Origin of the sequence: Streptomyces sp. NPDC059080 (genome assembly GCF_042739975.1) — a bacterium.
GTDB lineage: Bacteria > Actinomycetota > Actinomycetes > Streptomycetales > Streptomycetaceae > Streptomyces > Streptomyces benahoarensis.
The window spans coordinates 1-49933 of sequence record NZ_JBHYGX010000042.1; the positions used below are offsets into that span (position 1 = coordinate 1).

The 49933-nt window shown below is 73.1% G+C and carries 39 protein-coding genes; 13 read left to right on the forward strand and 26 right to left on the reverse strand.

What is annotated here, in order from left to right:
- Window positions 1-113: 113 nt before the first annotated feature.
- The gene (locus ACFWWQ_RS24935) at window positions 114-488 is read right to left on the reverse strand and encodes an STAS domain-containing protein (RefSeq protein ID WP_030288295.1); all 375 of its coding nucleotides are present in this window, start codon (window positions 486-488) and stop codon (window positions 114-116) included.
- Window positions 489-951: 463 nt separating this feature from the next.
- Between ACFWWQ_RS24935 and ACFWWQ_RS24940 the strand changes: the two genes are divergently transcribed.
- The gene (locus ACFWWQ_RS24940) at window positions 952-1533 is read left to right on the forward strand and encodes a sigma-70 family RNA polymerase sigma factor (RefSeq protein ID WP_384600164.1); all 582 of its coding nucleotides are present in this window, start codon (window positions 952-954) and stop codon (window positions 1531-1533) included.
- Window positions 1530-2933 carry a zf-HC2 domain-containing protein gene (locus ACFWWQ_RS24945; protein ID WP_384600167.1) on the forward strand — a complete coding sequence of 468 codons (1404 nt, stop codon included), beginning with the start codon at window positions 1530-1532 and terminating at the stop codon, window positions 2931-2933. The genes ACFWWQ_RS24940 and ACFWWQ_RS24945 overlap by 4 nt, the downstream gene beginning before the upstream one ends.
- Before the next feature lie 140 nt (window positions 2934-3073).
- On the opposite strand, the gene purU is transcribed toward ACFWWQ_RS24945, so the two are convergent.
- Both purU and ACFWWQ_RS24955 read right to left on the reverse strand, forming a co-directional pair.
- Window positions 3074-3976: a formyltetrahydrofolate deformylase gene (gene purU / locus ACFWWQ_RS24950; RefSeq protein ID WP_384600254.1), complete on the reverse strand. Its 903-nt coding sequence runs from the start codon at window positions 3974-3976 to the stop codon at window positions 3074-3076.
- A gap of 69 nt (window positions 3977-4045) precedes the next feature.
- On the reverse strand, window positions 4046-4504 hold the full coding sequence (locus ACFWWQ_RS24955; RefSeq protein ID WP_384600257.1) for a hypothetical protein: 459 nt from the start codon (window positions 4502-4504) through the stop codon (window positions 4046-4048).
- A 171-nt stretch (window positions 4505-4675) separates the two neighbouring features.
- Between ACFWWQ_RS24955 and ACFWWQ_RS24960 the strand changes: the two genes are divergently transcribed.
- On the forward strand, window positions 4676-6022 hold the full coding sequence (locus tag ACFWWQ_RS24960) for an ABC transporter substrate-binding protein (protein ID WP_384600170.1): 1347 nt from the start codon (window positions 4676-4678) through the stop codon (window positions 6020-6022).
- 168 nt (window positions 6023-6190) lie between these two features.
- Here ACFWWQ_RS24960 and ACFWWQ_RS24965 read toward each other — a convergent pair whose 3' ends face one another.
- Window positions 6191-7912 (reverse strand): hypothetical protein, encoded by a 1722-nt coding sequence (locus ACFWWQ_RS24965; protein ID WP_384600173.1) that lies wholly within the window; start codon window positions 7910-7912, stop codon window positions 6191-6193.
- Between the two features lie 276 nt (window positions 7913-8188).
- Window positions 8189-9580, reverse strand: a complete 1392-nt coding sequence (locus ACFWWQ_RS24970) for a transcriptional regulator (protein WP_143942563.1) — start codon at window positions 9578-9580, stop codon at window positions 8189-8191.
- A 621-nt stretch (window positions 9581-10201) separates the two neighbouring features.
- On the opposite strand from ACFWWQ_RS24970, the gene ACFWWQ_RS24975 reads away from it, so the two are divergent.
- The 4 genes from ACFWWQ_RS24975 (at window position 10202) to ACFWWQ_RS24990 (ending at window position 16449) form a co-directional block, all read left to right on the forward strand.
- The gene (locus ACFWWQ_RS24975) at window positions 10202-11008 is read left to right on the forward strand and encodes an ABC transporter ATP-binding protein (protein WP_384600260.1); all 807 of its coding nucleotides are present in this window, start codon (window positions 10202-10204) and stop codon (window positions 11006-11008) included.
- Window positions 11005-12642, forward strand: a complete 1638-nt coding sequence (locus ACFWWQ_RS24980) for a transporter (protein WP_384600176.1) — start codon at window positions 11005-11007, stop codon at window positions 12640-12642. The genes ACFWWQ_RS24975 and ACFWWQ_RS24980 overlap by 4 nt, the downstream gene beginning before the upstream one ends.
- Before the next feature lie 203 nt (window positions 12643-12845).
- Window positions 12846-15134 carry a hypothetical protein gene (locus ACFWWQ_RS24985; RefSeq protein ID WP_384600179.1) on the forward strand — a complete coding sequence of 763 codons (2289 nt, stop codon included), beginning with the start codon at window positions 12846-12848 and terminating at the stop codon, window positions 15132-15134.
- Complete coding sequence (locus tag ACFWWQ_RS24990) at window positions 15124-16449, forward strand: hypothetical protein (RefSeq protein WP_384600182.1); 1326 nt, start codon at window positions 15124-15126, stop codon at window positions 16447-16449. Before ACFWWQ_RS24985 ends, ACFWWQ_RS24990 begins: the two co-directional genes overlap by 11 nt.
- 78 nt (window positions 16450-16527) lie before the next feature.
- On the opposite strand, the gene ACFWWQ_RS24995 is transcribed toward ACFWWQ_RS24990, so the two are convergent.
- From ACFWWQ_RS24995 to ACFWWQ_RS25005, 3 genes are all read right to left on the reverse strand, one after another.
- Window positions 16528-16698, reverse strand: a complete 171-nt coding sequence (locus ACFWWQ_RS24995) for a hypothetical protein (protein WP_384600185.1) — start codon at window positions 16696-16698, stop codon at window positions 16528-16530.
- Window positions 16699-17153: 455 nt separating this feature from the next.
- Complete coding sequence (locus ACFWWQ_RS25000) at window positions 17154-18026, reverse strand: alpha/beta fold hydrolase (protein ID WP_384600188.1); 873 nt, start codon at window positions 18024-18026, stop codon at window positions 17154-17156.
- Window positions 18027-18880: 854 nt separating this feature from the next.
- Window positions 18881-19573 carry a metal-dependent transcriptional regulator gene (locus ACFWWQ_RS25005; RefSeq protein ID WP_384600191.1) on the reverse strand — a complete coding sequence of 231 codons (693 nt, stop codon included), beginning with the start codon at window positions 19571-19573 and terminating at the stop codon, window positions 18881-18883.
- A gap of 262 nt (window positions 19574-19835) precedes the next feature.
- Here ACFWWQ_RS25005 and ACFWWQ_RS25010 point away from each other — a divergent pair, with 262 nt between their 5' ends.
- Window positions 19836-20594: an SIS domain-containing protein gene (locus ACFWWQ_RS25010; RefSeq protein WP_384600263.1), complete on the forward strand. Its 759-nt coding sequence runs from the start codon at window positions 19836-19838 to the stop codon at window positions 20592-20594.
- A 128-nt stretch (window positions 20595-20722) separates the two neighbouring features.
- Here ACFWWQ_RS25010 and ACFWWQ_RS25015 read toward each other — a convergent pair whose 3' ends face one another.
- Together ACFWWQ_RS25015 and pdxH are read right to left on the reverse strand one after the other, a co-directional pair.
- Window positions 20723-22042, reverse strand: a complete 1320-nt coding sequence (locus ACFWWQ_RS25015; protein WP_384600266.1) for a PAS domain-containing protein — start codon at window positions 22040-22042, stop codon at window positions 20723-20725.
- Window positions 22043-22672: 630 nt separating this feature from the next.
- On the reverse strand, window positions 22673-23371 hold the full coding sequence (gene pdxH / locus ACFWWQ_RS25020) for a pyridoxamine 5'-phosphate oxidase (RefSeq protein ID WP_384600194.1): 699 nt from the start codon (window positions 23369-23371) through the stop codon (window positions 22673-22675).
- Window positions 23372-23822: 451 nt separating this feature from the next.
- On the opposite strand from pdxH, the gene ACFWWQ_RS25025 reads away from it, so the two are divergent.
- Window positions 23823-24923 carry a citrate synthase 2 gene (locus tag ACFWWQ_RS25025; RefSeq protein WP_384600197.1) on the forward strand — a complete coding sequence of 367 codons (1101 nt, stop codon included), beginning with the start codon at window positions 23823-23825 and terminating at the stop codon, window positions 24921-24923.
- 172 nt (window positions 24924-25095) lie between these two features.
- Here the strand turns inward: ACFWWQ_RS25025 and ACFWWQ_RS25030 are convergent, their stop codons facing one another.
- From ACFWWQ_RS25030 to ACFWWQ_RS25070, 9 genes are all read right to left on the reverse strand, one after another.
- On the reverse strand, window positions 25096-25710 hold the full coding sequence (locus ACFWWQ_RS25030; protein WP_384600200.1) for a TetR/AcrR family transcriptional regulator: 615 nt from the start codon (window positions 25708-25710) through the stop codon (window positions 25096-25098).
- Complete coding sequence (locus tag ACFWWQ_RS25035) at window positions 25698-26588, reverse strand: enoyl-CoA hydratase family protein (RefSeq protein WP_384600203.1); 891 nt, start codon at window positions 26586-26588, stop codon at window positions 25698-25700. The genes ACFWWQ_RS25030 and ACFWWQ_RS25035 overlap by 13 nt, the downstream gene beginning before the upstream one ends.
- Entirely contained in the window at window positions 26585-28171 is a 1587-nt protein-coding gene (locus ACFWWQ_RS25040; protein ID WP_384600206.1) for an AMP-binding protein, read from the reverse strand. Before ACFWWQ_RS25040 ends, ACFWWQ_RS25035 begins: the two co-directional genes overlap by 4 nt.
- Window positions 28172-28276: 105 nt before the next feature.
- Window positions 28277-29452 carry an acyl-CoA dehydrogenase family protein gene (locus tag ACFWWQ_RS25045; RefSeq protein ID WP_384600209.1) on the reverse strand — a complete coding sequence of 392 codons (1176 nt, stop codon included), beginning with the start codon at window positions 29450-29452 and terminating at the stop codon, window positions 28277-28279.
- 191 nt (window positions 29453-29643) lie between these two features.
- Complete coding sequence (locus ACFWWQ_RS25050; protein ID WP_384600212.1) at window positions 29644-31593, reverse strand: biotin carboxylase N-terminal domain-containing protein; 1950 nt, start codon at window positions 31591-31593, stop codon at window positions 29644-29646.
- A gap of 21 nt (window positions 31594-31614) precedes the next feature.
- Window positions 31615-33213, reverse strand: a complete 1599-nt coding sequence (locus ACFWWQ_RS25055; RefSeq protein ID WP_384600215.1) for an acyl-CoA carboxylase subunit beta — start codon at window positions 33211-33213, stop codon at window positions 31615-31617.
- Window positions 33210-34919: an acyclic terpene utilization AtuA family protein gene (locus ACFWWQ_RS25060; protein ID WP_384600218.1), complete on the reverse strand. Its 1710-nt coding sequence runs from the start codon at window positions 34917-34919 to the stop codon at window positions 33210-33212. The genes ACFWWQ_RS25055 and ACFWWQ_RS25060 overlap by 4 nt, the downstream gene beginning before the upstream one ends.
- Window positions 34916-35725, reverse strand: coding sequence for a TIGR03084 family metal-binding protein (locus ACFWWQ_RS25065; protein WP_384600221.1), 810 nt, complete (start codon window positions 35723-35725; stop codon window positions 34916-34918). Before ACFWWQ_RS25065 ends, ACFWWQ_RS25060 begins: the two co-directional genes overlap by 4 nt.
- 398 nt (window positions 35726-36123) lie before the next feature.
- The gene (locus tag ACFWWQ_RS25070; protein ID WP_384600224.1) at window positions 36124-37140 is read right to left on the reverse strand and encodes a DMT family transporter; all 1017 of its coding nucleotides are present in this window, start codon (window positions 37138-37140) and stop codon (window positions 36124-36126) included.
- A 69-nt stretch (window positions 37141-37209) separates the two neighbouring features.
- Between ACFWWQ_RS25070 and ACFWWQ_RS25075 the strand changes: the two genes are divergently transcribed.
- Complete coding sequence (locus ACFWWQ_RS25075) at window positions 37210-38076, forward strand: LysR family transcriptional regulator (protein ID WP_384600227.1); 867 nt, start codon at window positions 37210-37212, stop codon at window positions 38074-38076.
- Between the two features lie 32 nt (window positions 38077-38108).
- Here the strand turns inward: ACFWWQ_RS25075 and ACFWWQ_RS25080 are convergent, their stop codons facing one another.
- From ACFWWQ_RS25080 to ACFWWQ_RS25090, 3 genes are all read right to left on the reverse strand, one after another.
- Window positions 38109-40982 (reverse strand): FAD-binding and (Fe-S)-binding domain-containing protein, encoded by a 2874-nt coding sequence (locus ACFWWQ_RS25080; protein WP_384600230.1) that lies wholly within the window; start codon window positions 40980-40982, stop codon window positions 38109-38111.
- Between the two features lie 296 nt (window positions 40983-41278).
- On the reverse strand, window positions 41279-41890 hold the full coding sequence (locus tag ACFWWQ_RS25085; RefSeq protein ID WP_384600233.1) for a DUF6879 family protein: 612 nt from the start codon (window positions 41888-41890) through the stop codon (window positions 41279-41281).
- On the reverse strand, window positions 41883-42152 hold the full coding sequence (locus ACFWWQ_RS25090; RefSeq protein ID WP_384600269.1) for a hypothetical protein: 270 nt from the start codon (window positions 42150-42152) through the stop codon (window positions 41883-41885). The genes ACFWWQ_RS25085 and ACFWWQ_RS25090 overlap by 8 nt, the downstream gene beginning before the upstream one ends.
- A gap of 263 nt (window positions 42153-42415) precedes the next feature.
- Here ACFWWQ_RS25090 and ACFWWQ_RS25095 point away from each other — a divergent pair, with 263 nt between their 5' ends.
- Window positions 42416-44542: a tetratricopeptide repeat protein gene (locus ACFWWQ_RS25095; RefSeq protein WP_384600236.1), complete on the forward strand. Its 2127-nt coding sequence runs from the start codon at window positions 42416-42418 to the stop codon at window positions 44540-44542.
- Window positions 44543-44747: 205 nt separating this feature from the next.
- On the opposite strand, the gene ACFWWQ_RS25100 is transcribed toward ACFWWQ_RS25095, so the two are convergent.
- A complete protein-coding gene (locus ACFWWQ_RS25100; RefSeq protein ID WP_384600239.1) occupies window positions 44748-45635 on the reverse strand; it encodes a LysR family transcriptional regulator in 888 nt (295 codons plus the stop codon).
- A gap of 195 nt (window positions 45636-45830) precedes the next feature.
- On the opposite strand from ACFWWQ_RS25100, the gene ACFWWQ_RS25105 reads away from it, so the two are divergent.
- Window positions 45831-46220, forward strand: coding sequence for a VOC family protein (locus ACFWWQ_RS25105; protein ID WP_384600242.1), 390 nt, complete (start codon window positions 45831-45833; stop codon window positions 46218-46220).
- Window positions 46221-46267: 47 nt separating this feature from the next.
- Here ACFWWQ_RS25105 and ACFWWQ_RS25110 read toward each other — a convergent pair whose 3' ends face one another.
- From ACFWWQ_RS25110 to ACFWWQ_RS25120, 3 genes are all read right to left on the reverse strand, one after another.
- Window positions 46268-46576, reverse strand: a complete 309-nt coding sequence (locus ACFWWQ_RS25110) for an SHOCT domain-containing protein (protein WP_384600272.1) — start codon at window positions 46574-46576, stop codon at window positions 46268-46270.
- Between the two features lie 184 nt (window positions 46577-46760).
- Entirely contained in the window at window positions 46761-47261 is a 501-nt protein-coding gene (locus tag ACFWWQ_RS25115; RefSeq protein ID WP_384600245.1) for a hypothetical protein, read from the reverse strand.
- Between the two features lie 127 nt (window positions 47262-47388).
- Window positions 47389-48255: an oxaloacetate decarboxylase gene (locus tag ACFWWQ_RS25120; RefSeq protein WP_384600247.1), complete on the reverse strand. Its 867-nt coding sequence runs from the start codon at window positions 48253-48255 to the stop codon at window positions 47389-47391.
- A 443-nt stretch (window positions 48256-48698) separates the two neighbouring features.
- Between ACFWWQ_RS25120 and serC the strand changes: the two genes are divergently transcribed.
- On the forward strand, window positions 48699-49817 hold the full coding sequence (gene serC, locus ACFWWQ_RS25125) for a phosphoserine transaminase (protein WP_384600250.1): 1119 nt from the start codon (window positions 48699-48701) through the stop codon (window positions 49815-49817).
- Window positions 49818-49933 lie beyond the last annotated feature (116 nt).

Here is a 49933-nt window from a genome sequence, read left to right on the forward strand (position 1 = left end):
GCGGGCGCACGGGGTACGCAGACGGTGGAGCGGGCGGCGTTCCGTACCGTCCAGGAGGCGCTGACCAATGTCCGTAAGCACGCCCCGGGGGCGCGTCACCCAGGGCGCCGGGCTCAGGCCGAGAGCGGGGCGGCGGTCTCGTCCACGGCGGTGTGCAGGTCCGGGTAGACCTCGAAGAGGCGGCGGACGCCGAGGGCGGCGAGGACGCGGTTGACGTGCGAGCCGTCGACGGCCCCCTGGGCGGGGAGGATCAGCCGGAGACGGCCCTGACAGGAGCGCATCAGGCGGCGGGCGGCGATGAGCACGCCGACGCCGCTGGAGTCGCAGAACCGGACCTCGGACAGGTCGAGGACGACGTTCCGCCGGCCGTCGGCCACCGCGTCGTGGACGTGCTGGCGCACCGCGGGCGAGGTCACCAGGTCCATCTCGCCGGATACCTGGAGGACGGCCCACCGGCCCTGTTCGTCTTCTGCCACCTTCAACGACACGCGCTCGAAGCCCTTCGCTCGCTTGCGGACCGGATGCTCCGGGACATATCCGGAACGCACCCTTCCTCGGCTCGACTGCCCGGCCTCTCTCCCCTGAAACACTGCGGAATGCGTGGCGCACTGGGCCGTTCCCGTCCAAGGCTATGCCCAGCGCGCGGTCACTCTTTGCCGAATTTCGGTCACACCCCGGTAACGCATTCTCCGAATTGGGCGGGAACGATCTTCTTCGAACGCGCCTGACCGGGCATTCCCACCCCAAAGTGACGACTCCCTTACCATCCGCACCCTTGTTCCGGGGCGGTTTGCCGCAAAGAAGCGTGCGGTGTCGGACCCCCCGACTACATTCGATGGCGCGTCCCGCCCACGCGGGCGGACGGCGGGCAAGGAATCGACCGCACGACGGCGCGTCCGGCCGCGCCACGAGCGGTCCGTACGACGGCTGTGCAGGACGGGGCAGGGGCAGATGGCGAGGGACGCACCACCACGCGGGGACAGACGGATGCAGCAGCGGCTCGCCCGCGGCGAGGCCGCCGCGCTCGGCGAGCTGTACGACCGCTTCGCCTCGCTCGTCCACAGCCTCGCCCACCGCGTCCTCGGTGACGAGGACGCCGCCGACCGCGTCACCCGCGAGGTCTTCGGCTACGTCTGGGAGAACCCGGACGCCTACGACCCCAAGCAGGGCTCGCTGCGCTCCTGGGTCGCCACGCTCACCCAGCGCCAGGCCGTCCACCGGCTGCGCCAGAACGAAGCCGCCCTCGCCCGGGACGACGGGGCCGCGCCCGCCGCGGTCGAGCGGAAGATCCAGGACGCCTCCACCGCCGCCCGCGCCGACTACATCGTCACCTCCATGCCCGCCCCGCTGCGCGACGCCCTGAAGCTGGCCTACTTCCAGCGGCGCGACTACCGCCAGACCGCCGCCGACCTGGGCGTCACCGCGGACGAGGCCCGCCGCAGGCTCCGCCTCGGCCTGCAGCTCCTGTCCACCGCCCATCACCAGAAGCTGCCGCCCGGCGGGCCCGGCGAAGGAAACGGAGGGCCCCGGTGAACGGCCCGGAGAAATGGGAGGGGTACGGCTGCGAGGACGCGTACCCACCGCGCCACGACGGCCCCGGCGAGCCGCCCGGCACCGACGCCACCCCAGGTCCGCCCGCGGCCCGGCCCCGGATACCGTCCCCGCGCACCGCGGCCGAGGACCACGGCCCGCTGCCCGACAGCCCGCCCCCGGAGCGCGCCGCACCGGAGCCGGGCCCCACGAGACCCGCGCCCGCCCACGGCCCTCCCCCGGGCGCCCCGGCGGCCCCCGGTGACGCCGCCCGCCCCGGTGACGGGCGGCCCGAGCTGCCGCACCGCGTGCTGACGTCGCTGCTCGGTGCGTGGGCGCTGGCCGCCTGCCCGGCCGAGGAGACCGCCGCCGTCGAGACACACCTCACCGACTGCGCCTCCTGCGCCGACGAGGCGCTGCGGCTACGGGACGCTGTCGGCCTGCTCCACCCCGCCGACAACCTCGACCTCGATCCGTTACTGCGCTCCCGTGTCCTGGAGGGCTGCCTGGGCCGCCGCCCGGCGCGTATCCCGGTGCCCGAGTGGGCCGCGCCGTACGACGCGGAGACCGCCAAGCTGGACGCCCTGCTGCGGGACATGGGCGACGCCGAATGGCGCGCCCCGGTGCGACTGCGGTGGTTCGACGGCGAGCGCCCGGTGCACCGCGAGACCACCGCCGCCGGAGTCCTCGGGCATCTGCTGGCGGTCGACGGCCTGGTCGCCGCGTCCCTGGGCCTGCCCGATCCGCTCGGTGACGCCGCGCCCGCCGGAACCGCGGGGCCCGGTGACCGCACCCGCGCCCTGTGGCGCACCGTCGGCGAGGCGCCCCGGACGCCCGCCCTCCACCGGCCGTGGCGGGAGCAGAGCCATGCGCTGATCCGTACGGCCTCGTTCGCGGGCGGCGGGGTGGGCGACCTCGCGGTGCCGTACGGGCCGGTCCGGCTGCCGCTGCGCGACGCCTTCCTCGACCGCGCCTTCGGCTGCTGGCTGCACGCCGGTGACATCGCCGACGCGGTCGCCTATCCGCACAAGGGCCCGGCTGCCGGTCATCTGCACAGCCTGGTGGATCTCGCCGCCCGGCTGCTGCCCCGTGCACTCGCCCGCCGCCGCCAGGCCGGGCTCGCCGGGCCGCCCCGGGAGCTGGTGGTGGCCGGTTCCCCGGGCCGGACGCTCCATCTGGAGATCGAGGGCGACGGCGGCGGCCACTGGTACATAGCGCTGGACTCCCCGGCGGCGGTCGGCTCGCCGGAGCACACCGTGGCCCATCTCGCGCTCGACGGCGAGGAGTTCTGCCAGCTGGCGGCCGGGCACATCGTCCCGGACGAGGCCGCCGCCGGTTCGGACGGCGAACGCGAGGCGGTCCGCGACGTCCTCTACGCCACCGCCTCCCTCTCCCGTCTCTGAGCAGGCTCCATCTCGGAGTGGGCTCCCGTCTCTGAGCAGGCTCCATCTCTGAGTGGGCTCCCGTCTCCGAGCGGGCTCCCGCCTCTGAGCGGGAAAGGGAGGCGGTCACCGGGCGGGCCGGGGGCGCGCCCGTCGGACGGCTAGGCGAACACGATCGTCCGGGTGCCGTTGAGCAGCACCCGGCGTTCGCTGTGCCACTTCACCGCGCGGGCCAGCGCCTGGCACTCCACGTCCCGGCCGATGGCGACCAGTTGGTCGGGGGTGACGCCGTGGCCGACCCGCTCGACCTCCTGCTCGATGATCGGGCCCTCGTCGAGATCGGCGGTGACGTAGTGGGCGGTGGCGCCGATGAGCTTCACCCCGCGGGCGTACGCCTGGTGGTACGGCCTGGCGCCCTTGAAGCTCGGGAGGAAGGAGTGGTGGATGTTGATGATGCGGCCGGACAGCGCTGTGCACAGATCGTCGGAGAGCACCTGCATGTAGCGCGCCAGCACCACCAGCTCGACCCGCTCGGCCCGGACCAGCTCCAGCAGCTCCGCCTCGGCCTGCGCCTTGGTCGCCCTGGTCACCGGGATGTGGTGGAAGGCGATGCCGTACGAGGCGACCAGCTCGGCGAAGTCGGTGTGGTTGGAGACGACCGCGGCGATCTCGACCGACAGCGCCCCTATCCGGGAGCGGAACAGCAGGTCGTTGAGGCAGTGGCCGAACTTCGACACCATCAGGACGATGCGCATCTTCTCGTCGGCGCGGTGGATCTGCCAGTCCATCCGGAACGAGTCGCCGACGGCGGCGAAGCTGGCGCGCAGCTCCTCCACACTGTCCGGGGCGTCCGCGCTGAAGTGCACGCGCATGAAGAACAGCCCGGTGTCGCGGTCGCCGAACTGCTGACTGTCCTCGATGTTGCAGCCCGTCATGAACAGGAAGCTGGACACGGCGTGCACGATGCCCGGCTTGTCCGGGCAGGACAGCGTCAGGACGTACTGGTCGATGGGACGGCCCTGGTCGGAACCGCTGGGGACGGACCCGTCGTTCGGACCGGGCATGGAGGACTGCGACTCGCTCATGACCTCATAGGGTCGCATACCCGGATACCCCCTGGGCGTCCCGTCGGCTCAGGCGCCGACCGCGGCACCACCGGTCAGCTGCGCCAACGCCTCCAGCGACAACGGCGGCGCGTCTGGATCGTCGCCGTCCGCCCGAGCCAGCCGGACATGCGCCTCGCGCGCCGCACGGACCGCCTCGGGCCAGGCGGGGTGCTCGACGTACGCGGTGACGGGTGAGTCCGCGCCGACCTGGTGCATGATCCGCAGCACCCGCAGCACGGTGGCGTCGACGAGCGCCGCCTCCTGGGCGTCGCGGAAGATCGTGCCGACGTATTTCTCCGCGGACCAGTTGTCCAGCCAGGTGTCCTCGACGAGCCGGTAGACGGCGTCGGTCACGTCTCCGTACCCGGGGCGACCGGCCAGCCAGGTGTCCTGGTGGAATCCGGGATCGGAGAGCATGTGCAGCGCGGAGCGCGCATTACTGCGCCAGCGCCACCACGGCATGTCGTTGTGTGGCATGCCGTCCATGGTGGTCGAGCGGCGGCCGCGACGGGAAGACTTCTCCGAACCTTGCACAGTATTCGATCGTACGTTCCTTGTTCCCGATCACCTATCGCCCCCCGGATTTCACCTCACCGTCACCCTCCGCTGGCCTGGAATCACTCACGCGTTTCGGGCGGGCCGCGAGGCTCCCCAACCATGACCGGACGGCGCCGCCCCTCCTCCCGCCCCTTCCCGACCTCCTCCGCACGGACCGCCGCCCGGTGGGCGGCCGGTACGGCGGCGATGGCGTCGCTGCTCACGGGCTGCGGCTCGCTGCCGGGCACCGCGTCCGCGCAGAAGGCGCCGATCACGGTGATGACCTGGGCCCCGGAGGGCACCAGCGCCACCAACATGCCCGGTATGCCGGCGATGGCGCAGACGTACGCCCGCTGGGTCAACGCCTCGGGCGGCCTCGCCGGTCACCGGCTCAAGGTCCTGACCTGCAACGACCACAACGACCCGGTGGGCGCGACCCGCTGCGCGCAGCGCGCGGTCGACGAGGGCGCGGTCGCGGTCGTCGGCTCCTACAGCCAGTTCGGCCGGTCGTTCATGTCGCCGCTGGAGGTCAAGGGCGTCCCGTACATAGGCGGCTACGGCGCCTCCGACGAGGAGTTCGAGAGCCCGCTGTCGTACCCGGTCAACGGCGGTCAGGCGTCGCTGCTCGCCGGGAACGGCCGCCAGCTGGCGCGCGACTGCGACCGCGTCGCCCTGGTGCGGCCCGACACCATCGAGGGCGACCAGATGCCCTCCCTCCTCGACTCCGGCCTTCAGCAGGGCCGCCGGTCACCAGTGACCGACATCCGGGCGCCCGAGGACGGTACGGACTACTCGGCCGAGGTGCAGCGGGCGCTGGACGCCGTCGGCGCCGACCCCGTGCGCTACGGGATGGCGGCTTACGGCGGCGAGGCGCCGGGCTCCTGTGTGACGGCGTCGCTGGGCGACCACACCGACGCCTTCTTCGACTCCTTCCGGCGGTTGCAGCGGCAGAGCCCGAAGGTGCATGTCGCCTCGGTGCTGGGCAGCGTCGGGCAGGCGCTGGTCAACCGCACCGGCGGCCGCTCCGGACCGCTGGAGGGCGCGCTGCTCACCGGCTGGTACCCGGCCGCCGGGGATCCCCGGTGGAACCCGATGCGCAAGGTCATCAACGCGCACGCCTTCGGCGACAACCGCGTCGACCCGGCCGACCAGGGCGTCCAGACCACGTGGATCGCGTACACGGTGCTGCGCGCGATGGTGGAACAGCTCGACGCGGACGGGGTGGACGAGATCACCCCGTACGCGCTCCAGAAGGTGCTGGACCAGGGGAAGCACCCGGTGGACACCGGCGGGCTGACACCGAAGCTGCGGTGGCGTGCGGAGGACATGCTCGCCGTGCAGGACTTCCCGCGGATCGTGAACGGGATGGTGATGTACCAGACAGTCGCGAACGGCCAGGTCCTCGCCGCGTCCGACGGTTTCGTGAACGTCACCGGGACGCTGGAGCGGCGGCGCACGGACAGATAGGGGGCGCGCCCGCGGGAACGGGCGCCGGGGGCGTACGGAAACGGGCGCGGGACCTACGCGGGCGCTCCCGGGGGCCGCGGCCGGACGGGGCTCACCGGGTGCCGGGAAGCGCCCGGCGGCCCCGGCCGGTGGCTCGACGCGCACCGGCCCGATGGCCCGGCCAAGGGCTCAGAGGTCGCCCGCCTGGTGCGTCCGCAGGCCATACTTCTGGGCGATCGGGTTCCAGAGACCGGCCGCCTGCTCCTTGGCCTTGGTGGCCGCGCCGCTGGCCGCGGTGCCCTGGGCGGTGTGGCCGGTGTTACGGGCGTGGCCCTTGTGGCAGCCATGCTTCCCGGCGACCTGACCGGCCCACGCCGCGTAGTGGTTGTCGGCGGCTGCCGACGACTTCCACGCGGTGGTCAGGGCGGCGGTCAGCTCGGCATGCTGCGGGAGCTGGTCGAGGGGCAGCCCCTGGAGGCGGCTGACCAGCTGATTGCGCTGGTTGGCGGCGTCCTTGAGGTTCTTCGCCGCGCCCGGGAGGTTGTCGCAGTTGCCGATGTCCCGGACGGCGTTGATCACGGAGGACCGGCTGTTGTTGCTGTCGCCGAGCAGCGCGTCCAGCTTCTTGGCCTGCTCCGCGGCCGGGTCGACGGTCGGCGACGGCGGCACGGTGTCCTTGGGAGCCGCATCGGCCGCATTGGCCTTGGGCTCCCCCTTCTTCGTCTCGTCGTCGCCGCTGAGCGCCCAGCCCAGACCGAGCCCGGCGCCCGCGAGCGCCACCACGACGATGCCGATGATCACGGCCGGGCTCCGGCGCCGACCGCCGCCCGGCGCGTTGTTGTACCCCGGCTGTGCGCCGTGGCCACCGGGCGGGAAGCCGTGCTGACCGCCCCCCAGGCCGTACGGCGGCGGGGCCTGGTCGTCGAAGCGCGGCAGCTGGGCGGTGGCGTCGGGGGCCGGGGGCGGGGCGGCTCCACCGGAGTCGGCGCGGAACAGGCCATCGAACTCGGCCGGGGTGGGCCGCTCCGCGCCACCGGGCTGCGCGCCGAAGGGCGCACCGGGCTGCGGCGCGGGGGGCCCGGCGCCGATCGGCGGGATCAGCTGGGTCGCCTCGGAGTCCCCGGGGGCGGCGGGCGGCGCGGCCGCGCGGTTACGGGGCGGCTTGATGCTGCGGAGCATCTGGGTCGACTCGCCGGGCGTCTCGGGGCGGCCCGCCGTCTCGGGCGGCAGCGACGCGGCACCGGGCATGGGCTGCGCGCCGACCGGCGGCAGCACGGTGGTGGAGTCCACGTCGCCCGCGACGGGCGGCAGCGGCGCGGCCGGCTGCGGGGCGGCCTTCACCAGCTGCCCGGTCCGGCCATGCCGCCCCGGGGCGGCCGCGGCGCCCTCGGGCGGCAGCGCGCCGGGCATGCCGAACGCCGGGATCAGCGCCGTCTCCTCGGCGTCCGACACGGCGGGTGGCAGCTGGCCGGACCCGTGCCGGGGCGCGGCGGGCGGCATCGGCGGCTGCCCCTGCGGCGGAGGCGGGAACGCCGGGGCCTGCTGAGGCTGCGCGTACGGCTGGGGCTGCTGCGACGGCTGGCCCGGCCCGTAGCTCTGGGGCTGCTGGGCCTGCGGGGGCTGCTGCGGGGGCAGCCCCTGGCCGTGCGTCGGGGCCTGGCCCTGGCCGAAGCCCTGGGGCGGACCCGGATACTGCCCGGATATCTGCCCCTGAGACTGCTCCGGGGAGTGACCGTACACCTGTGGGCTCTGCTGGTCGGGGCCCCAGGGCTGCCCCCAGGGCTGCCCGGCCGGGGGTGCGGCCTGCTGGGCGGGCGTCCATACCTCGCCGCCCGCGGGCAGCACCACACCTTCTCGCGCGGGACCGCCCGCAGCATTCTGCGGGTCGTGGCCCTGTCCGCTCTGCGTCACCGGGACTCCTACCTCTGCAGACCTACGGAATCGTCGGCTCACGCTACCGGTTCGCCGACGTGTTCGACCACGTCCCCTGGTCACCCCCGCCGCCCGCCACTGAGACAGCGGCCGGACCGGCGCCCCCGGGGAACGCACCACACGCCCCCGGGGCACCGGTGCCACAGATCCACACATTCGCCGCATTTCTCCGACCCGTTGACGCCTACGCAGAACGGGCCCGCGGCACCACGCACCAGGCGCGGCACCGCGGACCCGTCCCGGGGCCCGGCGTCCTCACACCGCGACGCGCAACTCCAGCCGCGCGCCGAACTCCCGCACCACCGGCTCGTCCCGGTACGGCTCGACGCGCTGCCGGAAGTCGTCGAGGTACTCCACACCCCGGTGCGAGCGCAGTTCGCCGAGCAACTCCGCGGCCTCGGTGGCGGTGTGGCAGCCCTGTTCGACCTCGCGCTGCTGCACCTGAGCCCCGGCCAGCAGCACCATGCCGATCGCGCGGCGGCGCACCCGGGTGCGCGGATGGCCCTGGAGCGCCAGACGGGCCTGCTCCTCGGCGGCGGCGGCCTGCCCCAGATCGCGGTGGCAGTGGGCGAGTTCGTCGGCGAGATAGGCCCGGTCGAAGTGGCCGATCCAGTCCGGGTCGTCGCCCGCGTCGCCCTCCGCCTCGGCGCGTTCCATCGCGGTCAGCGCGCGGGCGGCCACCGACTGGAAGGCCCGGCCGTCCCCCATGAGCGCATGGCCGCGCGCCTCCGCAGCGCAGAACATCGCCTCGGCGCGCGGGGTGATCCGGCCCCGCGCGCCCTCCTGCGCGGCCCGCGCGAGCTGGGCGATCTCGCGGGGGGTGCCCAGTTCGGCGGCGAGGTGGCTCATGCTCGCGGCGAGTACGTAGCCGCCGTACGCGCGGTCGTCGGCGGCCTGCGCGAGGCGGAGCGCCTGGATGTAGTAGCGCTGCGCGAGACCGGGCTGCCCGGTGTCGACGGCCATGTAGCCGCCGAGTTCGGTCAACCGCGCGACGGCGGCGAAGAGTTCCCGCCCCACGGACTCCCGGTAGGACCCGGCGAGCAGCCCGGAGACGACGCTGTTGAGGTAGTGCACGACGACCGGCCGGACGTGGCCGCCGCCGAAGCGGTGGTCGAGGTCGCCGAGCGCCGTGGTCATGGCGCGCACCGCCTCCACATCGGCGCGCCCCACCCGGGCGCCCGCGCTGCGCGCCACCTGGGGGTCAGCCCCGGTGATCAGCCAGTCGCGGCTGGGCTCGACCAGCGCCGAGGCGGCGACGGAGGAGCCGTTCAGGAAGTCACGCCGCCCGACATCGCTCCGCCACAACTCGCTGACCTGCTCGATCGCGCCGAGCACGGTCGGGGAGAACTGCAGCCCCACACCGGACGCGAGGTTCTTGCCGTCCGCCATGCCGATCTCGTCGATGGTGACCGTGCGGCCGAGCTTGCGCCCCAGGGACTCCGCGATGACGGCGGGCGCGCGGCCGCGCGGCTGTTGCCCGCGCAGCCACCGGGCCACCGAGGTCTTGTCGTAGCGCAGATCGAGGCCGTGTTCGGCGCCGCACATGTTGACGCGGCGGGCCAGACCCGCGTTGGAGCAGGCGGCTTCCTGGATCAGCGCCTGAAGCCGCTCGTTGGGCTGGCGAGCGACGAGTGGCCTTGCGGCCATGTTGGTACCCCCTGTTGCGGCTGTGCGTTCACCGATGAACGCCGTTCGGAGTGATTGGTTGTGGTCAATTCCCCGCTTATTCCCGGATATCCGGGAGATTCCGGAAACCGGCGATACGGGTGAAGTGTGCGGTGCGGGCGGGTGCGTCAGGTGCGCGGAGTCCGGGTGACGACGGCGTCCGCACGGGGCGCCGCGGCGCCGGGTGCGTCCCGGTGCTCTCCACGGCCCTTCGCCCCCACGGTCCGCACGCCGCGATCCTGCTCGCCCCGGCGGGCGGGTCGCTACCCCGCACCCGGCTCACCACCGCTTCGCGCCCCCGTCGATGCCTCCATGCGCCCCACGTGCCGGTAGGTGCGCCCGGGACACGCGTTTCTCCCGTCCCTCTTTCCGGTCCCTCCGGGCGGTATGGGTCGCCCCGGGGCCATTCATACGGCAGGGCCCACGGGACCAGCCGCCGTTCGTCGCCGTCGGCGGGCGGTCCCGGCCCGCTGTCAGTCCCGGTCCGTATCGTGAAGGAGGACGGGGGCCGACCGGCCTCTGCGGGGACGTCGAAAGGCTGGACCGGTGGCGAACGGAACGGGGAAGAGCGGGGAGCCGACCGAGCGGGGCGGCGGGGAGACGGTGGCCGCGCCGGCGAAGGGCGGGACGCCCGAAGGCGTGCCGGCGGTGCAGATCCGCGGGCTGACCAAGCGCTTCGGGACGCAGACCGCGGTGGCCGGTATCGATCTGACGCTGCCCGCGGGCCGCTTCATCGGCCTGGTGGGGCCGAACGGCGCCGGCAAGACCACCACGCTGTCCATGGTCACCGGGCTGCTGCGGCCGGATTCCGGTGAGGTCCGCATCGGCGGGCACGACGTGTGGCACGACCCGGTGGCCGTCAAGTCCCGGATCGGGGTGCTGCCCGAGGGCCTGCGACTCTTCGAGCGCCTGTCGGGCCGTGAACTCCTCGGCTACATGGGCCGGTTGCGCGGGCTGACCGGCACCGAGACCGACAAACGCGCCGATCAGCTGCTGGACATCCTCGGCCTGTCCGGTGCGCAGCACAAACTGGTCGTCGACTACTCCACCGGTATGCGCAAAAAGATCGGGCTGGCCGCCGCGCTGCTGCACAACCCCGAAATCCTCTTCCTGGACGAGCCGTTCGAGGGCGTCGATCCGGTGTCGGCGCAGACCATCCGCGGCGTCCTGGAGCGGTACACCTCCTCTGGGGCGACGGTGATCTTCTCCAGCCATGTGATGGAGCTGGTCGAATCGCTCTGCGACTGGGTCGCGGTGATCGCCGCCGGACGAATCCGGGCAGACGGCCCGATCGCCGAGGTGCGGGGCGACGCGCCATCGCTCCAGGAGGCGTTCCTGGAGCTGGTCGGCGCCGGTCAGCGCACCCGCGCCGGGCAGAACCTCGACTGGCTGGGGGGCGGCTCCCGATGAGTGCCGGATTCGCACCGGGCGCCCCGGGACAGACGGCCTCGCCCGCGCTGACGCCGCTGTTCGTCCGCCTGAAGCTCGCTCTGCTCCGCAACGGGCTGCGCCGCTCGCCGGGCCGCGCCGCCGCCTACGTCGCGTCGATCCTGGTGGGCGTGGTGTGCGCCGCCGGGGCGGCCACGGGGCTGGTGCTGCTGCGCGGGGTGGCGCACGTCGACGCGCTGGTGGTGCTGCTCACCGGGTTCCTGACGCTGGGCTGGGCCGTCATGCCGCTGTTCTTCCCGTCCGGCGACGAGACGCTGGACCCGACGCGGCTGGTGATGCTGCCGCTGCGGCCCCGCCCGTTGATCGTGGCGCTGCTGACGGCGTCGCTGGTGGGCATCGGGCCGTTCGCCACCCTCGCGCTGGCCACCGGCGCGGCCGTCGCGGTCGCCGACGGCACGGCCGCCACGGTCGTCGCGGTGTGCGCCGTGCCCCTGGTGGTGCTGGTCTGCGTGGCGCTGGCGCGGGCCGTCGCCACCGCGTCGATACGGCTGCTGACGAGCCGCCGGGGCCGGGATCTGGCGGTGCTGGGCGGCCTGTTCGTCGCGCTCGGCGGGCAGGTCGTCAACATCGGCGCGCAGAAGCTGGGGCGGCCCGACGGGTTGTCCGTCCTGGAGCCGGTCGGTGAGGTGCTGCGCTGGGTGCCCCCGGCGTCGGCGATGAGCGCCGTGGCGGATGCGGGCCAGGGCGCCTGGTGCCGGGCCGCCGTCGGGCTGACGCTGACCGTGCTGGCGCTGGTGCTGCTGCTGTGGTGGTGGCAGCGGATGCTGACCACTCTGATGACGTCGCCCGACGCGTCGACGCTCCAGGCGGTCGAGAAGGACGGCGGGCGCGCGGCGAAGGGCGGCGCGCGGGGCCTGACCCGGCTGCTGCCGGACGGCCGGACGGGCGCGGTCATGCTGCGGACGCTCCGCTACGCCTGGCGCGATCCGAAGTCGAAGATGAGCTGGGCGACGTCGCTGGGCATGGGCCTGCTGGTGCCGGTCGTCTACGCGGCGCAGGGCAACGGCACGGTCTACACCGCGTTCGTGGCGCCCGCGCTGCTCGGCATGCAGATGTACAACCAGTTCGGGCAGGACACCTCGGCCTTCTGGATGGTCGCCGCCACCCTCTCCACGCCCCGCGACGCCTACCGCGAACTACGGGCCCGCGCCCTGGCGCTGTTCCTGGTGGCGGTGCCGTACGTCACGGTGGTGGTGGTCGGCACCGTCGCGTTCCTCGACGCCTGGTCGTCGCTGGTGGAGATCTACGGGCTGTCGCTGGCGCTGCTCGGCGCGCTGGTGGCGACGGGCGCGCTCACCTCGACGCTCTTCCCGTACTCCGTCCCGTCCGACGGCAACAAGAACATCGGGCCGGGCCAGGCGTCCATCGCCTGGTTCAGCCTCTTCGGCGGCCTGCTGGCGGGCATGGTCCTCAGCGCACCGCTGCTGGCCCTGACCCTCTGGCTCCACCTGGCGGACCACCACGGCCTGCTGTGGATACTCCTGCCGGTCGGAGTGGTCTACGGCACGGCGATGGCCCAGGCGGGCCTGCGGATCGCGGCACCTCTGGTGGTGCGGCGGGTACCGGAGATCTTGGCGGCGGTGCAGAAGGGGTGAGGGGGCGGGGCGCCGAGCGGGGTGGTCGGTTGCCCGCCCGGCGTCCCGTTCCGGCACGCCGCTGCCTGTACTCCGCTGCCGGCCTGTACGCCGCCACCCACGCCCTGGAGCCGCTGTGTACCCATAGTTGTCCACAGGCTCCGACGGCGTCCGCGCGTGGGAGATAGCGTCAGGACGTCATGCGGAACGAGGGGGTGGGGGCGATGCGTCGAAGCGCGCTGATGCTGGTCATGGGGTGGTTGGCGATGCTGCTGAGCGGCGCGCCCGCGGTGGCACAGCCGTCGTCGCCGGCTCCCGGACGCACGGACCACGGGCCCGCGGCGGAGCGTGCCTTGCCCGGGCACGCGGCCGAGGCCACCGCGGCCAAGTCCCCCGCGAGCACGGCACCTGCCGCGCCCTCCCGCGCGGACACCCGGCGCAGCAGGGCCGCGTACCTCGCCGATCAGTTGCGCCGCGATCCCGTGTACATCAGCGACCAGGTGCCGCGCGAAGCCCCCCGCTCCAGCGCCCCGTTCTTCGCCGCGCAGGCCGCGCGGCTCCATGTGCCCGTGTACGTCATGGTTCTGCCCGACACCGCACTGGGCGCCGGCGACGCCGGGTTCCTCGCCGGAGTCCACGACCGGCTCGGGCGCGACGGTCTGTACGTGGCGCTGAGCGGGCCTGGGATGCCGGAGGTGCAGGCGTACGGCGTGGAGGTGCCCGGCGCCCGGGACGCGGCCCGCGCCACGCTCTACGAGCTGCCGTACGACGCGATGCCCCGCGAGACATTCCAGCACTTCGTCGACGTCCTCCTCTCGGGGCGGGCCCATGAGCGGGCGGAGGCCGGCAGCGCCATGGCCGACAGCGGCGCCGAGTTGCCGAAGCTGCACCCCGGCCCCACCGAGCGGGAGAACCAGAGCTTCGTCACGGGCATCGCGGTCGCCGGAATCCCGCTCGCCGTCGTACTGGTGGGCCTCTACGTACGCCGTCGGCTCCGGCTGCGCCGGGCGCGCGGCGGATCACCGGTCCCCGGCCCGCGCGCCGCCCGGAGTCCCGCCGCCCCCGCGCTCTCCCTCCGCAAACCCGGCGACGCACCGGACGAGGACACCGAGGGCCGCACGCCGGGACGCACGCCGCAGGGCGGTGCGGCGGACCGGGCGCGGAAGGGCGCCGCCGACCCGCCGTCCCGGGGACGCTTCGCCGGGCTGCGGCGTCCGGCCCCGGCCGTGACGGTGCTGCTGGTCGTGGCGGTGGCCCTCGCGGGCGGGCTCGCCGTCACCGCCGCGCGCCTCTTCGCCGACCGCTCCTACGGCGACGACGCCCTCCCGACCCCGGCCGATATGCGCTCCCGCGTCGAGCGGGTGACCGCCGGTCTGCGCCACGACCCCCTCTACACCGACCCGGAGAGCGAACCGGTCCTGAGCTCCGCCGAGCGCACCCGGCTGCACAAGCGCCTCGCCGCGCTCGACGTCCCGGTGCTGATCGTCGCGGTCCCCAGCGTCACCGACGACGAATCGGGCGGTAACCGCGAGATACTCGTCCAGGCGCTCCACCAACGCCTGTACCGTGACGCGCTGTTCGTCCTCGCCGACCCGCTGGCGAAGACCCTCTCCGTCGTCAACTACGGCGCGCCCATCAATGCGTACGCCCTGCCGAGAAGCCACTTCGTCCTCCCTGAGCTGCACGAAACCCGGACCCTCGGCGACCGGCTCGACGCACTGCTCGGCGACGTCGCCGACGCCCCGCGGGACTCGGCGGGCAACCGGCCGTACGACCCCGGGACCGCGGCCGACCCGGTCGCGGAGAAGGTGCTGCCCAGTGTGTTCGCGGCGGACTTCGCTCCGGGGCTGATGATCGGCACGTTCCTCGCGGCGCTGCTGCTCGGGCTGGTGGCGGCGGTACGCGCGCTGGCCGGTGCGGTGGGGCGGCGCCGGACGGCCGGTGGCCCGGCGCCCGGCGGCGTCCCGGCCGCGTCCGAGGCACCGGACGAACCGTCCCTCGCGTGGTTGCGGCGCACCGCCCGGCAGGAGGCCGACGCCCTCACCGCCGCGCTGGGCGCCCACGACGCCCTGCCGGAGCGGACCCGCCGCCGGGCCTGGGAGTGCCTGGACGCCGCCGCCCTGCTCATCGACGGTGACGGCGACGCCCGGGTCGACGCGGACGCCACCCCCGCCTCCCTGGCGTGCGCCGTCGCGCTGGCCCGCTCCGGCCGGGCGGCCGTCGAGGGTCCCGCCGCGCCGGAGCGGCTGTGCCACCGCAATCCGCTGCACGGCCCGGCGCGCGGCACCCGCCGTATACCCCCGGCGGGTGGCGGCCGCGCCCGGTCGCTGCCGGTCTGCGGGCGGTGCCGTACCGTCCCGGCGCCGGTGTTGCGGCTGGGCCCGGCAGCGGACAGCGGCCGGGCGGACCGGGTGCCGTACGCCGAGCTTCCCGGGCCGCTGGCCGCGCTCGCCGACGGCGCCGCGATCGATCAACTCACCCGCGACGTACGGGAGTACTTCGGTGTTCACTGACCTTCGCCACCGCCGGCCGCGCCGCGCGGGTGCCCGCCGCCGGATGCCCGCCGTGGCCGGTGCCGTCGTCTCGGCGCTGGCCCTGGTGTGGTGCGCCGCATCGCCGGGGGCCGCCGCCGGGAGCCCGGGGCAGAAGATCGCCGACGCGCTGCACCGCTCCCCCGTCTACGTCGATCCGTCGCTGGACTCGGCGGTCGGCGGGGCCGAGCGGCAGCGGCTGGCCGAGCGGATCCACGGGACACATCTGCCGATCCGGGTGGTGCTGGTGCCGCTGGTCGAGGGGGACAGCTGGGGCGGCGATCCCGCGCAGCTCGCGGAGGTGGTCCACGACCGGTTGGGCAGCGATCCGTCGATCATCATCACGCTCGGCGAGTTCCACGACGACATCGCCGCCCGCGAATGGCCCACCGGCGCCCATCAGGCGCAGCAGGCCGCGGCGGCCGTCTTCCACCAGAGCGACATGGAGGGCGCGGGGACGGCCCGCCGCGTCGAGCGGGCCATCGACATCATCGCGGCGGGCGATGGCGAGAAGGAGTACGAGAAGGCCACCGCCGACCTCAACGCCCCTGCCCCGTCCACGACGTCCGACGGTCCGGGCGCCGCGGAGCCATCGGAGCACTCGAAGCCCTCCGGCTCCCCCGTGGTCCGGGCTGTCACGCTGGTGGCCGGGCCGTTGCTGCTGCTCGGCGCGGTGGGGCTGCTGTGGCGGCGGCGTGCCCGGGTGCGGGATCTGGCCACGCCGTTCGCGTTGCCGCGTTCCGTCTTCGCCGCCGCCCGGCGGGCCGACGAGGCGGAGCTGCGTGACCGCGCGGCGGAGGAGGTGGTGCGGCTGGGCGAGGAGGCCCGCGCCGCACAGGGCGATCCGCAGGCCGTCGGGCGTGCCCTCGACGCGTACTCCGCGGCCGGTACGGTGCTGGACCGCGCGCGGGGCGTGCCGGATCTGGCGGGCGTGTTCGCGCTGCTGGCCGAGGGCCGCGCCGCGCTCGGCACCGAGGAGGCGCCGCTGCCCCTGTGCTTCTTCCACCCGCTGCACGGACCGGCCGCCCGCTTCCTGCCGTGGCGTCCGCTCGGCCGCCGCGAGGAACTGCGGGTGGCGGCCTGCGAGTCCTGCGTTCGCGCGATACGGTCCCGCCGGGCGCCCGAGGTCCTCACCGACCGGAGGGGCGACCGCCCGGTCCCGTACTTCGAGGTGGACGCCGCGCACAGCCTCTGGGCCGCCACCGGCTACGGCTCCCTGCTCTCCGGGGAACCCGACGACTCCCTCGCCGCACGCGTCCAACGCGGCGACTTCACCCGTACGTTGGACGCCTCGTAGGGAGTGACGGCGGGTACCGGCCGGAGCAGATCCGCTTCTCCGGCTCCGGGGCCGCGTCCGGCGTCGAGGAGACCCGGGTCAGACCGCCGGCAGCGCGTAGAGGCGCGCGGCGTGGGTGGCGATGGTGGAGGCGACGGCGCCGGGCCGCCAGTTGGCGAAGGCCGTGCCGGTGCCCTCCGCGGCGAGCGCGGCCAGCACCTCGGCGGGGACGGGCCATGGGGCGCGCAGGCCGTGGAGCGCGCAGGCCATGGGGCGCGCAGGCCATGGGGCGCGCAGGCCGTGGAGCGCGCAGGCCATGGGGCGCGCAGGCCATGGGGCGCGCAGGCCATGGGGCGCGCAGGCCCCCAAGGTGGGCCCGCGCCTACGCCTCCCCGCCTGCCCCCCCCGGTGGCCCCCTTCCCGCCTGCCTTCCTGCTGCCGGTCACCAACTCCCCCGCACCGGCCGGGCATGGCGTGCCGTACCGGCCGTACGCGACAACGGGCAGCGGGCTGGCGACCAGGGATCGACCCGGCAGCGGCGGACGGCGGACGACGACCGGGCCACCAGCCGGGCACGGCAGCTGTACCGGCCGTACGCACCGACACGCAGCGGACGGGCCGCCGGACACCAGGCAGTGGCGGACGGGCCGCCGGAGGTCAACGGCCAACGGCCGGTCCGCCAGGCACGCGACATCAGGCATCAGCCCGCCCGCGCCCCCGCCCCCTCACCCCGGTATCGCCGCCCGCAAAAACGGCTCGACGGCGCGCTGCCAGGCGTCGGGGTGTTCCCAGGGCAGCAGATGGCCCGCGTCGGGTATCTCGGCGTAGCTGCCGCCGGGCAGGACGCGGACCATCTCCTGTGCCTCGGCGCGGCCCAGCTCGCCGTCCTGGCCCCGGACGACGAGGGCGGGGCAGCGGACCTCGGCCAGCGCTTCCCAGTGGGCGTCGGTCACCCAGGTCTCGCGGGCGGTGAGCATCTGGCGGCGGGAGAAGACCGGGCGCCAGCCGTCGGCGCGCTCGGCCATCACCTCGGCGAAGAACGCGCCGCGCGCCGGGCGGGGGCGCTCCAACGACGGATCCTCCTCGCCGAACCACCGGCGGACGTCCGCGAGCGTGGCGAAGGGCAGCGGCCAGGTGGCGAACCACTCGGCCCATTCGTGCTGCGAGGCGGCGCCCAGCGCGGAGGCCCGCATGTCGCAGATGACCAGCGCGCCGACCAGATCCGGCCGACGGGCGGCGAGCTGCCAGGCCGTCAGTGCGCCCATGGCGTGGCCGATGACGGTCACGGGGGCGAGGCCGAGCTGTTCGATGGCGGCTATCGCGTCCTCGACGTAGGCGGCGCGGTCGAAGGTACCGTCGGCGGGCTTCTCGCTGCGGCCGTGGCCCCGCTGGTCGAGGGCGATCGCGCGATACCGCGCGCCGAGCCAGCGGGCGGTGTCGGCCCAGTGGGACGCGCGCCCCATCAGGCCATGGAGCAGCAGGACGCCGGGGCGCCGCTCGCCCCCCTCCGGCCCGCCGTCGCCCTTGGGCGGGTCGGTGAACTCCCAGGCCGCGAGCCGCACTCCGCCGGCCCCCGTCACCTCGATGCGCCGCGCCATGTGCCCTGGCACCCCCACTCGTCCCTTGACTCACTCCACATTATCGAATCTTCATTCGAATACGACGGTCTCGTGCGGAAGTCCCCTCGTTCGGGTGACAGTGCGCAGGGATAGCCGGGGATCCGCACGGGGAGACAGCTACGGGGGGACGGATCCCGCCGGACAGGGGGTTCGTAGCGCGGGACCTTGAGAGCTCGGGGCTCCAGGTCCTGACGGGGGAGCTGGGGGAGGCGGGGTCCCGGATGCTCGCAGCGCCGGGGCCCCGAGACCTCGCAGGATCTGTGTCGCGCCGCCGTTCGCCGTGTTCGGTCAGGTTCCGCTGCCCCCACCCGCGCCTCCTCCCCCGGAAGCCGTCAGACCGCGGCTCCCCCGTACCGTTCCGCACCGGGCCGCCGCAGCCCGGACCGGGCCCGTCCGCGTGCCGTTCGACACCACGGCGGGCATCCGTGTGGGCGCCAAGGGTGACACGTCCCCGGCCGTTCCGCACCGGTTCGCGCAATTCCTCATCCCTGCCCGCCCCGCCCGGGAGCCGCCACGGCCCGGGGCACCCCGCCTCTGCGCAGCTCAGGGCAGTGAAACGGTCAAGAGGGGAAATCGGCGGAGGAAACGGGGGCCCGGCCCGGGGCTGCAACGCGGCCCGCGCCCTGCGCTTCGTACGGCGGCCGCCGGGTGGCAAGGCCGGGTCAGCGGCGACGGGCGAACGCCCCGGAACCGCGTCGCGACGACGGCCCGGAAGGGGCAAGGCGGCGAGCGCACGCGGCGTCAACCACACGCACCGACGCCCCGTGCTCGACAGCACGGGGCGCAAGGCATCGGCCGGACGCGCCGGTACCCCCGGCGCCCGGCGTGGTGGGTCAGCGCTTCGCGACGAAGACGTGGGCGGCGATCTCCGACTCCAGCTCGGCCGCCTCGCCGCTGCTGCCGACGAGGACACCGGCGGGGGCTTCGGTCACGCTGACGACCGCACCGGGCTGGACCCCGGCGCGCCGGAGCGTGTACATGAGCTGGGCGTCCGCCTGGATGGGCTCGCCGATGCGGCGGACCACGACGGTCTTGCCGTCCGGGCCGGCGTCCAGCTCGGTGAGGCTGACCATGCCGGTCTCCAGGAACGGATCGGCCTCCGCCTTCTCGCCCAGCTCCTCCAGGCCCGGGATCGGGTTGCCGTACGGCGACTCCGTCGGGTGGCGCAGCAGCTCGACGACGCGGCGCTCGACCGCCTCGCTCATCACGTGCTCCCAGCGGCACGCCTCGGCGTGCACCTGCTCCCACTCCAGCCCGATGACGTCGACGAGCAGGCATTCGGCGAGGCGGTGCTTGCGCATCACGCGCGTCGCCAGCCGACGGCCCTCCTCCGTCAGCTCCAGATGCCGGTCGCCCTCGACGGACAGCAGGCCGTCCCGCTCCATGCGCGCCACGGTCTGGCTGACCGTGGGGCCGCTCTGTTCGAGCCGCTCCGCGATCCGGGCACGCATCGGGACCACACCTTCCTCTTCGAGTTCGAGGATGGTGCGGAGATACATCTCCGTGGTGTCGATCAGTCCGGACATGCGTGCCCCTAGCTGTGTCGTGCGGGTGGCCCTGGATTCAATTCTGACGCATCCCACCGACAACGGCGCCGCCTCCGCCCGCGGCGGCTGCCGCCCGGGGCCGTACACAAGCCGTCCGGGGGCTGTCGCGTCGGCCGTATTGACAGCGCACTGGTCCAGACCGCAACGTGATCCGCGCCACGGCCGCCCCCCGTCCGGCGCGCTCGCGCCCGGACCGGGGCGAGGGGAATCCATGAGCAGCGATGAGGGGGAGACCGCGGGAATGGCTGAGAGCGACCGGCTTGCCGGGCAGTACTTCGATGCCGCGATCGAGCTGTTGCGGCAGGCGCGTGACGACGGGGGTCCCGCCATCGCCGCCGCCGGGCGGCTGATCGCCGATACCGTCGAGGCGGGCGGACGGGTCTTCTCGTTCGGCGCCGGGCACTCCTCGCTGCCCGCGCAGGACACCGTCTACCGGGCGGGCGGCCTCGCGATCATGAACCTGCTGTCCGTGCCGGGGGTGGTGGGCGTGGACGTCCGGCCCGCGACGCTCGGCAGCGCGCTGGAGCGGGTCGACGGGCTGGCCGCCGCGGTGCTGGACACCAGCCCGCTGCGGGCCGGTGACGTGCTGGTGATCATCTCGCTCTCCGGGCGGAACGCACTGCCCGTCGAGATGGCGATGAACGCGCGGGCGCTCGGCATAAAGGTCATCGGCCTGACGTCGGTCGCCTACGCGGACGCCACCTCCTCCCGGCACGTCTCGGGCACCTTCCTCAAGGACCACTGCGACCTGGTGCTCGACAGCCGTATCCCGATGGGCGACGCGGAGCTGCGGCTCCCGGGGACCGACGCACCGTTCGCGCCCGCCTCCACCGTCGTCACCAGCGCGATCATGCAGGCGGCGGTGGCGACGGCCGCCGGTGCGCTGGCCGAGCGGGGCATCGAACCGCCGCTGCTGCGGTCGGGCAACGTCGACGGCGGCCACGAGTGGAACGGCCGGGTGATGCGGGAGTACGCGGACCGGATCTTCTACCGGCAGTGACCCGGATACGGCGGCAGTGACCCGGATACGCCGGCGGTGCCCCGGATACGCCGGAAGCGGACCGCTCCCGGTGGCGGTGGACCGACGCCCCCGGGGAGCAGCACCCGCCACCGGGTGTCGACCCCCGTTCAGCCGTCGGACGAAGCCGCCAGGTCCAGGGCCGCCGCGATCCGGGCGGCGACCTCCTCCGCGTAGGCGGCGTCGGCGCGGTCGAAGGGGCGGCGGGCCGGGGTGCGCAGGAAGGTCGCGACGCCGAGGGTGCGGGCGCGGCTGCGCAACACCACGCAGAGCCCGTGGACCGTGCCGTCCGGCCACCGGCGGGCCGCCGCCCAGCCGTCGTCGCCGGCCGCCCCCACGCTCGTCCGTACCGAGCCGCCGCGCGCGTAGGCCTGGCGGGCCGGGTGCCCGGCGGCGTACGCGACGGGGACCGCGGACGGCTGCGGCGTCGCGCAGGGGCCGGGGGATCCCGCGGGCGAGGCGAGGGCCCGCCGCAGGCGTACGGAGGCGGCGTCGTCCTGGGCGGCGCCGTCCCCGCCGGCTCCCCCGTCGCCGCCGTCCCGGCCGGGCGCAGGTGTGACGACGTCGACCAGGGCGTGGTCGGCGAAGCCCGCCAAGGCGTAGTCGAGGTGGACGGCGGCCGCCTCCCGCGGGTCGGGGCAGTCGGCGGCGGCGCGGCCCGCGCGGTGCAGCTGCTGGGTGCGGAAGCGGAGCAGCGCGCCGTCCTGTTCGGCCTGTTTGGCGTCGGTGACGTCCTGGAAGAGCCAGGCGACGCCGAGCGGTGCCGGTTCCTCGGAGAGCGGGGAGGTGAGGCGGACGAAGCCGCTCCGCCAGCAGCGGCGGGGGCGTACGGCGTCGGGGGCGCGCAGCGTCACCCACAGATCGCTCAGTCCGGGCGGCTCGCCCTCCGCCAGGACGTGCTGGAGCACCGCCTCCACCTCCTCGGCGCCCTGGTCCAGCAGATCGCCGAGGGTGCGGCCGAGAAGCGCGTCCCGGCCGGATTCCAGGGCGCGGGCGGCGGGGGCGTTGACGACGGCGGGTCGCAGATCGGCGTCGACGAGGACCACACCCCAGGGCGCGTCGTCGCCGAGCGCCTCGCTCAGGGCGAGGGAGCGTTCCAGTCCGATCTGGGCGTGTACGGCGGTGAACACGCAGTAGACCCCGGCGGCCCGGCCGTCGGGGCCGGGGACGACGGAGGTCTGGCCGCGGACCAGGACGCGGCGGCCGTCCTTGGTGAGCAGGGCGTAGTCGTGCACCTGACGGCCGGGGGCGCGCAGCGCGGCGAGGAGGGCGGACTCGGTGGCGTCCGCGTCCTCGCCGCGGACCGCCCAGCCGGTCAGCCCGCGGCGGCCGACGGCCTCGGCGGCGGGCCAGCCCAGGAGCTGTTCGGCCTCGTGGTTCCAGTGGGTGACCGTGCCGTCCGCGGCGAGGGCGAGGAGAGCGGCGTCCATGCCGTCGAGGAGGGCGGCGAGCAGCCCGGTGTCCCCGGCGGGCGCGACCGGGCCGGGCGGCGCGGCGGCCGGGGCCGGGGTGTGTTCCGCCGAGGAACCGTACGAAGCGGAGCCGTACGAAGCGGCCACTGGAACCCCCTACGGACGCGGTGGCGCGTGCTGGACCTGGGCACATTCAACTCGAACGTGACGCAGCACACACCCCCTTCGCGGAAATCCCGGGGCCGTTCGCGCCGTAGGGCCGCCCCGGGACGACGCCGGCGTCCCGGGGGCCGCAGCCGCCCCGGGCGTCGCGGGAATTAATTCGCTTGTACGGGGCGGGGCCCCTTTCTAGGCTGGTGTGCACACGAGAAGGGAGGTGGTTCGGCAGATGATTTCGTACCGGACGCGTGAGGTGACTGCGGCCTAGGCCGCCGCTTCACACCCAGTGCAGCGCCGGCCCGCGCATACTGCAGATGCGCCGTCGGCCAATCCCAGCAGTCACCCGACCCGTGGGCCCCCGGTTCGTCCGACCGGTCGCCGTGCCACCCGGCGCGGCGGAAGCGGCCCACGGGTCGTCTGCGTTCTCCGGGCCCCGCGCGGGGTCTTTTCCTTGTACGCGGGCCCTTTTCGGGGATCAGGTCGTCCGGCTCACGGCGCGAGGCGTTCCACGGTCCAGCCGGTGGTGGCGCGGACATAGCGGAGGCGGTCGTGGAGGCGGTTCTCGCGGCCCTGCCAGAACTCGACGGTTTCGGCGGTGACGCGGTAGCCACCCCAGTGGGGCGGCGCCGGGACCTGCTCGCCCTCGGGGTAGCGAGCTGCCAACGCGTCGTAGGCGCCCTCCAGTTCGGCGCGGGAGGCGATCGGCGCGGACTGGTCGCTGGCCCAGGCGCCGAGTTGGGAGCCGTGCGGGCGGGAGCGGAAGTAGGCGGCGGTCTCGTCGCGGCCGATGCGGGCGGCGGTGCCGGTGACGATGACCTGACGGGCCAGCGGATGCCAGGGGAAGAGCAGCGCCAGGTGCGGGTTCTCGGCGAGGTCGCGGCCCTTGCGGCTGGTGTAGTTGGTGAAGAACACGAAGCCGCGGTCGTCGAATGCCTTCAGCAGCACCGTCCGTGAGCTGGGGCGGCCTGCGGCGTCGGCGGTCGAGACGACCATGGCGTTGGGCTCGTGGATCCCGGCCGCGGCGGCTTCCTTGAACCAGCGCGCGAACTGTGCGTACGGCTCGGCCGCCAGCTCGGTCTCGGTCAGCCCCTCGGCGCGGTAATGGGCGCGCATCGACGAGGGATCGAGGGTTTCGTGGGCATCGGGGGAAGGCGCGTCGGCGGAGTGCACGGCCTCATCTTGCAGCATCGGCCCACGCGGGGGCAGGGCGCGGGCCGGGAAGTCTGCCCGTCGTCGCCCGGACGTAACCCTCTCGTAGGCGAATCGACCAGTGTGCCGGACGTCACGCTTCCTTGCAGATGGGGAAAGCACCAAACTTGCGGGTCGGTGCAGTGTGGGGTTCGTACATCGGCGACCATCGTGTCCGGACCGCCGGACCGACGGACCGACGGGCCCCCGCCGTCCATCGCCGGGGCCGCGCGTCCCGCGGACCGCGCAGCGCACCACCCGTACCGCGTCCGAGGGCCGTCCACCCCGGGCGGGAAACCGCATCACCATGCCCTAGCGAGGCATCCGGTGACCGGCGCGGACCGCGAGCTGCCGGGCGCAGCCGCGGAACCGTTCCGGCGCCGCACACCGAGCCGACCGCACGGCAACCGGTCACCGACCGTGGGCCGTCCGTACCTTGAGGAGTCGCCAGATGTCCGCATTCGTACCCGGACTTGAGGGTGTCGTCGCGTTCGAGACGGAGATCGCCGAACCGGACAAGGAGGGCGGCGCGCTGCGCTACCGCGGCGTCGACATCGAAGACCTCGTCGGCAGCGTGTCGTTCGGGAAGGTGTGGGGTCTGCTGGTGGACGGGGCGTTCGACCCTGGGCTGCCGCCGGCCGAGCCGTTCCCGATCCCGGTGCACTCCGGGGACATCCGCGTAGATGTGCAGTCGGCGCTGTCGATGCTGGCGCCGGTGTGGGGGCTCAGACCGCTGCTGGACATCGACGAGCGGACGGCGCGCGACGATCTGGCGCGCGCCGCGGTGATGGCGCTGTCGTACGTGGCGCAGTCGGCGCGCGGGCAGGGGCTGCCGATGGTGCCGCAGCGGGAGATCGACACGGCGGAGACCGTCGTGGAGCGGTTCATGCGGCGCTGGCGCGGGGAGCCGGATCCCCGGCATGTCGCGGCGGTCGACGCGTACTGGACGTCGGCGGCGGAGCACGGCATGAACGCGTCGACGTTCACCGCTCGGGTCATCGCGTCGACCGGCGCGGATGTGGCGGCGGCGCTGTCGGGGGCGGTCGGCGCGATGTCGGGGCCGCTGCACGGCGGGGCGCCGTCGCGGGTGCTCGGCATGATCGAGGAGATCGAGCGGACCGGCGACGCGGCGGCGTACGTCCGCAAGGCCCTGGACAAGGGGGAGCGGCTGATGGGCTTCGGGCACCGCGTCTACCGGGCCGAGGACCCGCGGGCGCGGGTGCTGCGGCGGACCGCGAAGGAGCTGGGCGCGCCCCGCTTCGAGGTGGCCGAGGCGCTGGAGAAGGCGGCGCTGGAGGAGCTGCACAACCGGCGTCCGGACCGGGTGCTGGCGACGAATGTGGAGTTCTGGGCGGCGATCACGCTGGACTTCGCGGAGGTCCCGGCGCACATGTTCACCTCAATGTTCACCTGTGCGCGCACGGCCGGGTGGAGCGCGCACATCCTGGAGCAGAAGCGCACCGGACGGCTGGTGCGGCCGTCGGCCCGGTACGTGGGGCCCGCGGCGCGGGATCCGCGGGAGATCTCGGGGTTCGACACGGCGGCGCACTGAGGGAGCCCGTAGGGCAAGCCCCTGGGGCACGTCCCGCAGGGGCGATGCCTTAAGGCACTTCCCGTAGGGGCCTGCCCCAAGGGCCGCGGCCCGTACGGGCGTCCTCTACGGCCACGCGGCGGGCCGCACGCCGGGACGGCTCCCGGTGTGCGGGCCGCCGCGTGGCATCGGCTCAGTCCAGCGCCGCGTCCAGCAGCCCGGCCCACTGGTCGACGACCCGTTCCCGCCGCACCGTGTCATCGCTGAGCAGGGTCGCCAGGCCCAGGCCGCGGGCCATGTCCAGCAGGCCCTGGACGGTTTCGCGGACGCCGGGGACGGATTCGTCGACGCCGAGCAGGTCGACGGCGGTGCGGTGGGACTCCCGGCCGACCCGTGCCTCCAACTCCGTGACGCGGGCGCGGAGTTGGTCCTCGTAGGAGGCGGCGACCCACAGGTGGAGGGCGGCGCGGAAGAGCGGGCCGGTGTAGAGGTCGACGACGGCGGCGACGACGGCGCGGCGGTCGGTGGCGGCGCCGGTGCCCGCCGGGAAGAGGTCACGCAGCGCCTGCGAGCGTTCCTCGGCGACGTGCTCGACGGCGGCGGTGAACAGGTCCTCGCGGGTGGGGAAGTGGTGCTGGGCGGCGCCGCGGGAGACCCCGGCGCGTTCGGCGACGACGGCGACGGTGGAGCCCGCCCAGCCATGTTCGGCCAGGCAGGCCACCGCCGCCTCCAGCAGGCCGCGGCGGGTGGCCCGGCTGCGTTCCTGCTGGGGGGCCTTGGCGGTGCGGGCGGTGTTCACCGTGCCCATCGCGGGGCCCTTCGCTCCAGGAAGGCGGTCATGCCCTCGCGCGCCTCGGCGGAGGCGAAGAGCCGTGCGGACTCGGCGGCAAGCCGCTCGGTGTCGCGGTCGAAGGTGCGCAGTACCTCGGCGGTGACCAGCGCCTTCGAGGCGGCGAGGCCCTGCGGGGAGCCCTGGCGCAGGCCGTCGAGCAGGGGGGCGAGGGCGGCGTCGACGTCGTCGGCGGCGAGGGTGACCAGGCCGATGCGGGCGGCCTCGGCGGCGTCGAACCGTTCGCCGGTGAGGTAGTAGCGCCCGGCGGCGCGCGCGTCGAGGCGGGGCAGCAGCGGCATCGAGATGACGGCCGGGGCGAGTCCGAGGCGCGCCTCGGTGAAGGCGAAGGTGGCGCCGGGCCCGGCCACCGCTATGTCGCAGGCGCCGAGCAGCCCGGTGCCCCCGGCGCGGACGTGCCCGGTGACGCGGGCGACGACCGGCTTGGGCAGCTCCACGACCTGGCGCAGCAGCCGGGTCAGGCCCAGCGGCGCGTCGGTCGGGGCGCCGCCGGTCGCCTCGGTGAGGTCGGCTCCGGCGCAGAAGGTGGTGCCGGTGTGGGTGAGGACGACGGCGCGGGCGGCGTCGTCGGCGGCGGCCGCGGCGAGGGCGGCGTGCAGCTCGCCGACGAGGCGGACGGAGAGCGCGTTGCGGTTGCGGGGGGAGTCCAGCGTGAGGGTGGTGACGCCCCGGTCGTGGGCGGTGCGGACGAGCGAGCCACCCGTGACGCCCCGGTCGTGGGCGGTGTGGACGAGCGAGCCACCCGTGACGCCCTGGTCGTGGGCGGTGTGGACGAGCGGGGCGGCGCCGTCCAGGGGCGCGGCGCCGTGGGGGGTGCCTGGCGTGGTGTCGGTCATCGGGCCGTGGAACTCCTTTCCCTGGCGCGCAGTTCGCGCCGCAGGATCTTGCCGGTCACCGCGCGCGGCACCGTATCGGTGAACTCCACGCGGCGCACCCGCTTGTACGGGGCGACTCGTCCGGCAACGTACGTGAGAACGTCGTCCGCGCCGAGGGCGGCCCCCGGGCGGCGGACGACGTACGCCTTGGGGATCTCGTTGCCGTCGGTGTCGGTGACGCCGATGACGGCGGCGTCGGCGATGTCGTCGTGGGCGAGCAGCAACGCCTCCAGGTCTGCGGGGGCGACCTGGTAACCCTTGTACTTGATCAGCTCCTTGACGCGGTCGACGACGTAGAGCCAGCCGTCGGCGTCGATCCGGCCGATGTCGCCGGTGTGCAGCCAGCCGTCGGCGTCGATCAGGGCGTCGGTGGCCTCGGGGCGGCCGAGGTAACCCTTCATCACCTGCGGGCCGCGCAGCACGATCTCGCCGTCCTCGCCGGGCGGCAGGTCCGCGCCGGTGGTGAGCGACACCAGCCGCATCTCGGTGCCGGGCAGCAGACGCCCGACGGTGCCGGCCGGGGCCTCGGCGCCGGGCGGCACGAGGTGGCTGGCGGGCGAGAGTTCGGTCATGCCGTACGCCTGGAGGACGGCCGTCAGGCCCAGGCGGCGGGCGCAGGCGTCGGCGAGCGCGGCGTCCAGCGGCGCGGCGGCGCAGATCAGGTACTTCAGGGAGGAGAGGTCGTAGCGGTCCACCAGGGGGTGTTTGGCGAGGGCGAGGACCATCGGGGGCGCGGCGTAGACGGCGGTGACGCGGTACCGCTGGAGCGCGTCGAGGAAATGTTCCAGGTCGAAGCGGGACAGCACGACGACGGTGGCGCCGGTGCGCAGCGGGGCGTTCATCAGGGCGGTGAGGCCGTACATGTGGAAGAACGGCAGCACGGCGAGGACACGGTCGTCGGGTCCGCTGCTGAGGAACGCGTCGAGCTGGGCGAGGTTGGTGGCGACGGAGCGGTGGGTGAGCATCACGCCCTTGGGGGTGCCGGTGGTGCCGGAGGAGTACGGCAGGACGGCGAGGTCGGCGGCGGGGTCGAGGGCGACGTCCGGCTCCGGGGCGGTGGTGTCGGCGAGGTCGAGGACGGAGCGGTGGCCGTCGGCGCGGTCGCTCACCAGGATCTCGGCGATGCCGCCGGCTCTCCGGGCGGCGTCCCGGGCGGTGTCGAGGAGGGCGGCGACGGTGACGATGCGGCGGGCCCCGGAGTCGGCGAGCTGGGTGGCGAACTCCTCGGCGGTGGCGAGCGGGTGGACGGTGGTGACGGCCGCGCCGCAGCGCCAGGCGGCGTAGCAGACGACGGGGAAGAGGACGCTGTTCGGGCTGTGCAGGGCGAGGACGTCGCCCTTGGCGAGACCGGCCGCGGCGAGCCCGGCGGCGAGGCGGCGGCTGAGGTGGTCGAGGCGGGCGTAGCCGAGGGTGGTGCCGTCGGTGGCGTCGATCAGGGCGGGGTGGTCGCCCCGGGCGACGGCACCGGCCAGGACGTAGGAGTGAACCGGCTCGCTGACGGGGGTGAGCGGGGGGTGGTCGCTGTGGAACACGTGGGATGCCATGCCGGGGATTCCTTCCGTGGCGGAGCGCGGCGCGGGCGTGTGTGGGGGGCGCTTCGCGCCGCGCTCGGGGAGGGGTGGTCCTGCGGTCCCCCGGTGCGCGCGGACTCAGTAGGACTTGGGGAGGCCCAGCGTCTGGTGGGAGACGTAGTTCAGGATCATCTCCCGGCTGACGGGGGCGATCCGCGCGACGCGGGCGGCGGTGATGAGGGACGCGAGGCCGTACTCGTGGGTGAGGCCGTTGCCGCCGAGGGTGTGCACGGCCTGGTCGACGGCGCGGACGGCGGCTTCCCCGGCGGCGTACTTCGCCATGTTGGCGGCTTCCCCGGCGCCGAGGTCGTCCCCCGCGTCGTAGAGGTGGGCGGCCTTCTGCGTCATCAGGCGGGCGCACTCCAGGTCGATATGGGCCTGGGCGAGGGGGTGGGCGATGGCCTGGTGGGCGCCGATGGGGTCCTTCCAGACCTGCCGGGTGCGGGCGTAGTCGACGGCGCGTTCGAGGGCGTAGCGGCCCATGCCGAGGGCGAACGCGGCGGTCATGATGCGTTCCGGGTTGAGCCCGGCGAAGAGCTGGAGGAGTCCGGCGTCCTCGTCGCCGACGAGCGCGTCGGCGGGCAGCCGGACGTCGTCAAGGACCAGCTCGAACTGCTTCTCCGGGGCGGCGAGTTCCATCGGGATGGGGCTGCGGCCGAAGCCGGGCGCGTCGCGCGGGACAAGGAAGAGACAGGGCTTCAGGCGACCCGTACGGGCGTCCTCGGTGCGGCCGACGATGAGGGTGGCGTCGGCGATGTCGACGCCGGAGACGAAGACCTTGCGGCCGGTGAGTATCCAGTCGGTGCCGTCGCGGCGGGCGGTGGTGGTGATGCGGTGGGAGTTGGATCCGGCGTCCGGTTCGGTGATGCCGAAGGCCATGGTGCGGCTGCCGTCGGCGAGCCCCGGCAGCCAGGCACGTTTCTGCTCGTCGGTGCCGAAGCGGGCGATGACGGTGCCGCAGATGGCCGGGGAGACGACCATCATCAGCAGCGGGCAGCCCGCGGCACCCAACTCTTCGAGTACGAGGGAGAGTTCGACGATTCCGCCGCCTCCGCCGCCGTACTCCTCGGGGAGGTTGACGCCGAGGTAGCCGAGCCCGGCGGCCTCCGCCCAGAGTTCGTCGGTGTGACGGCCCTCGGCGACGACGCGGGTGAAGTACTCCCGGCCGTACCGCTTGCCGAGCGCGGCGACGGCGGCGCGCAGGGCGCACTGTTCCTCGGTCTCGATCACGGAGTTGCGCAGGGCGGTGCTCATGGCGGCTCCCTCTGTGCGGTGGGTGACGTGCGAGATACGTGAGACGTGAGACGTGAGACGTATGGGGTGTGGAATGTGAGGTGTGAGGTGTGGGGTGTGGGGTGTGGGGTGTACGAGATGCGACGAGATGCGACGAGATACGGGGCCCGGCCGGGCGCGGGTGCAGGCCCGGCCGGGCATCCGCGCGCACCTCAATCCGCCACGACCGCGAGCAGCGCACCGACCTCGACCTGCATGCCGACGCTCACCGGCAGGCTGGTCAGCGTCCCGGCGGCCGGTGCGGTGACGGTGTGTTCCATCTTCATCGCCTCCAGCCAGAGCAGCGGCGTTCCGGCCTCGACCCGGTCGCCCTCGGTGAGGCCGGGGGCGAGGCGGACAACGGTGCCGGGCATCGGTGCGAGCAGGGAACCGGGTTCGGTGCGGTCGGCGGGGTCGGGGAAGCGGGGCAGCGCGGTGAAGGCGTGGCCGCCGGTGGCGGTGTCGACGTGGACCCGGTCGCCGTAGCGGGCCACGGCGAACTCCCGCCGCAGCCCGTCCACGTCGAGGACCGCGCCGTCCGCCGTGTGCTCCAGCAGCCGTACGCCGGGGAAGCCCTCGGCGTGCAGCGTGCCGCGCACCAGGCGGTAGCGGATCTCGTACGTCTCACCGCCCGGCCCGTCCGCCGCGTACGTCTTGACCTGCGGCTGTGAGGGGACGTTGCGGAAGCCGCCGAAGCGGGAGCGGCCGTGGGAACCGGCGAGCGCGGCGGCGAGCGCGGCGAGGCGGACGCGGGCCTCGTACGCCGCGTCGCGGGCGGTCAGTTCGGCGAGGTGGCGGTCGTAGAAGCCGGTGTCGAGGCCGTCGGTGGTGGCGAAGGCGGGGTGACGCAGGGAGCGGACCAGCAGGTCGCGGTTGGTGACCGGGCCGTGGACGTGGGTGCGTTCGAGGGCGTGGGCGAGGCGGCGGACGGCCTCGGCGCGGGTCGGTGCCCAGGCGATGACCTTGGCGAGCATCGGATCGTAGTGCGCGGTGATCGTGGAGCCGTCGGTGACGCCGGAGTCGAGACGGACGGCGCCGGGCACGGCGAGGCGGTGCAGCGGGCCGGTGCCGGGCCGCCAGCCGGCCGCCGGGTCCTCGGCGTAGAGGCGGGCCTCGACGGCGTGGCCGCGGGGCAGCGGCGGCGCGGCGTCCAGCGGGCGGCCCTCGGCGACGGAGAGTTGGAGGGCGACGAGGTCGAGGCGGTAGATCTCCTCGGTGACGGGGTGTTCGACCTGGAGGCGGGTGTTCATCTCCAGGAAGTGGGCGCGGCCGTCGGCGGAGACGAGGAATTCGACGGTTCCGGCGCCGCGGTAGCCGATGGCGCGGGCGGCGCGGGCGGCGGCCTCGTGCAGCGTGGTGCGCAGCCCGTCGGAGAGCCCGGGGGCGGGCGCCTCCTCGATGACCTTCTGGTGGCGGCGCTGGAGGGAGCAGTCGCGGGTGCCGAGGGTCCAGACGCCGCCGTGCGCGTCGGCGAGGATCTGCACCTCGACGTGGCGGCCGCCGGTGACGTACGGCTCGACGAAGACCTCGCCGTCCCCGAATGCGGCGGCGGCCTCCGCCCGCGCCGCCGCCAACTCTCCTTCCAGTGCGGAGAGTTCCGTGACCAGTCGCATCCCGCGTCCGCCGCCGCCGGACGCCGCCTTGACCAGCAGCGGGAGGTCAGCCTCGGTGGCGGAGGCCGGATCGACGGGTTCGAGCAGCGGGACCCCGGCCGCCGCCATCAGCTCCTTGGCACGGGTCTTGGACGCCATCACCTCGATCACCTCGGGCGGCGGGCCGATCCAGGTCAGCCCGGCGTCGGTGACGGCGGCGGCGAACGCGGCGTTCTCGGAGAGGAAGCCGTAGCCGGGGTGGACGGCGTCGGCACCCGCGTCGAGGGCGGCTTTCACGATCAGGTCGCCGCGCAGATAGGTGTCGGCGGGGGCATCGCCCGGCAGTCGGACGGCGGTGTCGGCCTCGCGGACGTGCGGGGCGTGGGCGTCGGTGTCGGAGTGCACGGCGACGGTGGCCAGGCCCAGTTCCCGGCAGGTGCGGAAGACTCGGCGCGCGATCTCACCGCGGTTGGCGACGAGAACGCCCGAAAGAGTGAGGGACGAAGGGGGCGTTGGGGTCCGATCGGTCATTGCTGCCTCACCTCTCACCTCTCACATCCGGAAGACGCCGAAGCCGCCGCGCGTGCCCTCGACGGGCGCGGTGTGCACGGCGGACAGGCACAGGCCGAGAACGGTGCGGGTGTCGCGGGGGTCGATGACGCCGTCGTCGTAGAGCCGCCCGGAGAGGAAGAGCGGCAGCGACTCCGCCTCGATCTGCTGCTCGACCATCGCCCGCAGCCCGGCGTCGGCCTCGTCGTCGTAGGGCTGGCCCTTCGCGGCGGCGGAGGCGCGGGCGACAATCGACAGGACCCCTGCGAGTTGTTGCGGGCCCATGACGGCGGATTTGGCGGTGGGCCAGCTGAAGAGGAAGCGGGGGTCGTAGGCGCGTCCGCACATGCCGTAGTGGCCGGCACCGTACGAGGCGCCCATCAGGACGGAGAGGTGCGGCACCTGCGAGTTGGAGACGGCGTTGATCATCATCGCGCCGTGCTTGATGATCCCGCCCTGCTCGTACTCCTTGCCGACCATGTAGCCGGTGGTGTTGTGGAGGAAGAGGAGCGGGATGTCGCGCTGGTTGGCGAGCTGGATGAACTGGGCGGCCTTCTGGGACTCCTCGCTGAAGAGCACGCCGCGGGCGTTGGCGAGGATGCCGACGGGATAGCCGTGCAGCGTGGCCCAGCCGCAGGTCAGGCTGGTGCCGTAGAGCGGTTTGAAGGCGTCGAAGTCGGAGCCGTCGACGATCCGGGCGATGACCTCGCCGGGATCGAAGGGCGCCTTGAGGTCGCCGGGGACGATGCCGAGCAGTTCCTCGGCGTCGTACTTCGGGGGCGGCGCGGGCGCCGGATCGGGGTGCGCCTTGCGCCGGTTGAGGCGGGCGACGACCCGGCGGGCCTGGCGCAGCGCGTCCGGTTCGTCGAGCGCGAGGTGGTCGGCGAGTCCGGAGGTGCGGGCGTGCATCTCGGCGCCGCCCAGCGATTCGTCGTCGCTCTCCTCGCCGGTGGCCATCTTCACCAGCGGCGGCCCGCCGAGGAACACCTTGGCGCGCTCCTTGACCATGATCACGTGGTCGGACATGCCGGGGACGTACGCGCCACCCGCGGTGGAGTTGCCGAAGACCACGGCGACGGTCGGGATCCCGGCGGCGGAGAGCCGGGTGAGGTCCTTGAAGAGCGCCCCGCCCGGGATGAAGATCTCCTTCTGGCTCGGCAGATCGGCGCCGCCGGACTCGACGAGCGAGATCACCGGGAGCCGGTTGGCGTACGCGATCTCGTGGGCGCGCAGCGCCTTCTTCAGCGTCCAGGGGTTGGAGGCGCCGCCGCGCACCGTCGGGTCGTTGGCGGTGATCAGGCACTCCACGCCCTCGACCACGCCGATACCGGTGACCAGCGCGGCACCGACCGCATAGTCGCTGCCCCAGGCGGCGAGCGGCGACAGCTCCAGGAACGGCGTGTCCGGGTCGAGCAGCAGCTCGATGCGTTCGCGGGCGGGCAACTTGCCGCGCTTCCGGTGGCGGGTGAGGTACTTCTCGCCGCCGCCCGCCAGTGCCTGCCCGTGCGCCTCCTCGACCTCCGCGAGCTTCGCCAGCATCTCCGCACGCCGCTGCGCGTACGCGGCGCCGGCCGTGTCGAGTGCGGTCGCCAGGACGCTCATAGCAGTACCTCCGGTATCTCCAGGTGCCGGGAGCGCAGCCACTCCCCCACCGCCTTGGCCTGCGGATCGAAACGGGCCTGTGCGGCGACGCCGTCGCCCAGCAGCCCCTCGACCACGAAATTCAGCGACCGGAGCCCCGGCAGCAGATGCCGGTCGATGGTCAACTCACCTGTTTCTGGAAGGAGTTCACGGAATTTCTCGACGGTCAGTGTGTGCGCGAGCCACCGCCACGCCGTCTCCGTCCGGGCCCATACGCCGACGTTCGCGGAGCCGCCCTTGTCGCCGCTGCGGGCGCCGCAGACCGCGCCGAGCGGCGCCCGGCGGACCGGCAGCCCGGCGTCCAGCGGCGCGGGCGGCTCCGGGTCGGGCAGCCGGACCAGCTCCCGGGTGGCGGCGGGCGGCGCCACCGCGTGCCGGGTCCCGTCGGGCAGCACGGCCGTATGCGCCGCCTCCGCGCGGTCCACGGCCACCGCCTCGAAGACGCCGTACGGGGCGCCCTTGCCGGGCGGCGCGGTGACGTGGAAGCCGGGGTAGCTGCCCAGCGCCAGTTCGACGGCGGCGCCGCTGACCGCCCGGCCGACGGCCGTCTCGTCCGGGTCGCGGACGACGAGCCGCAGCAGCGCGCTCGCCTCCTCCTGGACCGCCGCGTCGGCGTGATCGGTGCGCGCCAGCGTCCACCGCACCTCGGCGGGCCGGATGCCCGCCGCCTCGAACGCCGCCGCCATCTGCCCGCGCACCAGCGCCGCCTTGGCCTCGACGTCCAGCCCGGTCAGGACGAAGGTGACCTCGTTGCGCCAGCCGCCGAGCCGGGTCAGCCCCGCCTTCAGCGCGGGCGGCGGGGCCTCGCCGCGCACCCCGTCGATCCGCACCCGGTCGGGCCCGGCACCGTGCAGCCGTACGGTGTCGAGCCGGGCGGTGACGTCCGGTCCGGCGTAGCGGGCGCCGTCGGTCTCGTAGAGGAGTTGGGCGGTGACGGTGCCGGTGGTGACGGCGCCGCCGGTGCCGGGGTGTTTGGTGATGACGGCGGTGCCGTCGGCGGCGATCTCGGCGAGCGGGAAGCCGGGGCGGCGCACGTCGTGCTCGCCGAAGAAGCTGTAGTTGCCGCCGGTGGCCTGGGTGCCGCACTCCAGGACGTGCCCGGCGACGACCGCCCCGGCCAGCGCGTCCAGGTCGCCGGGCCCCCACCCGAAGTGGGCCGCCGCGGCACCGCTGACCAGCGCGGCATCGGTGACCCGCCCGGTCACCACCACGTCGGCGCCGGCCCGCAGACACGCCGCGATGCCGTCGCCGCCGAGGTAGGCATTGGCGGTGAGCACCCCGTCGCCCCACCGGGCGCGGTCCCCGGCGGCCAGCAGATCGTCCCCCTCGACGTGCGCGACCCGTACGGGCACGCCGACCCGGTCCGCCAGCTCCCGTACGGCGTCGGCGAGTCCGGCCGGGTTGAGGCCCCCGGCGTTGGTGACGATCTTGACCCCGCGCTCGGCGGCGAGCCCGAGGCCGTCCTCCAGCTGCCGCAGGAAGGTCGTGGCGTAGCCGCGCTTCGGGTCCTTCAACCGGTCGCGGCCGAGGATCAGCATGGTCAGCTCGGCGAGATAGTCGCCGGTCAGGACGGAGAGCGGGCCACCGGTGAGCATCGTGCGCAGCGCGTCGAACCGGTCGCCGTAGAAGCCGGAGGCGTTGCCGATCCGCAGTACCTCCCCGCTCATCCGGCCGCTCCCCCGCCCTTGCCGGACGGCGCCCGGCCCGGTCCCGGCGGGCCCGCGAACGCCTGGGCGATGTCCAGCCAGCGGTCCGCGTCGGCGCCCTCGGCGCGCAGGGTCGGCAGGTCGTCGCGGTGCGCCCGCTGCGTCACCAGCAGGCAGAACTCCAGCGCGTCGCCGGTGACCCGCTGCCCGGCGTCGACCGGCCCGTACGTCCACGACGCGCCGTCGGGCGCCCGCAGCTCGACGCGGAACTCCTCGCCAGGAGGCGGGAGTTGACGTGCGGCGTACGCGAAGTTCCGCGCCCGGACGCCGATCCGGGCGACGTGGTGCAGCCGGGCGGTGGGCGTCCGGACGACGCCGAGCGCGTCGGCGATGTCCTGGCCGTGCGCCCAGGTCTCCATCAGCCGCCCGGTCGCCATCGACGCGACGCTCATCGGCGGCCCGAACCACGCCAGCTTCGTCCCGTCCGGCACCGCCCGCAGCGCCGCCAGCAGCGCCTCGCGCCCGGCCCGCCACCCGGCGAGCAGCGCGGCGGGCTCCTGCCGCGCGCCCTCCGCCGCGCCCTCGTCGACGAAGGTGTCCGGCGCCGCGAGGGCATGCGCGACGGCGCGCGCGAAGGCGTCCGGGTCGGTCGCGGCGGCGAGCGCCTGCCGGTCGGTCCAGGCGAGGTGGGCGATCTGGTGCGCGATGCGCCACCCGGCGGCGGGCGTCGGGTCCGCCCACCGCGCGGCGGGCAGATCCGCCACCAGCGCGTCCACCTCCTCGCTCTCGTCCCTGAGATCCGCCAGTACGGCGCCGGGATCGGCCACGCGACACTCCCTCCCCGGCCCGCCCACGGACGGACCCGGATCAGCTGCCTTGCCTGCGGTGTGTGTGCCTTGCTGACGTGTTTCGCGTACGCACCCGGGGAGCGCCGGAGTCCGGCCCGTGCGGCGGGCCCGTGGTGCGGTCCGAGCGTGGCAGCACCCGGAGAAACAATCAAGCACGCCTGCATGGTTTTTGGCCGGGCGGACGGGGCGCCCCGGAGCGCGCACGGCGCGGGCCCACGGGCCGGATACGGCAACGGGGCGTGGGACCGCGTGCGGGGCGTGCGGGCCCACCCCGCGCGCCGGGCGTAAGGCCACGGGCCGCGAGCCGCCCGGCCGGATACGGCAACGAGGCGCGAGCCGTCCGGCCCGCGCCCCGCACTTCGTGGAAGACGACCAGGTCAGCCGCGCGGATCCCCCGCGCTGAGCACCGCGCCCACGCTCGCGACGACGACCAGGCCGATGGCGACGATCTCCGCCCAGCCCAGTGCCTGATGGAGGACGAGGAACCCGGCGGCGGCCGCGGCGGCCGGCTCCAGGCTCATCATGACGGCGAAGCCGGACGCCGGGAGCTTGCGCAGGGCGAGGAGTTCGAGGGTGTACGGCAGCACCGACGACATCAGGGCGACGGCGGCGCCCAGCCCGAGGGTGACCGGGTCGAGCAGCGCGCGCCCGGCGGTCGCGATGCCCAGCGGCAGGCTGAGCAGCGCCGCGGCGGTCATCGCCAGCGCCAGCCCGTCCGCCTGCGGGAAGCGCTGTCCGGCCCGCGCCGACAGCAGGATGTACGCGGCCCACAGCCCGCCCGCGGCCAGCGCGCACGCGGCTCCGGCGAGGTTCAGCCCGTCAAAACCCTCGCGCCCCAGCAGCACCACGCCGCCGAGGGCCAGCATCGCCCACACCACACTCAGCAGCCGCCGGGAGGTGGCGACCGACAGGATCAGCGGGCCCAGGAACTCCAGGGTGACCGCCGCGCCCAGCGGGATGCGGTCGATCGCCTGGTAGATGAAGGAGTTCATCCCGGCCAGCGCGATACCGAAGCCGACGACGGTGGCCCAGTCGCCGCGCCCGTAACCGCGCAGCTTCGGGCGGCAGGCGATCAGCAGCACCAGGGACGCCACGACCAGCCGCAGCGTGACGACGCCCAGCGCCCCGGTGCGCGGGAAGAGCAGCACCGCGACCGACGAGCCGAACTGCAGCGAGACGATCCCGCCGATCACCAGCGCCACCGACACGAACCGGCCGCGCGCCCCGCCCGCGCCGCCGCCCGCCGCCTCGGCCGCGGCGACCTCCGGCGAGGGCGGGACGGGGTGCGGGACGCCCGCCGGGCCCGGGGCCGTCGGATCGGGGCGCGATACGGCGGTGGACGGAGTGGTGGCGGGCACGGCGGCCCCGTCGGGACGGGGGGACGAGGAGTTCACGTCACCACGCTAAGGCCCGCCGATCCGGTCCGTGAAATGCCGTTTTTCCTGTTGTTATGCTCCGCGCGCATGAGCATCGAGCTGCGTCACTTCCGCTGCTTTCTCGCCATCGCCGACACCCTCAGCGTCACCCGCGCCGCCGAACGGCTGCATCTGACGCAGCCCGCCGTCTCGCGCACCCTGCGCCAGCTGGAGCAGGAGCTGGGCATCCGCCTCGTCGACCGCTCCACCCACCATCTGGCGCTCACCCCCGAGGGCCTGCGCTTCCGTGAACAGGCCGCCCTCGCGACCGCCGCCTTCGACCGGGCGCTCCGCCTCGCCCGGGGCGCCGCCTGGCCGCTGCGGCTGGGCCACGCCTGGTCGGCGGCGGGCCCGTACACCCCGCGGCTGCTGCGCCGCTGGCACGAGGAGCATCCGGACACGCCGCTGGAACTCCTGCGGATCGACGACCGTACGGCGGGGCTGGCGCGCGGCGACGTGGACGCGGCGCTGCTGCGCGGCGAGGTCCGCACCCCCGGGCTCGTCACCGAACTGCTGCTCACCGAGGAGCGGGTGGCGGGCCTCGCCGCCGACGACCCGCTCGCCGCCCGTCCGCACCTCTCCCTCACCGACCTCGCGGACCGCACCCTCGCCCTGAACACCGTCTCCGGCACCACCACCCTCGACCTGTGGCCCCCGCACGCCCGGCCCGCGTCCACCGTGACCCTCGGCAACACCGACGACTGGCTGGCCGCGATCACCGGCGGCCGTGCGGTCGGCGTCACCACCACCGCGACCGCCCGGATGCACCCGCTGCCCACCATGGCGTACGTCCCGCTGACCGACGCCCCACCGGTCCCGGTCGTCCTCGCCTGGCGCGACGAACCGGGGCATCCGGCCCTGGCGGATCTGTGGCGGCTGGCCCGGGAGGTGCTGCGGGAGGGGGAAAGCGGCTGACCCCCGGGCCGATGCCGAGGCGGCCTGCGCCGTTACGCGGGCGGGACGCCCCCGTCGCGCTCCGCCCCGTCCAGCCCCTCGGCCAGCGCCTCCGCAAGATGACGGCCGGGGCGCGGCCCGAGCTGGGCGAGCTGCGTCCGGCAGGAGAACCCGTCGGCGACGACCTCCGCGCCGGGCGGTGCGTCCCGTACCGCGGGCAGCAGTTGTTCCTCGGCGCAGGCGACGGAGACGTCCCAGTGGCCGTCCTCGAAGCCGAAGTTCCCGGCCAGACCGCAGCAGCCGCCGCTGAGCACCCCGGTCAGGCCCGCCTTCTCGCGCAGCCGCCGGTCGGCCGCGTCGCCGAGGACGGCGTGCTGGTGGCAGTGGGTCTGCCCGACGACCGGCCGGTCCAGGCGCGGCGGCCGCCAGTCGGGAGCCCGTTCCTCCAGTGCCTCCGCGAAGGTCCGTACGGACGCGGCGAGCGCGGCGGCCCGCGGGTCGTCCGGCAGCAGCTCCGGCAGGTCGGTGCGGAGGGTGGCGGCGCAGCTCGGTTCGAGGACGACGAGCGGGTGGCCGTCGGCCCGTTCCATCCGGTCCAGGGTGCGGCGCATGACCTTCCGCGCGGTATCGAGCTGACCGGTCGAGACGTACGTCAGCCCGCAGCAGACGCCGGGCCCCGGCATCGCGATCTGCTGCCCCGCGGCCTCCAGCACGCGGACGGCGGCCCGGCCGACCTGCGGGGCGAGGTAGGTGGTGAAGGTGTCGGGCCACAGCACGACGGTCCGCGCGGCGTCCAGCGGCGCCGCCCGCTCGCGGCTGCGCCGGGCGAACCACCGGGTGAACGGTTCCGCCGCCAGCTCCGGGATCTCCCGCTGCGGCGCGATGCCGCCGAGCCGTTTGCCGAGGGCGCCGAGCGGGGTGCGGGCCGCGGCGTTGAACAGCGGCGCGAACGGGGCGGCGGCCCGCAGCCACCGGGGCAGCCGCCCCATGCTGTAGTGCGCGGCGGGCCGCACCCGCCCCGCGTAGTGGTGGTGCAGGAACTCCGCCTTGTACGTGGCCATGTCGACGCCGACCGGACAGTCGCTGCGGCACCCCTTGCACGACAGGCACAGATCGAGCGCGTCACGGACCTCCGGCGACCGCCAGCCGTCGGTCACGACCTCCCCGGCCAGCATCTCGTGCAGCAACCGGGCCCGCCCCCGGGTGGAGTGCTGCTCCTCACCGGTCGCCCGGAACGACGGACACATCACCTCCGACGAGCCCGGCGCGACCCGCTCCGTACGACACCGGGCCACGCCCACGCACCGCCGCACGGCGGCCGAGAAGTCCCCGCCGTCCTGCGGATACCCGAACTCCACCGGCACCGGCCCGCGCGGCAGCACATCGAAGCGCAGGTTCTCGTCGAGCCGCGCGGGCCGCACCAGCATCCCCGGATTGAGCCCGTCTGCCGGATCCCACAGCGCCTTGAACTCCTCGAAGACACCGACGAGTTCGCTCCCGTACATCCGCGGCAACAACTCGGCACGGGCCTGCCCGTCCCCGTGCTCCCCGGAGAGGGACCCACCCTGCGCGACAACGAGGTCCGCGAGGTCACCGGAGAACGCCCGAAAGCGGCGAATGCCCTCCTGACTCAGCAGATCGAAATCAATCCGGACGTGAACGCAACCGTCCCCGAAGTGGCCGTACGGCGTGCCGCGCAGCCCGTGCTGGGCGAGGAGGGCGCGGAAGTCCCGCAGATACGGGCCGAGCCGGGCGGGCGGCACCGCGCAGTCCTCCCAGCCGGGCCACGCCTCACTGCCGTCCCGCATCCGCGTCGCCGTACCGGAGGCGTCCTCCCGCACCCGCCACAGCGCGCGCTGCCCCGCCGGATCGGCGACGACGGTGTGCCCGGTGGTCTCCCCGCCCGCCGCCCGGCAGATCTCCTCGGCCCGCGCCACGGCCTCCGCCGGGCTCGCCCCGCCGGTCTCCACGAACAGCCAGGCGCCGCCCTTGGGCAGCCCGGTGGCGTCCCCCACCAGATCGGCGGCCATGCCCTCGACGGTCAACGGCCCGTACGGCAGCAGCGTGTGGGCGGCGTCGGCGGCCCCGGACTCGTCCGCGTACCCGAGCACGGCCAGCGCCCGCGTCAGCGGCGCCTCAACCAGCCGCACGGTCGCCTCGGTCAGTACCCCGAGGGTGCCCTCGCTGCCGGTCAGCGCCCGCGCCAGATCCGTCCCGTTCTCGGGCAGCAGCGCGTCCAGCGCGTAGCCGGAGATCCGCCGCGGAAGCTCGGGATAGCCGGTCCGCAGCAGGGCCAACTCCCGCCCGATCAGCGTCCGTACGCCATCCGCCAGGCGGGGCGGCAGTCCGGTCGGCGCGCCCGTCGCGTCCGCGCCGCGCCCGGCGCGGACCTCCTCCCCCGCGTACGTCAGCAGCGACAGCTCCTCGACGTTGTCGGCGGTGGTGCCCCAGGCGACCGAGTGCGACCCGCACGAATTGTTCCCGATCATGCCGCCGACGGTGCAGCGGCTGTGGGTGGACGGGTCCGGGCCGAAGGTCAGCCCGTGGCGGGCGGCGGCGGCCCGCAGGTCGTCGCAGATCACGCCCGGCTCAACGGTGGCGGTCCGCGCCTCCGGGTCGATGTCGCCGATGCCGCGCAGATGCCGGGTGAAGTCGAGCACCACGCCGACGCCGGTGGCCTGCCCGGCGATGCTGGTCCCGCCACCCCGCGGCACAACGGGCACCCCCCGCTCCCGGCACACCCGCAACGCCGCCGCCACATCCGCCGCATCCCGGGGCGCCACCACCGCCTCCGGAACCCGCCGGTAATTCGACGCGTCCATCGTCACCAGCGCCCGGTCGGCGGCGGCCCCGGAAACCTCGCCCCGCACCACCCCCGCCAACTCCCGCACCAGATCCTGCCGCTGTTTCTCCGTACGTTCAGGCATGGGGGCAGCCTGCCCAGGGGGAGGCCGGTTCGCGCGTTGCGGCGTGGCCGGGTGGGGCGGATGGGGGGGGCGGACGGCGTAGTGGGTGGTCCTGTGGCGGGGACGCCGGACGGCACGGACGTCGGCTCAGGTATCGCAGGGTACGGCTGGAGCGAACCATCGAGGGCGGGTGGGCAAACAGGCGAAACTCCTGGCGGACACGGGTGATCTTGATCGAGAACCCGTCCACCAGGAGCTTCGTCGTTGCGCAGGCGTGCCCACCTCGCGGTCAACACCGCGAGACCGGAAACGCTCGTTCAATGGGTTGTCGCCGGAGGTTCGAGTGGAGCAATCTCCCGGTTGAAGAACGTCATGAAATCTTCACCGCGAGAATAAAGAGCATCGAACCCCGAGGAAGTTTCCCCGACGGCACCCTTATCCGCGATTCGATTGGCCCCCGCGGCGTTCCCGTCATCGTCGTAAACCACCTCGTACATCACCTCATCACCGAGGATGACAACCTCTGGCACAAGGTGATCGCCTTCGATGTTCGCCAGCTCGCGGGCATCGATGGCTCGAATGTTGTCGCCCAGTTCAACTCTCAGGCGCAGCACGTGCATTTCCCACTGGACGTACGGAGTGATCGGGAACTCCACGACGCGAAGCCGACGCTCCAGAATCCCGAGTTCGGCAGCCTTCTGAAACTGCGAACCGTAGATCGGGCGTTTCTCTTCGATCAGAGGAAGTGCCCTACCCCAGTCTCCGATAACGAAGGACTCCCAACTCGGAAATCCGCGCTCCTTGAAATTCTGCCCACGTTCGAGTTTCCGCAGGAAGCGGATTCCACCCTCGTAGTGGCGGCGAAAATCGGCGTGGTATTTCGGTCGATCCAGACGCTCTGAGGTGCTGTGCCGGAACGAATCAAACACTGGGGATGTCCGGCTTTGCTGCAACCATCATGCTTCGGGGGATGACGACGAGGCGCTCGTCTTCTCCCACTGATACACCTGCCGGAAGGCGCTTTCCGAGTGAGTCGGTAAGATCCCTGCCGATGACGGCCACGTCCCCGTTCTCAAGTTCCCAGATATCGGGGCAGTCGGGATTGTCGGTTGTGGTCCCCAGCTCTTGGGGAGACTTCCCCATTCGCCTTTTGAAACTTGTTTCCGGATCGGCTTCCCATGGCCTGGCCATAATGGCTCCTTCCCTGTCCTCTCTGGAGGCATTGAGCATAGCGGTCGACCGGAGGGCCCCGCTAGGGCAGTATTTAAGTTATCGTAGGTAAATAGACAATGGCATATGCCATCGACCTGGAGGGCCCTTGCCCATTCGGGCAAGGCACTGCCAGAATCCCGATCTTCGACGTCGGCAACTCCGCACGGATTCACCAGTCCGACATAAGCGATATAGGCCAAATTAAATCATTTAAAGCACAGTCGAGGGAGTGATGGAGACGGATGGGGGGCCATGCTGAAGACAGCGGCCGCGTCTACCAATCGACGCGTGATCAGCACATCAACGAGTACCACTATCACGGAGATGAAAACCCCGGGCTGAACGGCCCCGACTCAGTTCGACGGCCGGCCGTGGGCAGAGCACCTGTGATATTGCGCGACCGTGCCGAAGTGCTTGAGCGATTGCGGATGAGCACGGCGGACGGGGGCGGCGGCCAAGCATTTGTTCTCCACGGCATGGGGGGCTGCGGTAAGACCGCCGTCGCATATTCCTTCTTTCAGTTCGTCACGGAAGGCAGCGACCGCGTCGGCCTGTGGGTAAACGCTTCCGACCGGGCAAGCCTGCGCTCAGGAATGCTCGCCGTTGCCTCCGACCGTGGCGCCACAGATGGGGAGCTGTTGGCTGCCCGTAACGGGTTGCGTCCTGGGGCCGACCTGGTGTGGGAATACCTCAACTCCTCTGCTGAGCCGTGGTTGCTGGTGCTCGACAACGCAGATGACCCTGAGATCTTGAGGGAAGGCAGCTGGCTACGCACCAGTCCTGTCGGCATCGTCGTGGTCACCACACGCCGCGCAGCCGCTCGGTGGTGGCCGGGAGCAGAGTTGCAGCACATCGGGGTGTTACCACGCGAGGATGGCGCGCAGGTTCTGTGCGACCTGGCACCGGACAGTGGCACGCTCGATCAAGCCGCAGAGATCGCCGACCGATTAGGGCGGTTGCCGCTCGCGCTGACGCTGGCAGGTGGCTTCCTGGCGCACCAGGTGCTCGACCCCTGGACGATGGATGCCTACAGGCTCCACCTTGAGGCGGGAGAACGTGTCGAACTCATCGATCAGGGAGCTGACATCTTGTCGGATGAAGATCCACGCCACCTCGTGGGGCGTACCTGGCAACTCACGCTCGACGCATTCGAAGAACGGGGCCTGTCCGAAGCGGTGACGCTACTCCGCCTGCTGGCCCGCTTCGCTTCGGAACCGCTACCGCTATCCCTGCTGAACCAAACCGAAATCGCGAGCGTACTGCCTCGCGCTCGCACCGAATCGGCACTTCGGGCGCTACTCGACCAGTCACTTACCGAGCTGGTGGATTTCAGCGGCGTGCGGTGCGTTCAAAGCCACGGAGTTTTGCTCGACAGCGTCGCTTCCGCCACACCACCGGAATCACTTTCCAGGCTGAACTCAACGGCCACCAGATTGCTGGATGCGGCGATTCCCCAGCTGCCGGACGCCGGCCCGGAAGAGCCACGGCTGAGGCTGCTCGGCCCACATGCTGTCGCATTGCTCCGACGCGGCGTGGCGCCCGAAACCGCGGAAGACTTGGTGGGCATCGCCAACCGACTGGCCACGGCCCTGCACCGCACAGGTGACTACCTGTCCGCCTGGGAAAACTCCCGTAGCATCGTAGAGATTTCTGAGCCCGTCCTGGGACCGGAGAACCGATTGGTGTTGGCTGCGCGCTCAAGAGGCGGTCGGGGGCTGTTCCGATTGGGGAAATATGACGAAGCTCAGGCACTACTGAGGGAGGTCCGCAGCAGTCAAGAAAGACTGTTTGGCGCCTGCGCCCCGGATACGTTGGACAGCGGTCACGGCCTTCAACTGGTCTTGGGAAACCTCGGGAAGCGGGAAGAAGCTCTCGCACTGTTGCGCACCGTGATAGCGGGTCGGCAGTCGGTGCTGGGTGATGCACATCCATTAACGCTACGTTCTCAGTCCAGCCTCCTGACGATGCTTTCGGCATCCGAAATGGAAGCGGAAGATAACTCTGCACTCCTTTCCTTGCCCTTGGCTTGCGAAAGGCACCTCGGCCCGGACCACACGATTACACTGGGCGCGAAGCACAACCATTCCTGGGCGCTGTACGTACTCGGGCGCTTCAGAGAAGCCGACGAGCAGATCCAAAAGGTCGCAGAGATGTATGAGCGACGATTTGGCCCCGATTACCCCAATGCCATTTCAGCGCAACAGCTGTACGCTCGCATTCAATACAGGCTGGGCAATTTCGAAGCGGCCGTAGAGCTTATGCACGATGTGCTGGAAAAGCGATGTAACAGCCTTGGCGCTGATCATCCCTTCACGGCCGCAAGCAGGAAACTGCTGGCCGAGTTCGACAGCCGGGGAAAAGCGCTTTGACGCCGGGGCCAGGGCCTCGCCCTCCTGGCTGTTGCTGTGCGGTGTGGCCGGGGCGGCGAGGGTGATCGCTGCCGAACAGCACCGCGCCCCCTGTACGGCAGGGGCCGCACGGGGGGGGCGCCTCGACGCGTCCGCCGGCTCAGCGGTCGGACTCGCCCTCCAGGACTGGCTACAGTCCCGTTCCGGCCCGTTCCCCGCCGCACCGTCATGTGGCCGAGGGCTGGATGCCGATTCCCAGCAGTGTGAGGAAGGCGGAGGCGGCGGGCGACGGGGGGAACCGGCTCCAGACGAGGCGCTCCACCCGTACAGGCCCGTTGGTGACCGGCACAGTCCGCAGGCCGTGGAGTTCGGCGGCGAATGTCGCGGGCAGCAGGGCGATGCCCAGTCCATGGCGGACCATGGGGGCCATGAGTTCGACCCCGGACACCTCGAAGGCGACCTCGCGCCGCAGGCCCACCGCCGCGAACGCCTGGTCCGACTGGGCGCGGGCGGCGCTGCCGTCGGCGAAGTCCACGAACACCTGCTCCGCGAGGAGGCTGATGTCCACCTCGTGTCGCGTGGCCAGTGGGTGGTCCGGGGCGACCACGGCGACGTGCTGCGTGCGGGCGAGTTCCCGGTCATGGACACCTTGCGGCAGGAATCCGGGCTGTACGCCGAGCAATGCCGCGTCCAGTTGACCGTCACGCACCCGCTCGACGAGCTGCTCACTGGAACCGGCCCGCAGGCTGATCCGCACCTGGGAGTAGCGCAGGCGGTAGTCCTGTAGCACCGCAGGGAGATCCACGGCCGCCACGGCGGGGATCGATCCCACAACCAGCTTGCCACGTATCTCGCCGGTGGCCTCCGCTACGTCCGCACGAGCCCGCTCGGCCGCTTCCAGAGCCCGGCGGGCAGCGGGCAAGAACGCCTCTCCAGCCGTGGTCAGCCGCACTCGGCGGCTGTTCCGCTCGAACAGCCGGGCACCCAGTTCCTTCTCCAACCGGGCCACTTGGTGGCTGAGCGCGGACTGGACGACGTGGCACCGCTCGGCGGCGCGGGTGAAGCTCGCGGTCTCCGCCACCGCGACGACGTAACGCATCTGCTGTAGGTCCATCGATCCATGATGAAACACGATGGATATCGATGACGAGCATGTGTTGGACCGATGGATGCCTGCTCGACGATGCTGAAGACAACGGCGGACCACGGCAGTCGGCAACCAGCCACCGGCCCGGACCGGAGGGCCCGGGACCGTCGGCCCCGTCGTACCACCACCGGCGCCCGGCGCCCCGACCCAGCGGAGACACCTATGCGCGTAATCGCTTTCGACCACCTCGTCCTCACCGTCGCCGACATCGAGCGCGCACTCGGCTTCTACACCGGCCCGCTGGGGCTGGAACCGGTGCGGGTGGAGGAGTGGAAGGCCGGCAAGGCCCCCTTCCCGTCCGTGCGGGTGAGTCCCACCACCATCATCGACCTCGTCGAGGCGCCCGACGAGCGGCCGCAGGGCTCCAACGTCGACCACATCTGCTTGGTGGTCGAGCCGCTCGACTGGCAGCAGGTCATCGATTCCGGCGCCTTCACGGTGCTGGACGGTCCCGGTGAACGCTACGGCGCGCGGGGCACCGCAATCTCGCTCTATGTGCAGGACCCGGACGGCAACACTGTGGAACTGCGCTGGTACCCGCAGGACACCTGAGCGACCCCGGGCCGGCGTACGGGAGATCTCCGAGGAGCCGGACCGATTCAGGGTGCCGTCGGCCCCGGTGGTGAGCCTCGGAGGGTGGCGAGGCGTCGCTGGTATTCCTCTTCGTCGATCTCGCCGCGGGCGTATCGCTCGCCGAGGATCTGTTCGGCGCTGGACTCACGGCCGGGGGTGCCGGACGAGGGTGGGGTGCCCCAGGTGGGGTGTCCGCCGCCGGGTGGGCCGGGACGCCGGTTGAAGGCGCGGAAGAGCAGGACGGCGACGACGATGATCACTATCCAGAACAGGAAGTGACCGACCAGCATCCACGGCCATATCCACCCGCCGCCGTGTCCGTACCAGTACATCATCACGGTTCACTTCCCCATGCCGACGACTGCTTGAGGCGGGCGCCCGTAGGTGTCCTCCCTTCCATGGTCCCTCCGGCAGGCGGGGGCGGAAAGCGCCGGCGGCCCCCGGTCGGACCCGTCCGGCGGCTGCGCACGCAAGCCGCCGGCCCACACCCACCGCGCAGTGGCCGGGTGCGGGCCCGGGTCAGCGCCGCTTCGCCGCGTCCCGCCTCGACGGCCGGTCGTCGTGATCCGCGTCCCCCTCCGGATCGTCGCCCCCGGTGGCCGCGCTCTCACGCTGCCGCGGCTCGCCCTCCTCCTCCTCCCCCTCCTCCTCGTTCTCCTCGCGGGGGTCGTCGTGGGGCACCGCCTTCTGTTTGACGCCCTGTCCGTTCTCCACGCGCTGGTCGATCGCGCCGCCGCCCCCGTCGTGGTCGCTGCCGGCGGTGCCCTTGCTCAGGGGGGCCAGGATGTTGAGGGTCCGGTCGACCTCCAGCCAGGAGTCGGCGTGGGAGTTGTCGATCGTGATGAGGGAGGGGCCGTGGTGGGTCTCCACGCCGCCCGCGGGCGCGTCGGCGGCGGCCGGGGCGGCGGCCCACGGCACCCCGCAGCAGGCGCCGACCGCGACGGCGACCGCCGTACCCGCCTTATGGAGGGGACCTGTTCGCTGTGGCTTCCGCCGCCTCCGGCCCGTTGTTCTCGCCACTCTCGCCACTCTCGCCACTTCCGTTCTCCGTCCGCTCATGTTGCGCACTTCCGTTGCGGCCTCTCCGGGCACGGGCCCGGTGGGCGCGGCACAGGCCGCAGCCACCGGGCCCGGCGCCCATGGACCGTCAGACGCGGGCAGCGGTCCGGCGCGCGGGGTGATGCCGGCTGATGTTCTTCTCCAGCAATTCCGTGGAGCCCTGTACGCCGATCGCCCCGGATCCGGCGAATTCCGGCAGCCGGCCGTCGGAATTCTGAATGGATTCGAGGGCGGCGTCGATGGCCGTGTGGGCGGCGAAAAGGCAGGGGGTGCTGTAGATGGCGACCTGGCAGTCCAGGTCGGTGAGTTCGGAGAGGGAGAGGCGGGGGGATTTTCCGCCGGCGATCTGGTTGAAGAGCAGCGGTTTGTCGCCGATGACCTTACGGATGCGGCGGATCCATTCGACGCTGCGGACGCCGTCGACGAGCACCACGTCCGCGCCGGTCCCGGCGAGCGCCTCGGCGCGGCGCAGGATGTCGGACTCCTCCGTGGCGTCGGTGCGGGCGACGACCAGCATGTCCTGCCTGCTCTCCAGCACCAGGTTCAGCTTCTCCAGGTACGTGTCGAGCGGGAGCACCAGCTTGCCGTCGGCGTGCCCGCAGCGGCGCGGGCGCATCTGGTCCTCCAGGATGACGCCGGAGGCACCGCCGCGTTCCAGGCGCTGCACCACGTGGCAGGCGACTTCGGGGTCCACGTATCCGTCGTCGATGTCGACCAGCAGATGGTGGGACGGAAAGGCCAGCCGCAGCCTTTCGACGAAGGCGACCATGTCGGGCCAGGCGATGAAACCGATGTCGGGCAGGCCGTAATGCGAGGCGGCGAAGCCGAATCCGGAGACGAAGAAACCGTTGTACCGGGTCGCCGCGATGGACGCCGAGTACATGTCGTAGACGCCGATGAGCGGGGTCGTTCCGGGGGATCGGATTTCGTCGCGCAGCGCGCTTCCGTACGTCATGGGACCTCATTTCGGGGAGACGGGAATATCACCCCTCCCGGGCGTCGGTGTTCCGCGGGCACGACAATCCGCGGGCACGGCACACGACAAAGGGAGGCGTCATAGCGAAAAGGGGAAGAGCCCTCACTCCGTGCGGGGCTGTACAGAATTTTGCAAACTTTGCCGTTCGTTTGCCTTGCGACACGCGCACCGGGGCCACTGTTCCGCCCTCCTGGACGAAGCGTTCCACCCCAGGTCAGCACGGACACGCACCGCCACCCTCGACGACGGAGGGCATCCCGTCCGAGCCCTCGCCGAAACCGGCGGCACGCAGGATTCCTTGTTGTCCTTTTGCCCGTTCATTACCGAAGGGTCGGGGTCGCGCTCACCCGGCGGCGGGACGGTCCATCTCACCGGGTGGACGTGGCGCAAGGGCCGCATCGGGGACGGATTAGGCTGCCGGTGTGGCTGATATCCAGATTCCCGCTGACATCAAGCCCGCCGACGGACGCTTCGGCGCGGGCCCCTCCAAGGTACGGACGGAGGCGCTGGCCGCGCTGGCCGCCACCGGTTCCTCCCTGCTCGGCACCTCCCACCGCCAGGCCCCGGTCAAGAACCTGGTCGGTTCGGTGCGCGACGGCGTACGCGACCTGTTCCAGCTCCCCGAGGGCTACGAGGTCATCCTCGGCAACGGCGGCTCCACCGCGTTCTGGGACATCGCGACCCACGGCCTGATCGAGAACAAGTCGCAGCACCTCACCTTCGGTGAGTTCTCCTCGAAGTTCGCCAAGGCGGCCAAGCTGGCCCCGTGGCTCGCGGAGCCCACCGTCGTCGCCTCCGACCCCGGCACCCACCCCGAGCCGCACGCCGAGGCGGGCACCGACGTCTACGCGCTGACCCACAACGAGACCTCCACCGGCGTCGCCGCCCCGGTCAAGCGGGTCGCGGGCGCCGACGAGGGCGCGCTGGTCCTGGTCGACGCCACCTCCGGCGCGGGCGGTCTGCCCGTCGACATCGCCGAGTCGGACGTCTACTACTTCGCGCCGCAGAAGTCGTTCGCCTCCGACGGCGGCCTGTGGCTCGCGGTCTTCTCCCCCGCCGCGCTGGAGCGCGCCCGCGCCGTGCACGCCTCGGGCCGTCACATCCCGGAATTCTTCTCGCTGCCGACGGCGATCGACAACTCCCTCAAGAACCAGACGTACAACACCCCGGCGCTCTCCACCCTCTTCCTGCTCAACGAGCAGCTGGAGTGGATCAACGGCCAGGGCGGTCTGGAGTGGTCCACGGGCCGCACCGCCGCCTCCTCCGCCGCGCTCTACGGCTGGGCCGAGAAGTCGTCGTACGCCACCCCGTTCGTCACCGACCCGGCGAAGCGTTCGCAGGTCATCGGCACCATCGACTTCGACGACTCGGTCGACGCCGCCGCGGTCGCCAAGGCGCTGCGCACCAACGGCATCGTCGACACCGAGCCGTACCGCAAGCTCGGCCGCAACCAGCTGCGCATCGCGATGTTCCCGGCCGTCGACCCGGCGGACGTCGAGGCGCTGACGGTCTGCATCGACCACGTCATCGGCAAGCTCTGACCCACCCGGGGCGCGGCCGTACGCGGCCGGCCCCGGAGCGGTACGGCGTCGGGGCCCCCGCAGCCGCCCCAACACGGGGCCGGACGTCAGAAAAAAACAACCAACCCCACAAACTT

Coding starts and splice junctions, on each gene's coding strand:
- ACFWWQ_RS25120 (WP_384600247.1), bottom strand. CDS start 48,255: ATGACGTACGGAAGCGCGCTGCGCGACGAAATCCGATCCCCCGGAACG.
- ACFWWQ_RS25015 (WP_384600266.1), bottom strand. CDS start 22,042: ATGGACGCCGCTCTCCTCGCCCTCGCCGCGGACGGCACGGTCACCCAC.
- ACFWWQ_RS24980 (WP_384600176.1), top strand. CDS start 11,005: ATGAGTGCCGGATTCGCACCGGGCGCCCCGGGACAGACGGCCTCGCCC.
- ACFWWQ_RS25090 (WP_384600269.1), bottom strand. CDS start 42,152: ATGGCCAGGCCATGGGAAGCCGATCCGGAAACAAGTTTCAAAAGGCGA.
- ACFWWQ_RS25080 (WP_384600230.1), bottom strand. CDS start 40,982: ATGCCTGAACGTACGGAGAAACAGCGGCAGGATCTGGTGCGGGAGTTG.
- ACFWWQ_RS25060 (WP_384600218.1), bottom strand. CDS start 34,919: ATGAGCGGGGAGGTACTGCGGATCGGCAACGCCTCCGGCTTCTACGGC.
- ACFWWQ_RS25005 (WP_384600191.1), bottom strand. CDS start 19,573: ATGTCCGGACTGATCGACACCACGGAGATGTATCTCCGCACCATCCTC.
- ACFWWQ_RS25095 (WP_384600236.1), top strand. CDS start 42,416: ATGGGGGGCCATGCTGAAGACAGCGGCCGCGTCTACCAATCGACGCGT.
- ACFWWQ_RS25000 (WP_384600188.1), bottom strand. CDS start 18,026: ATGGCGCGGCGCATCGAGGTGACGGGGGCCGGCGGAGTGCGGCTCGCG.
- ACFWWQ_RS25035 (WP_384600203.1), bottom strand. CDS start 26,588: ATGACCGACACCACGCCAGGCACCCCCCACGGCGCCGCGCCCCTGGAC.
- ACFWWQ_RS25075 (WP_384600227.1), top strand. CDS start 37,210: ATGAGCATCGAGCTGCGTCACTTCCGCTGCTTTCTCGCCATCGCCGAC.
- ACFWWQ_RS24955 (WP_384600257.1), bottom strand. CDS start 4,504: ATGGACGGCATGCCACACAACGACATGCCGTGGTGGCGCTGGCGCAGT.
- purU (WP_384600254.1), bottom strand. CDS start 3,976: ATGCCCGGTCCGAACGACGGGTCCGTCCCCAGCGGTTCCGACCAGGGC.
- ACFWWQ_RS25100 (WP_384600239.1), bottom strand. CDS start 45,635: ATGGACCTACAGCAGATGCGTTACGTCGTCGCGGTGGCGGAGACCGCG.
- ACFWWQ_RS25010 (WP_384600263.1), top strand. CDS start 19,836: ATGGCTGAGAGCGACCGGCTTGCCGGGCAGTACTTCGATGCCGCGATC.
- ACFWWQ_RS24960 (WP_384600170.1), top strand. CDS start 4,676: ATGACCGGACGGCGCCGCCCCTCCTCCCGCCCCTTCCCGACCTCCTCC.
- ACFWWQ_RS25040 (WP_384600206.1), bottom strand. CDS start 28,171: ATGGCATCCCACGTGTTCCACAGCGACCACCCCCCGCTCACCCCCGTC.
- ACFWWQ_RS25030 (WP_384600200.1), bottom strand. CDS start 25,710: ATGGGCACGGTGAACACCGCCCGCACCGCCAAGGCCCCCCAGCAGGAA.
- ACFWWQ_RS24970 (WP_143942563.1), bottom strand. CDS start 9,580: ATGGCCGCAAGGCCACTCGTCGCTCGCCAGCCCAACGAGCGGCTTCAG.
- ACFWWQ_RS24985 (WP_384600179.1), top strand. CDS start 12,846: ATGCGTCGAAGCGCGCTGATGCTGGTCATGGGGTGGTTGGCGATGCTG.
- ACFWWQ_RS25055 (WP_384600215.1), bottom strand. CDS start 33,213: ATGAGCGTCCTGGCGACCGCACTCGACACGGCCGGCGCCGCGTACGCG.
- ACFWWQ_RS25050 (WP_384600212.1), bottom strand. CDS start 31,593: ATGACCGATCGGACCCCAACGCCCCCTTCGTCCCTCACTCTTTCGGGC.
- ACFWWQ_RS25045 (WP_384600209.1), bottom strand. CDS start 29,452: ATGAGCACCGCCCTGCGCAACTCCGTGATCGAGACCGAGGAACAGTGC.
- ACFWWQ_RS25025 (WP_384600197.1), top strand. CDS start 23,823: ATGTCCGCATTCGTACCCGGACTTGAGGGTGTCGTCGCGTTCGAGACG.
- ACFWWQ_RS24995 (WP_384600185.1), bottom strand. CDS start 16,698: ATGGCCTGCGCGCTCCACGGCCTGCGCGCCCCATGGCCCGTCCCCGCC.
- pdxH (WP_384600194.1), bottom strand. CDS start 23,371: ATGCTGCAAGATGAGGCCGTGCACTCCGCCGACGCGCCTTCCCCCGAT.
- ACFWWQ_RS24940 (WP_384600164.1), top strand. CDS start 952: ATGGCGAGGGACGCACCACCACGCGGGGACAGACGGATGCAGCAGCGG.
- ACFWWQ_RS25110 (WP_384600272.1), bottom strand. CDS start 46,576: ATGATGTACTGGTACGGACACGGCGGCGGGTGGATATGGCCGTGGATG.
- ACFWWQ_RS25105 (WP_384600242.1), top strand. CDS start 45,831: ATGCGCGTAATCGCTTTCGACCACCTCGTCCTCACCGTCGCCGACATC.